We start from the raw sequence: 55,868 nt of genomic DNA, 5'->3' as shown, positions 1-55,868 counted from the left end.
GTGGCGGGGCCCGACGCTGAGCGGTAGAAGTCCGGCTGGTTCGGCGCGGTGGCAGAGGACGGTCTGCCCGCGCTACCGGTGCTGGTGGCGCGCTGGGCGGTGCTGTCCGGCGGCGTGTGGAACGATCCCGTCCTCGACGCCGTCTACAACGCCGGAGCGCCGATGCCGGACCTCTACGCGGGCGCGCCCGCGAACGCGCCGCGCTCACCGAGTTCTTCGGCGCGGGCGAGATCGACGATGCCTGTCTTCAGCTGGTCATGGCGGAGTGGCCCGCTTATGAAAACAGCAGTGGCGATCATCGATTCCGCAGACCGGCCGGTGGCACATCACCAGTAAACAGTGGCGGCCGGTGCGCCCGGTCCTGGTGTCAGCGGCACAGGGCGGTTTCGCGCTGCATGCGGGAAAGCTTCTCGGGATTGCGCACGGCGTAGAGCCCGGTGACGAGTCCGTCGTCGATGCGCAGCGCCAGGACGGTGTCGATCTCGCCGTTCACCCGGACGATCAGCGCCGGGTAGCCGTTGACCTGTACCGGTTGCCTTGCTGCCGCGGCGAGCCTGCCGAGTCCGGCAGCCAGCACCCGGGCCACCTTGTCGGCTCCCATGACGGGCGACAGCGTGGCCTGCACGACACCGCCGCCGTCACCGAGCAGGACGACATCCGGCGCGAGGATGTCGAGCAGGTTCCGCAAATCGCCCGTTTCGATCGCTCGCTGGAATGCCTGGAGTGCGTTGCGGGTCTCGGCTGCTGATACGACTCCGCGCTGACGGCGTGCGGCGACGTGCGCCCGCGCCCGGTACGCGAGCTGGCGGACCGCGGCCGGGCTCTTGTCGACGGCCTCGGCGATCTCGTCGTACGCCAGATCGAACACTTCGCGCAGGACGAACACCGCCCGCTCGATCGGCGTCAAGGTCTCCAGTACCAGCAGCATCGCCATCGACACGCTCTCTGCCAGTTCGGCGTCCTCGGCCACATCGGGCGCGGTGAGCAGCGGCTCGGGCAGCCACGGCCCGACGTAGGACTCCTTGCGCCTGCCGAGCGCGCGCAGCCGGTCGAGCGCCTGGCGGGTGACGATCCGGACCAGGTACGCGCGCTGATCCTGGACGATGCCGAGATCGACGCCCGCCCACCGCAACCAGGTCTCCTGGAGGACGTCCTCGGCGTCGGCGGCGGAGCCGAGCATCTCGTAGGCGACGGTGAACAGCAGGTTCCGATGAGCGACGAACGCCTCGGTCGCGGGGGCGGGGCGTTCGTCGGTCTCGCCGGGCGTGCGCCGCGATGTACCGGCCATGGTGTGACTCCTGTTTCCTGTCGACTGGTCACCCACCAGACGCCTGATCTCGCCCTCTTGTAACACCGGGACATAGTGGTGCACGTCACATCAGCGCGTTGTTACGAGGCTCGGGCAGCTTACGTCTGGTGTTCGTTCGGTGCAGCAGCACGCAACACCACGAGTGAGGACCACGACATGGGACCCCGTTTCGATCTCAACGACAACGAACTCGGCGCCGAGATCGGCAAGCGGTTCGCCGCCACCAGCCTGGCGATCCTCCGGTCGCCGCTGCCGAAGTCCACGCTGGAACTGGTGGAACTGCGCGCCAGCCAGATCAACGGATGCGGTTGGTGCACCGACGTGCACACCAAGGAGCTGGCGGCGGCGGGTGAAACCGCGGTCCGGATCAATCTGGTCGCCGCCTGGCGGGAGTCCAGCGTGTTCACCGAGGCCGAGCGCGCCGCGCTGGCGCTGGCCGAGGAGGGTACCCGGCTCGCCGACGCCTACCAGGGCGTCTCCGACGAGACCTGGGACCAGGTGCGCAAGCACTACGACGATGACCAGGTCACCGCGCTGATCTACCTGGTGGCCATGATCAACGCGGCCAACCGGCTCGGCGTGATGACGCGCATGCCGGGCGGCTCCTACCAGCCGGGCATGTTCGACAGCATCACGAACTGATCGGCACGCGGACACCGGCCCGGATCTCTGGATCCGGGCCGGGTCACGCCGCAGGAGCCGATCGTCTTCGCCCGTGCTCGTACTCGCCGCCCGCCGACTCGTCCGTGGCTCGGGCCAGGTCGCGGCCCGTGTAGCGCGAAACCGACTCGGTCGCGCCGCGATCAGGTCCACGGAGGACGTCGGCTCCACCGCCTTCAGTCGGCGTCCTCCGGAGCGGCGATCGTGAGGACCGCGTCGGCGATGTGCGGGTTGCGTTCGAGTTCGCGTTCGAGCGCGCGCAGGGTGAGGGCGATGCTGGACTCCGCCGGGTCGCCGATCAGATCGACGCTGGCGACCAGGAAGACTTGGCGCGGGCCGACGTATTCCAAGCGCACGAAGCGCACCGAGGCCACTTCGGGCATCTTCTCGATGCGGGCGGCCGCGGCGGCGCGGAGGTCGGGCGAGGCCGGTTCGCCGGTCAGGAAGCGCCGGTTGCGGTCGATGAGCACCACGGCGATCACCCCGAGAAGCACACCGACGAGCACCGATCCGAGCGCGTCCCAGACCGCCACGCCGGTGAGCTGGTGCAGTCCCATCCCCGCGAAGGCGATGACGATGCCGATCAGTGCCGCGCTGTCCTCGGCGAAGACCGCGCGCAATGTCGGGTCGGAGGTCTCGAGCACATATTCGAGGATGTCTTGATCGAGACTCTCGGCCTCGCCGCCGAGCTGCCGGGTGGCCTGTAGCCACGAGATTCCCTCCAAGACGAAGGCGATCCCGAGCACGAGGTAGGCGATCGCATAGTCTTGCTCGCCCTGTCCTTCGTGCAGCAGTTCGGTGATGCCGTGCCAAACCGACACCGCGGCGCCCGCGACGAAGAGCCCGACCGCCGCAAGCAATGACCAGACATACGCCTCCCGCCCATACCCGAGGGGCCGCTTCGCGTCGGCGGTACGCGCACTTCGACGGTTGGCGACGAGAAGGAAGATCTGATTGCCGGTGTCCGCCCACGAATGAGCGGCCTCGGCGACCATCGACGCCGAGCCGGAGAGGGTCGCCGCGACCGTTTTGGCCACCGCCACCGCGATATTGGCGCCGAAGGCCACGATCACGGTGCGTGTGCTCTTCCCGCCGGACGCGGGCGAGGATTTCTCGTCGTGGAAAGCGTTGACTCGCTCCATCTACGCCAGTGTGGCATGAACCGCGCGGATCATCGGGAGCGCGCAGGGTGGTGGCGGGATCCGCGAAGTATGGAGCGTTCGGGTCCTGATTCGGTGTGTCGGTGTGTCCGGTTAATCTGCCGACATGGTCGAACCGGACGCGGCGCTGCGCCGACTGACACGCGACGCGCGAAAGCTCGTGCAGCCGTATGGCTTCGAGGGACCGGAGGCCAAGTGGGTGCGGGTGGCGGCGGGCGGCGTGGCCTCGGTCGGCCGCAGCCGGACACTGCGTACCTGGACCGATGGCCGCCAGGAGTTGAGGTTCGGCTTGACTCTGAGTGCCACACCCACCGCTTGGTGGGAGTTCTGTAACTGGCGCAACGCTCAGCAGGGCCTCCCCTCCGCGCCGCTCGAGCAGGCGAGCGGCCCCGGCCTGATCGACGAGCACGGTATGGCGGAGGACCTGACCGAGTTGTGGTCGCTGCGAGTCGACCCGGCACACCCGGGCCAGGCGCGGCAAGCGGACGTCGACGCCGTCCGCGCCGCACTGCCCCGGCGCGTACACGCCTACGCGCGCCGTGCGCTGCGGCTGCTGGAACCCGGTCGCTACCTGGAGGAACTTCTGGCCTTGCCGGACCCGCGAATCCGAACGTGGGAGGCGATCGTCGTCCTGCTCGCCGACGGCGGCCCCGGACCGAGACTGGAAGAAGCACTCATCCGATTCCGGTCGTGCTTCGCGGAAGGAGACGAGGGAGCTTACGCGGAGGACGTCATCGCGTATGCGCGGGGCCGCGCGGCCCGGGTTCGAGCAGGCACGCTCATGGTCGGCCCCTTCGGCTGATCAGCGTGGCCCGCCGGCGAGTCCGGCGCTCATAGCTGCTCGTGAGCGCTCATAGCTGCTGGTGAGATCGATTCGGCGGCGGGCGTTTCGCCGGGAAATGTCCTGGCACCCACCGTGGATGCCGACGAACTGTCCGGCGGAAGCGGCACGGACGGCCGGTCGCGGGCCAACTTGGAGCGAACCGTGGTCGGGGGTCGGTGCCGAGATTTAGAGTTATCGGCTATGGGTGGTAGGCATCGGAAAGATCGGGGCCGGAGCAGCATGGACTTCGCCGCGGACGCCCGCGTCACCGCCGCGGCGTGGCGTGATCCGGAAAGCCCGACCGCGCGCGAAGGATTCGCTGTTCGTGCGCTGGCTGCGCAGCCGCTGGTCCCGGGATGGATCGTGTGGCTGTACGAGCACGCGGGTGAGCAGTTGGCGCGGTTGGAGTATCAGATGCACTACCCGTTGGACTACGGCGGCCCGGGAGCTCGCACGAGCGAGGAGTGGCTGATCACCCAGCGCGCCTACATCGCCGAGCGGTCGGCTCGCGCGGTCGAGCGCGCCCGCCGCTTCCACGGTGACCATCCCGGTGTCGTCTATGCCCACGGCCCGGAGTTGCCCGACGACGAAGACTTCTACGAGGCCCTCGAGTCGGGCAGGGAATGGACCGGGCATTGGTATTCCCGCGATCCGGTCGAAGCGTGGGATTGTCCGGGAGTGCCGGCCTGACCTGATCGGTGCAGGCCGAGCCCACATGAGCCCCCTATGGGGCCCCGGGGGGTGGAGGGCGCCCACCCCCCGGGTGGGTGGGGGCGCCCTCAGGGGGTGGACACCCGCATCCCAATGGGACCGTAGCGGCTTGCGGGCCGGCTCCGTGGTAATTCGACGGCGGCGTCGAGCGGCCACGAGGTTGTCCGCACCTGATCCGATGGCCGATTCGGTTCTCTTCTCAGGGCTGATCCTGGCGACCGAGCCACCGTTGGCCGTACTGCTGGTCGGCGATTTCGGGTTCGCGCCTTGGCAATACGGTCTTGCTTTCGCCGCACCCTGTGTCGGCGGTGTGATCGGTTCCCGATTCGCTCGCCCGCTGGCAGCGCGATTCGGTCGTCATCGCGTGATGCTCGTCAGCGGGACGTTGCGCGCCTGCTGGCCACTGGGACGCTGATAGCCACCTATCGACTCCGGCCACACCCCGAGCGACCGTGTCGCCCGCACCTGTCGGCGTGGTCGATCACCACGAGAGCCACCACCGCTGCCCTGACCGCGCTGGGGACTGCTGGCGACGGTCACCAGCCCACGTGCCACCATCGCCGTCTCCGGGGTGCTGCTGTTGGCCACCTCGCTGCTGCTGTTCCGGCACGACCACCCCGCATCGAGCGAACCCGAACTGGTCACCGATCCCGCATAGTCCTCGTGCGCGCCGAATCGGCTGCCCACAACGATCAGGAATCGAGAAGCGCCGGTCGCCGAGCAGTAACTAGCGTTATCGCCATGGATACCACCACCGAGCAGCCCACTATCGACTCCGTCATTCTCGAGATGCCCGATCCCGCGACCGGCGCGAGCTTCTACGCCGCCGCGTTCGAGCTCGGCGACAAGGTGCGCGTGCGCGCCTCGGAGGCGCCGACGAACGGGTTCCGCGGCTTCATCCTCTCGCTCGTGGTATCGCAGCCGAGCACCGTCGACAGCCTCGTCGGCGCCGCGCTCGACGCGGGAGCGACGACGCTGAAGCCGGCCAAGAAGAGCTTCTGGGGGTATGGCGGCGTCGTCCAGGCTCCGGACGGGGCGATCTGGAAAATCGCGACGTCGGCGAAGAAGGACACCGGCCCGGCCACCCGGGAGATCGACGATTTCGTGATTCTGCTCGGGGTCGACAACGTCAAGGCGACCAAGCAGTTCTACGTCGATCGCGGCCTGACCGTGGCGAAAAGTTTCGGCAGCAAATACGTCGAGTTCGATGCCCCGTCGTCGTCGGTCAAGCTGGCGCTCTACGGGCGTCGTGCCGCCGCCAAGGATGCCGGCGTCTCGCCGGAGGGCGCCGGCTCGCACCGGATCGCCATCGGCAGCGATATCGGGCCCTTCGCCGACCCCGACGGGTTCGCGTGGGAGGCCGTGGCCTGAGCCCCGGACGTCGAGAACGCTTACCGGAAAAATGTTCCCCACGCCCGGTAGCGGTGCGCGGAGATGGCGGTGAGCGGTTCCGCGGCCAGCGCCCCCGGGGTGACCTGCGCGAAGCTCGACACGTCCCGCGATAGATGGGACTGGTCGGTGTAGCCGCAGGTCGCGGCGACCTCGGCGGCGGGGCGGCCGGCCACCAGCCCTTCCACGGCGTGACGGAATCGGACCAGCATGGCGGCGCGCTTGGGCGTCAGCCCGATCTGGGACTCGAACCTCGCCCACAGCCGCTTGCGGCTCCATCCGCACGATGCGGCGAGTTCGCCGACGGTGACCTGTCCGCGGTCGGCGAGGATGCGATTCCAGCCGGCGACTACTTCCGCGTCCGGTGTCCGTGCCGGGTCGGCACATCGCAGCAGAAAAGATCGCGTCAGCGCGAAGCGCTGTTCCCATGTCGCCGCATCCGCGAGTTGCTCGCGCAGCCACTGCGCCCGACGTCCGAAGAGGTCTTCCACGCCGACGACCGCCGCGCGGCCCAGCTCCGCCGGTGCGATATCCAGCAACGAATAGGCCCGCGCCGGTGTCAACCGCACCTCGACACACTCGACCCGCTCACCGCGGATACGCATCGTTCCGGGCGGATACCCCGAAACGAACCCGGCGAATGCCCGCCTGCCGCCATTGCTCTCGACGACCAGTTCGCTGCCGCCGAACTCGAACAGCACCGTGACCGCCGGTATCCCGGTGACCCGCAGGTCCAGCTCGCCGCCCCCGCGATCACGGAACCCGATCATCGCCGCCCCACCCGCGGTCGCACGTCCGAAATCCCAACCGGCACCGCGATCCCGTTCGAACCCGACCACTCCCACCCATCCAGGCTAACCGGAGGGGGCGATGAAGATCGGAGTCGGTGAGATCGGGAACCGCAGCGCGTCATGCTCGATCTCGAGCGGCACTTCCGGGCCGAAGCCGTCCACCGCGTGCACGCTCGCCCGCGTCGGGTCGGCCAGTCGGACCGCGGTCGCATCCACAAAGATCGGATAGTCCCCAACCGGGGTAGGGCGTGACGCCGAGCCGGGTGATTGTTCCCGTTTGCGGGGTATACGCGGGCTGGGTGAACGGAGGTGGCTCATGCCTGAGATCAATAGCCGTGGGGACCGAGAATGGTCTGCGACGGAGTGGGCGCGTGCGCGGTTCGCGCAACAGATGTTGCAATCGGTTGCTCGTCCGGACCGTGTCGCGGAGGTCATCGCGCAGATCCTCGGTGAGCGTATCGAGGTGGGCCCGGTTCATGCCGGTCCCGGCGGGCTGGTCGGTGTCACCGCGACGGGTCGGCCCGGGAAGGTCTGGGCCGAAGTGTGTGACGACGAGGGTTGGGACGTCGCCGTGGACGTGCCGATCACGCTTCGGCTGCGGGCGGACTTCGCCGGAGTCATCGGGCGGTTCGCCGCGGCGGTGCGGGTGCGCATGCGAGTGGAGCTGGTGCTGGAGGACCCGTGCGCGGTATTAGTCCGTACCGAGGAGGTGAGCGAGGAGCAGGTGGACATCAGGGTCCGCGCGGTGGATGCCCCCGCCCGGCTCCTCGGTCGGCTCGGTGATGTGCGTTCCCTGCTCGCCGAGCATGTCGTCGCCTATATCGGGGAACTCCTGGCGAGCCCGGAGATCCGCGAGGTGCGGCGTATCGACGTCGCGCGAGTCATCGAGCGCGCGTGGGAGGCGGGACTGATCGTCAACCCGGTAGCTCGGCCGATGCCCCGCAGCGCCTGAGTCGCAGCACCTGTCAGCAGCGGTCAGCGTCGCCAGAAGACGTGGTGCACCACTCCGCTCGGGCTCGGGATCCGCTCCAGGTGAAACCGGTCGACGAGTTCGTCGGGGCTCGCCCAGAGCCTTTCGCCGCGACCGAGTTCTACCGGCGCGACAGCGATATGCATCGTGTCGATGAGATCGGCGTCGAGGAACTCCCGGACGACGGCGACACCGCCGCCGATGCGCACGTCCTTTCCCTCGGCGGCATCGAACGCCTGGGCCAGCGAAACCAGTCGCTCGGTGGTGCGAGTTCCAGGGGCGTCGAGAGGCCGCTGGCAGCGGTCTATACGGCGCTCGACGACCGTCCGGGAAAGGCTCTGCGACACAGCCGATCCGGCGTGGCGGAGGGGAAGAATGCCAGGCCCCGTTTCCATCTCGTTCACGTGGGTAGCTCGGACTGGGAACGCGCGTAAGTTTGCGTGGGTCCTGGACTTCGGTGGTGGGAGGCGATGCGTATGCCGGGTTCGCCGGCTGCGGGTGCGGCTCGGGCCGGGTCGCGGGGATTCCGCTCGGCTCGGTTGGAGGAACAATGACTCGTTCACTGCTGAAAGTCGTCGCCGCGGCGGCGCTGGCGTGCGGCCCGGTCTCGGTGGGCGCCGGCGCGGCGGCCGGTGTTCCGCAGTTGCCGCTGCCGCCGATCGGCGGTGGATCGGGCATCGCGATCGATGACGAAGCCGAATGCACGCTCACCACCATCGGGCACGACGCGGCCGGCCGGTTGGTCGGTCTGACGGCGGGACATTGCGGCGAACCCGGCGCGCGCGTCACGTCCGTGACCTATCCCGGCTATGGGGTGCTGGGTCGATTCGTCTACGCCGATCACGAACTGGACTACGCGGTCATCGAATTCGATGCCGCACGGGTGGTTCCCGCTCGGGAGGTCGGAGGGTTCCTCATCGACGGACTCGGCGCTCCCGCGCGGTTTCCCGACGTCGTCTGTAAGAAGGGCCGGACCACCGGCCAGACCTGCGGTGTCGCCTGGGGCGACATGACGGGCGACAGCAGCGACACCTGGACTCAGATGTGTGTGCTCAAAGGCGACTCCGGCGCGCCGGTGGTGATCGGTTCGACTTTGGTCGGGATGGTCAACGCCTACTTGGGCATGGGGTGTCTCGGACCCGAAGTGGGAACCGACATCAACGCCATTCTCACCGACATCGATGCCCGTAATGACGTAGGCGCCGGTTTCCGGCCCATCTGAACCGCCCGTGCGCCGATTCGTCCGCCTCGCGACGATCCGACGATGTCCGAATAATGGGCGAGTCCGGGGTTCGAGCCGAGCCTCTGATAGTCGTCGACAGAGCTGGCGAAAAGGCCTCGAACCTCGGCGCATGGTCCTGCGGAGGATCGTCGCCACCCGAAACGGGGTAAGGCCGGTACACAGACCGCCCGACGGTGCCGCAAGCGTGCGGGGGCCGAGCGGGCGAGAAACTCCTGGTGATCGCCCCGGGGCCCGATTCCGAGCGGCTAAGCTCGACATATCATGGGGCAACACAGGCCCACACGCGGAGTCGGTAATCTGCCGTCGGCGGTCACGAGTTTCGTGGGCCGGCAGCGGGAGATCCGCGAGGTCCGCGCACTGCTGGCGACCGCGCGCCTGGTCACGCTGACCGGAGTGGGCGGGGTGGGGAAGACCCGTTTGGCCACCGAGGTCGCCGCTGCGTCCAGCCGTTCGTTTCCGGATGGATCGTGGCTGGTTGACCTGGCCGCTGTGGATGATCCTCAACTGGTGGCCCGGGCGGTAGTGGCCAGCCTCGGGATCCCGGATCTGTCGCACCGGACCGCGGAGGAGCAGATCGTGGAGCGCGTCGCCGACCGGCGGGCGCTGATCGTGCTGGACAATTGCGAGCACCTGCTGGACGCGTGCCGCCTGCTGTGCCACCAGTTGCTGCGCGCCTGCCCCCGGCTGCGGATCCTCACCACCAGCCGTGCACTACTGGGCGAGCCGGGCGAGCACGTCTACCCCGTGCGTCCGCTGTCGATGCCTGCTTCGGGCGAGTTCGCGACACCCGTGGCGGTGACCGGTTTCGACGCGCCCACGCTGCTGGTGGAGCGTGCCAGGGCGGTGCGTCCCGACTTCACGGTCACCGAGCGCAATGCGGACGCGGTGGTGCGGGCCTGTGAGCGATTGGACGGGATTCCCCTCGCGATCGAGTTGGCCGCATCCCGGCTGCGATCACTGTCCTTGCAGACGATTCTGGACCGGCTCGAGGATCGGTTCGCACTGCTGACCGGAGGCACCCGCGCCGCGCTGCCACGACAGCGGACGCTGCGGGCGCTGATCGACTGGAGCTACGAGCTGTGCACACCGGCCGAGCAGTTGCTGTGGACCCGACTGTCGGTCTTCGCCGGAGTCTTCACCCTGCACGCCGCCGAGGGCGTCTGCGCAGGCCCAGGCCTGCCCCGCGAGCAGGTGCTCGACCTGATCGATCACCTCGTCGCGCAATCGGTCGTCGTTCTCGTCGCGGCGGACGACCAGACACGGTATCGGCTGCTGGAAACGATCCGCGAGTACGGATGGCAGCGGCTGACCGAGCGCGAGGAGGCCACCGCGCTGCGCGACCGCCACCGCGACTACTACCTCACGCTCGCGGAGCGGATCGCCGGGCAGTGGAACGGTCCAGGCCAGGAAACCGGCTTGGCCGTGTTGCGCGCCGACCGCGCGAACGTCCGGGCCGCGCTGGAGTGGGCGACCAGCACGCCGGCGAGTTCGCGCGAGGCGCTGGCTCTGGTGACGGCGCTGCGCTATCACTGGTGCGCCGATGGGTTCCTCGGCGCGGGACGGCGCTGGGTGGACCGCGCGCTGCGGGTTGCCGTCGACGCCGACCCCGAGCGGATCCACGCGCTCTGGGTAGCGGGGTGGGTGCGGGTTCTGCAAGGTGACCTCGACGCCGCCGACGCGGCGCTCGACGAGTGCGTGGCCCGCGCCACGGAAGCCGGAGATCGCCGCGCGCTCGGCTGGGCGAGTAGCCTGCGCGCTTCCGCCGCGGGCTTCCGCGGCGACCTCGCCGCTGCCGTGACCGGCTTCGAGCGAGTGGTCGCGAGCTTCTCCGAGGATGACGAGCTGGTCCGGCTGACGCTCTTCCAGCTTGCGGTCGCCTACGGCCATGGACGCGATCCGAGGGCGGGCGCGACGGCCCGGCGCGCGATCGAGCTGGCCGACCGGCGCGGCGAGCAGTGGACCAAGTCGTACGCGGTGTGGGCACTCGGCTACGACCAACTCGTTCGCGGCGACTACGACCAGGCGATGGCCTCCGCTCACGCGGCCCTGGAGATTCAGCGCGAATTCAACGACCATGTGGGGACCGCGCTGATGATCGAGCTGCTGGCCTGGACGGCGGCCGCGCGCGGAGAGCATCGCCATGCCGCCCGGCTGCTGGGCGCGATCCATACGATGTGGCGGCGAATCGGGACGTCGATCGCCGCGTTCGGGCCCTACATGCCCGAACAGCACACCGCGTGTGAGCGCAGGGTGATGGACGCGCTGCCGGAGTCGGTGGTGCGCGCGGAACGGGCGCGTGGCGAAGGGCTCGATCACGACCAGGCGATCACCTACGCGCTCGACCGGAGCGCGAGCGGCCCGCAACCCGAGCAGCTGCGAGCCGGGGTGCTGACGGCCCGCGAGCGGCAGGTGGCCGAGCTGGTCGCGCAAGGTTTCAGCAACCGGCAGATCGCCGAGCGGCTCGTCGTATCGCCTCGCACCGTCGATCGGCACGTCGAGAATATCCTCGGCAAACTCGGCTTCTCGTCTCGTACGCAGGTCGCGGCATGGACGGCACGCCCGCGCTGAATCCGGCTCCGGCGGGCACGGCTCATGCCGCTTCGGGTGCCGCGAACTGCGGAGATGGGTGTAGAAGTGGGTATTTTCACCCATGACCGCACGGTGCCGGGTCTGTGATGCTCGTCAGATCGTGACGAGCAGGAGGTCGGTTTTGACAGCGATTGACAGCGGGGTGAACGCCACCGGCGCCCTCGGCGGCCAGGCGAGTGGTATCACGGGCGCGGAACGACGGGAGCGTGGCAAACGATCAGCCGACCGCGCGGCGCCGGTCGGCGTCCGGTCGATCGACGGTGATCGCCGGCCGCGCGTGCGATGGGGGGCCGCAGATGGATGAGGTCCGAACCGAAGCCGACGGCCTCGGCGTCACCTGGCGGGTATTGCAGGATCATCTGATCTCGATCGTCGCGGTGCACCGGGCGTCCGACCCCGCGCCGATCGTCTCCTTCGGCCCCGACGCCTATCCGGATCTCGTGCAAGCACGAGAACTGCTTCCTGAGCTGACCAGGTTGTGGGACGCGGTGCGGCACGATTTCTGGGCGAAGCTCATTCCGCCGCCACCCGGGTCGTCGAGATCACGGCGATGGGCGTGACCGCGGCACCTCGCGAGGCGTCACGGCAGTACCGAACGCGGCATGGCGGCGGCGATCTCGCGCCGCGACCGGAGGTCGAGTTTGGCCAGGATGTTCGACACGTGTGACTGAATGGTGCGGCGCGACAAGAACATCTGTGCTGCTATATCCGAATTGGAGCAACCTTCGGCGACCAGCGCGGCGACCTTGCGCTCGGTGTCGGTCAGCGCCGCCCAGCCGGATTTGGGCCGATTGCGCCGGCCGCGCACACCCAGTCGGATCCCGTGTGGCCGTACCCGTGCGGCCGCACGGGCGCTGTCCCACGACGCACCCAGGCGACCGTAGAGCCCTATCGCCGTGTCCAGCGCGCCGCGGGCCTCGGCCTCTCGTCCCGAAGCGGCGAGCAGCACCGCGGCGTTCTCGTGTGCCTGCGCTTCGTAGAGCGGCCACCCGGACTGCCGGAACGCATGCGCGGCGGCGAAGAGCGTTTCGGGATCGCCGTCTGCCAGGGCTCGGCACAGCAGGGCCGTTCCGGTCCGGCCCGCGGTCTTCTGCCGAGCCAGCAGCTCGTCCGCGCTCGCTACCACCGACCGAGCCGCGGCCTCGTCGCCGACGTCCGAGGCCAGCCGGGCGATGTCCGGGTAGATGTAGTGCAGGGTAGACGCGGTCAGGCCATCGGCCAGTCGCCGCTGGGTGTCGACCAGCAGCCCCAGCGCCAGCTCCGGGCGGCCACGGGCCTCGTGCGTCAACGCCTTCACCCAGGGGTGGAACTGCGCGTAACCGGTGCTTCCCAGCCGGTCGTCCGGCCCGGGCACGGCATCGGGGTTCGGCAGGAAGGTGCCGCGGTGGATTCCGATGAAGGCCGCCAGGCTGTGCGCGACGGGCGCGTACCCGAGGACATCGGGCGCCGCCAGGCTCGCCGCGCATTCGGCCAGCGAGTCGTCCCAGCGGCCGTCGAGCAGATACAGCCGCGCCTTGGCCAGCAGGTTCGGGGCGAGGTAGACACCGTGCATCCGGCGGTTGTGCCCGATGGCCGTCTGCAGCGTCTGTTCGGCGTCGGCGAGCCGATCGAGTTCGATCAGGCAGTGCGCGTACAGCACGTACGGATCGAACTGGTCCGATCCGGTGCCGTCCTCGAAAATGGTGAGGATTCGGGTACTCAGATCCAGCGCCTCGTCGAGATAGCCCTGGGTGTAGCGGACCGCACCCAAGGCCATGAGGCCGTATCCGGTGGCGAGCGAGGTGCCACTGGCCTGTCCCGTCGATACGGCCCGCCGGCCCGCGCGCTGCGCCGCCTCGAACCGCTCGAGAAAGAAATTGTCCAGTGCGCACATTCCCACGAGCCGGCCCGCGTCCTCGGCGCCGAGTTCCATCGTGGACAGTGCTGTCTCGGCGACCGCGACGGCGTCGGCCAAGCGGCCTTGGGATTGGCAGACTTGGACCAGCAGCCAGGTCAGTTCGACATCGTGGTCGTGTTCCGGTCGGGTGCGCAGTGCGGTGCGCACCACGGCTTCGGCTTCGGCGGCGCGGCCGTTCCACAGCAGCGCCCTGGCCTGCCAGCGGACCAGAACCGAACGCGAGGCACCGTCGAGGTCTGTCGCGGTCGCCGCGCGGCTCAGCAACTGCACCGCGAGCTCGGGGGCCCGCACGATCAACTTGCCTGCCACGGCCGTCAACCAGTCGAGGCTTGTCCGATCCAGTTCGTGGCCGCCCGCCGACAGGTAGTACGCGACTCGCTCGAGCGGCGCGCCGGTCGCTTGCAGGACCTGCCCGGTCCTCCGGAGCAGGTCGGAGCGCAGCGAATCGGGTAGCTGGTCCGCCAGCACGTCCCGCATGAGGTCGTGGCGGAACACGAGTTCGGAATCGACCCGCGCGAGCAGCCCGCCGTCCATCGCTTCGGAGACGGCCCGCCAGACATCCAGCAGCGGGCTGTCCAGCACGGCCGACAGTTCCCCCACGTTGATGACGGGTCCGAGGGCAGCGGCCATCGGCAGCATGTCCCGCGTGGGACGGGACAGGAGTTTGAGGCGCTGGATGATCGCGGTCGACAGTGAGGCGGAGGACGGTTCGCCGGAGTCCGGTAGCGGCGCGGCGGTTTCGGCGACCAGCGTGATCGCCTCCGCGCGGAGCAACGCGGCCACCAATTCGGTGATGTGCAGCGGATTTCCCCGCGCACCGGCCACGATTCGCAGTAAACCCGGCCCTGGTGGAGCGCCGACCAGAAGCGCCACGAGCGCCGACGCGGCCGAGTCGGGCAGTGCGCCGAGCCTTATCGCCGGGGCCTGCCGTTCGACGAGTTCGGCCGACAGCGCCGCGAACGCCGGGTCCGCGGGCAGCGGACGGGTCGCGAGCACCAGTAGCAGCGGCAGCGCGTCGACCAGGGCGCACAGTCGCCGCAGCACCGACAGGCTCGGCGCGTCGGCCCAATGGACGTCGTCCATGATCAGTGCCACCGGAGCGGCGGCGCACCACGCGTCGACCCGATCCAGGATTCTCTCGCTGACGGCGAACTCGTGCGTCGCCGCGGCGTCGCCCGCGCGATCCCCGCTGTGCAGCAGCGGGCGACTCGGATCCGGGCCGCCGCCGGGCGCGGTGTCATCGGCTGCCAGCCAGGAGCGCACCGCAGCGAACGGTACGTCGCGCTGCAATTCCACCGCCGCGCCGGTGCGAACTCCCAGGCCCGCCGCCGCGATTCGGGCACCGGCGGCCTCCAGCAGCGCCGTCTTGCCGATACCGGGCTCACCCTCCACCAGCACCACCGCCCCCTGTCCCGCGGCGACTCGGCCCGCGAGCACCGCCAGGTTCTCGATCTCGGCATCACGACCGAGGAAGACCGTCGCGGGGGACTTCTGCATGCGGGTGAGCTTATGCAGCGCGGGCGATGAGCCGATCGAGCGTCCGGTCCCGGCCCGGGCCATACGGATATTTCTCTCGGATTCGACGGATGTTCCCTCGGCTCGGCTGCCCTACCGTCCCTGAGGCGTGCCCGATGGCGCGGAACTCGGTTGAGCGAGCAGCCGAACCCAGCAAGCGGAGGAGTGTCCATTGGCGTCCAGTGCTTCCAAGCCCGTACTGGAGGTTGTGCGGGGGATCGCCCGCATCGGTGGTCATGTCGCGAAGGAAACGGTGACCCGGCAGCGGGCCCGTATCCCGAGCGACGTGCCGGTGACCGGCCGTGAGGTGACAGCGCAATGGCTGACCGCCGTGCTGTGCGGTGGGCACCCCGGTGCGGAAGTCGACTCCTTCGAGACGCAGGACGTGAGCGCGGGCACCTCCACCCGCTGGAAGCTCAGCGTGACCTACAACGCCGCAGGCCGGGCGGCAGGCCTGCCGGAGGAGTTGTTCGCGAAGACCACCGCGGAGTTCAAACAGCGCCTCACCTTGGACCTGGCCGGAATCATCGGCGGTGAACCGGGTTTCTTCACCCACCTACGGCCGGTCCTGGACATCGAAGCGCCGCGCGGCTACCACAGCGCTGTGGACTATCGGTCGGGCCGGACGATCTCTTTGCTCGAGGACATCGTCAGCACCAAGGGCGCCACCTTCTGCACACCGCAGACACCGATCGACCGCACCGAGATCGAGGATTTGTTGCGCACGATGGCCACGTGGCACGCCCGCTACTGGAACGATGCCGAGCTGGAGGCCCATCGGTGGCTGAAGCCGCCGCGGGCGCATTTCGCCAATCTCGACCGGTTGATCGGCATGTCGAAACGCGCGCGGGTCGGAGCCCGGCGAGCGGCGGCGGTGATACCGGAAACGCTGGCGCACGACCACGACCGGCTCTATCACGCGCTGCAACGATCGCTGGAGATAGCCAGCACCGGTGCACAGACTTTTCTGCACGGCGACAGCCACATCGGCAACACCTACCGGACCTCCAGCGGTCGAATGGGCTTCACCGACTGGCAAGTGGTCTTGCGCGGCAGCTGGGCGTACGACGTCGCCTATGTGGTCGGTTCCGGTCTCGCCGTGCGGGACCGGCGGGACTGGGAGCGCGAACTGCTGGCCGTCTACCTCGACCACGTCGCGGCATGCGGTGCGCCCGCGCCCGATTTCGACACGGCGTGGCTGGCCTACCGGCAGCAGGCGTTGTATCCGTATTTCATCTGGTTGGCGACGATCGGCCACAGCGCTATCCAGCCGAGATACCAACCGGACGAGATCTGCCTCGGCATCATCGAGCGCACCGCCAACGCGGTGCTGGACCTGGACGCCGTGAAAGCGCTGGGGGAGGGATAGGTCGTGCAGATCATCAGTACTCGCTGCCGGACCTTCGAGTACACAGTGACGGCGCAGGGGCCGTGCGCGGTCGATATGGAGTGGGGGATCGGGGTACGCAAGTGCTTCCGAGATTGCCTGCGGGTATCCGTCGGCGTGCGTCACGGGGAGCTCACTCTCGCGGGTGCGGCCGTAAAGACCGTTCTGCGCATCGCCGACGAGACCGATGCGCGGGGGGTCGTCATCGACGGCGTCGCCCACGTGCCGGGTGATCGCCCGAGTGCCACCGCCGCGGTGGATGTGCTTTCGGCACTCGCCGACACCCTGGACGTGCTGGTGGAAATCACCGAACGTCTGGAGCAGCGCGGCGAACGAGTCCACCTGATGCCGTTCGGCTGGCACAAGGACTGTCACACCGAGGCGGTGGTAGGGCCCGGAGCACGGCAGATCATCCGGCTTCCGGCGGACGGCAACGTTCCCGTGCATCCGCGCTTTCGCGCCATGCATCCACTAGCCGATCGTCGGCGCCGTGGGCGTTGTGTGACCGGTTCCTGCTGAGGAAGCTCCCCTGTCGTCTGCACACAGCGCTTCGCACCGGGTACGCGTTGACTCTCCCCTCACGGGAGAGTGCACCATGTCGGCAACGCTCCCTTAGTCGCCCGCCACACGCGCGGCCGCGCCCGTCCGCGCGGCACGTCCCGTCGGGTAGCGAGGAGCCGCGAAATGACCTGATGATCTGCGCTCGGGAAGGCATGGCATGGCCACGGTGATGAACGTCGACGCGCGCGGTACGCGGCACTGCGAGACGACGGCCCTGGGAGTGCTGCTACGGCATCAGGGAATCGATCTGTCCGAGCCCATGCTGTTCGGCCTCGGCTCCGGTCTGTCCTTCGTCTACTGGGACAGCAAGAACATGGGCTTCCCTTTCCTCGGGGGACGGGTCAAGCCTTTCGACCTCACCAGGAACCTGGCCGCCGCGCTAGGACTGGAACTCTCGGTCGAAGAGACCACATCCGCCCGCCGGGCTTGGGAGAACGTGGTGGCCCCCATTGATGCCGGCCTCCCCGTAGGACTGCAACTCGACAGCTACTACCTGGACTACTTCAGCTCGAAGGTGCACTTCGGTGGTCACGTCGTCGCTGTGTACGGCTACGACGACCGTGACGCCTACCTGGTGGACACCGACCAGCAAGGCGGAGCGGTATCCACCAGCCTGACCGGCCTCGCCCGGGCCAGGGCCGCGCGCGGCCCGATGACCGCCAGGCACCGGTCCTTCACCCTCACCGTTGGGCGGAACCCGCCCTCCCCGCGCAGCCGTATCGTTCCCGCCATCACCGCCTGCGCCGAGGCTTTCCTCAACCCGCCGATCGCCAACCTCGGTCACCGAGGCATCGAGAAGGCGGGCAAGCTGGTGCCCACGTGGCTCCGGCGCACCGACGACCCGCAGCGGGACCTCGCCCAGGCCGCCCTCTTGATGGAGAAGGCCGGCACCGGCGGCGCGCTATTCCGTAACTTCTACCGCGACTTCCTCGCCGAATGCATCCAGACCCTCGACAGCCGCCACCTGCGCACCGGCCACGGGCTGTACGCCGAGGCAGCCACCCTCTGGACGGAAGTCGCGGCACTGATCGCACAAGCCGGTGAATCGGGCGATGAGCGGCGCCTCGTACAGGCAGGCTCTATCCTCCGGGATCTTTCGCGGGTCGAGTACGAGGCCATGCTGGCGCTGAACTGCCTGGGACGGTAGCGCTTCGAACGCCGCCCCTGCCTGTCGGCGCCTGACGCGGAGTATCGCTGGTCAGGTGGCTGAGCGGAGTTCTACGCAGCATTCCCCGGCCTTGGGTGCGAGCGCGTCGATCATGTCGGCCTCGAGCCCGGCGAGCACGCCGATCAGATAGGCGTGGTTGAGCCCGCACACCAGCTCGGGTTCGGCGGCGGCGAGCGGATGGAACGGGCAGTTGCGCAAGCGCAGGCAATCCGGTGCCGCACGGGTGGGTTCGAAGCCCTGTTCGGCGAGCAGCGATCGAAGGACCGTGAGGGCGCGTTCGGCGCCGAGCCGTCCGGGCCGTACCTGCTCTCGGGTGGCCCGGCCGAGAGCCGTGCCACGGTCGGTCGCCACGCGCCGCGCTGCGTCGCGCGCGGACTCACCGGAGTCATGAGTGAGCACCGCGCCCATCAGTATCTCGGCCAGGACTTCGTGGCGGCGTTCGGGGATGCTCACCCGCACCTCGGTGCCGGAGGGCTCGTACACCTTCGGTGCGCGCCCAACTTTCCGAAGGCCGTCGAGCTGCTGGTAACTCGCCCGCAGTAGTCCGGCGGCGACGAGCTTGTCCAGGTGGAAGGCCGCGAGTTTGCGCGAGATACCGACCTGCTCGGCGGCCTCGTCACGAGTGACCGGACGACCCGCGCGGCGGATGAACCAGTGCATGCCCCGCCGCGACTGCGTATCGTCGAGCATTTCTCCCACCGGCCCCAAGTGCAGGAACGACTCACCAAGCAGATCGCCGACTGGCTCGCCGAGAATCTGCAACCGATCGGCGTCGGCGTCGTCATCGAAGCCGAACACACCTGCATGACCCTGCGCGGCGTCCAAGCAGCCGGTACCACCACGGTCACCTCGACCTTGCTCGGCACACTGCGGGAAGACGCCCGCTCTCGCCAAGAACTCTTCTCGCTCACCGGGATCATGCCCTGAGCGACCACACCCGGCTCGCTCTCGCTGTCAGACCGCGATTCACCGGGTACGGCGATCGTGGGTCGGGATCTTTGCCACAGGCCGACCGACGATGATCGGCCCACCGCAGCTGCCGCAGTGTCTCGGGGTATGTTCGCCGATCGACTCACCCGATCCCTGGATGGTGGATCGCAGGCACCAGAGCTGCCCTCGGCACACCGTCGGTCGTCGCCGCGCTCGCATGCCGAGCCGCGGTCAGTCGCGTGAGCGCGGCCTCGGTGAAGACAGACAATCCGAGGTCGGGGTTGTATCCGTGAATTTCCTTGACATCGAGTTCGGCCAGGAAATAGAGGATCTCCGTCGAGATCAGCTGCCCCGGGACCAGCACCGGGAAGCCCGGCGGGTAGGGGACGACGAAGGTGGCGGACACCAGCGGCCTTCCCTTGGCGAGCTGTCGCCCCGCGTCGCCGAGCAGGACGTGCTCGCGGTCGGACTCCGCGTACCCGGCGTAGAAGGCCGATCGCATGTCGCCGAACGAGCTGGCGCCGTCGGGACGGAACGCGCTGTCGAACGCGCTGAAGTCGGGCAGCGCAGGCAGATCCTTGGTGATCTCGTCGACCCGCCGCTGTTGCAGGGCGCGATCGGCCTTACCGGCCGCGTTGCGGCCGCTCTCGAAGTCGGTAGCCACCCGCCGCAGCACGTCGAGCAGGTAGTGCACGCTCGACCAGGTGACGCCGATCGTGAAGATCAACAGCACCGTGTTGATCGAGGTCTTGTTGATCTGGATGCCGAACCGGTCCATCAGGATCTTCTCGCGGAAGTCGTAACCGTTCATGCCGGTTTCGCCGATGAACAGGGTGACCCGCGTCGGGTCGAGCACGAACTGATCGGACCGCCACGCCTCGTTCCACTCCGCCAAGCCACCCTGTCTGACTTGCCGGTACGAGCTGACGGCGGAGGGCCGGAACTCGCCGGGCACCAGGTCGGCCTCGTCGAGGATGCGGAACCACTTGCCGATCAGCCGGTCTTTGCGGACGCGGTGGCGGAACACCAGCGCCATGTCATAGGCGTGCCGGACCAGCTGGAAACCCTCGATGTCGACCTGCCGACGCGCCAAGTCCAGCGACGCGAGCAGTTGCTGGTTCGGCGAGGTCGAAGTGTGGGTCAGAAACGCCTCGGTGAACGTCTCGCGGACGAGGGCTTTGAAATCCTGGTCGCGGATGTGGATCATCGACGCCTGCCGAAGCGCCGAGAGTGACTTGTGGGTGGAATGCGTCGCGTACACGCGTACCCGCGCACGCTCGGGATCGGGAAGCAGCCGGTGGTCGCTCCACTCGGCACGGTCGACGCCCCGCATCGACGCACGCCATGCGCGGTACTGCTCGGCGTATCCGGACGACGACAACGCCGATTCCAGTTGCTCGGCGGCGACCATCGCGGTCCGCTGCCGTGCCCACGGCACCGCGGTGGCGAAGGCGTACCACGCCTCGTCCCAGAGGAAGCAGATGTCCGGCTTGATCGCCAGGACCTCCTCCATCACGCGCCGGGGGTTGTAGACGATGCCGTCGAAGGTGCAGTTGGTCAGCAGTAGCATGCGCACGCGGTCCAGTTGACCGGCCGCCTCGAGGTCGAGCAGCGCCTTCTTGATGGTCCGCAGGGACACCGCTCCGTAGATCGCGAACGGTGCGAGAGGGTAGGCGTCCAGGTACATCGGGTACGCCCCGGCGAGTACCAGGCCGTAGTGGTGCGACTTATGGCAGTTGCGGTCGATCAGAACGATGTCACCCGGCCGGGTCAGTGCCTGCACGACGATCTTGTTCGCGGTGGACGTCCCGTTGGTCACGAAGTAGGTCTGATCGGCGCACCATGTCTTGGCGGCCTTGTCCATCGCCGCCCTGATCGTGCCGTGCGGGTCCAGCAGTGAGTCCAGCCCGCCGGAGGTGGACGAGGTCTCGGCCATGAAGATGTTGCGGCCGTAGAACTCGCCCATGTCCTGGAGCGACTTGGAGTTGAAGATGCTCGCGCCACGCGCGACGGGAAGGGCGTGGAATTGGCCTACTGGCGCGGCCGCATAGGCGCGCAGTGCGTCGAAGAAGGGGGTGGCGAACCGGCTCCGGACACCGCCGAGCACCGTGCTGTAGAGGTCGGTGGCGTCGTTGAGCCGATAGAAGGTGCGATCGTAGACGTCCGGCTCTTCCTCGGTCTCGGCGGCGATCGACTCGTCGGTGAGCAGATACAGGTCGATATGCGGCCGCAGCTTCCTGATCCACTCGCCACACTCGATCCAGTCGCGGGTGCGGTCGGTCACGACCACGTCGTCGTTGACGCCGAGCAGCGTGGTCATCAACGGCACCCGGTCGCGGGAACGAAGCGGTAGGTCATGCCGGATGATCGCCGCCTGGATCTCGCCGTTCAACGCGACGGCGGTGATGGCGTCCTCGACGCTCGCCACGACGAGCAACTCGAACTGCACGTCGTCCGACGGGTCGCGAAGCGCGCGCAGGCTGTGCGCCAAGCCCTCGGGCGCTTCGGGCGGGGAGTCGTCGCCGAGCAGAACGGTGTAGAACTTCTGCTGTTTGGCCCGCGCCACGAGTTCCTGATCGGCCAACGGCGCGGCGTCGTCGAACATGGCCGCGCGGTCGCCGTACTCGGAGAGCAGGCGCACGGCCAGCGACACTTCCTGGGTGAGCCGCACCGTGGCGAGATCGGCGACATACCCGCGAAACGCCGCCAGCCTGGCCGCGCCCGGGTACAGCCAGTACCGCTCATAGGCGCCGAGTCGGTCGAGGAGGCGACGCACCCGCGCGGCTTCGCGGGTGGTATCCAGGCCGGCGCCGTTGACATCGGCGAGCCTGCGGCACGCGTCGTCGAGCAGATTCCACGTGTCGATTCGCGAGTACGACGGGTTCGCTACCGCCGCCAGCGCGGAAACACTGAGCCCCTTCGGGCGCTCGCCGTCTCGGTGCATGTCGTCAGTCTCGCCCCTCCATCGCTGGGCGAAGTGATCCGTCGAATGCGGCAGATCACGCTGGAACATCTATCCCCTTCGAATATTGTGCTCCGCCGAAGATCGAATTCCTAGCAGGCGAGAAATCCCGCCTCGCCGGTTCGGCCGGTGCGCGTCCACCGATGAGCCACTCCGGGTGCGATCGGCCTCGCGTCGGCGGTGGCGCTGCCCACACCGCGTCGCCTGAGGCCACCGGAATGTCGGTGGGGTGGAGTAGGCAGAGGCTATGACTCGATCCGCCGCAGATCAGGACCCCTTCCGGTCCGCATCGAGCCCTCGCCTGCTGGACGTCCGTCGCCTGTGGGCCGAACCGGAGGCGCTGGCGAGCCCCCGTGGGCAGCAGGTGCGCGCGCGGTTCCCCGACGCCGAGATCATCACCGTCGCCTCCCACTGGAAGATCGACCAGCTGCACGGCAACGCGGGCAACGTCGACCGCTGGATCCGGGTCAAGACCGAGGACCTCGTGCTCGGGATCAAGAAGTCGCTCACGGCCCGGGCCAACGGCCGTTCCGCCGATTGGATCGCGCCCTCGACGTCCAACGGCTGCGCGATGGCGTGCGCCTACTGCTACGTCCCCCGCCGCAAGGGTTATGCGAACCCGATCACGGTGTTCACGAACATCGACAAGATCGTCGGCTATCTCGAACGGCACGTGCGCAAGCAGGGGCCGAAGACCGTGCCGAACCAGTGCGACCCGCACGCGTGGGTCTACGACCTGGGCGAGAACAGCGACTGCTCGGTCGATGCCCTGGTCAGCGACAACGTCGCCGACCTGATCACCGCGTTCGGCGCGTGGCCCACCGCGAAGGCGTCGTTCGCCACCAAGTACGTCAATCGCGACCTGCTCGACCTCGACCCCCGCGGGCGGACCCGGATCCGTTTCTCGCTCATGCCGGAGGCCGACGCCCGGTTGCTCGACCTGCGCACCACACCGATCCGTCAGCGCATCGCCGCGATCGATGACTTCGTGGCAGCGGGCTACGAGGTGCACGTCAACTTTTCCCCCGTCGTCGTCCGCCCCGGCTGGGAGGAGGACTGGGCGGAGCTGCTGGAGGAGCTCTCGGACGGCACGGGCTCCGCCTTCAAGGCCCAGGCCGCTGCGGAGATCATCATGCTCACCCACAACGAGCAACTGCACGAGCTCAACCTGGGCTGGCACCCGCAGTCCGAGAACCTGCTGTGGCGGCCGCCCATTCAACAGGCCAAGCGCTCCCGGTCGGGCATGTGGAACGTGCGCTACCGCAACGACGTCAAGGCCGCCGGTGTCGAGACTCTGACGGGACTCATCGCCCAGCGGACGCCCTGGTTGACGGTGCGTTACGCGTTCTGAACCGTCCGGATGCCCGTCCCCGAACGTCGTCCGGGGCAATGGTTGTGAACAGGTGCCAGACGTGCGCCTGCGCTCCGGCCGGTCGATCGGTGAGGATCCCTCAGCTACGCAATGCGATTGACGGCTCACGACCGGGGTATGGCGAGGACAGTCGCTCGCTCGATCAGTGTGCGGGCTCAACTCGACGAATCGGAGAAGAAGATGCTCGGTCTCGGAATCCTCGGTTGGATCATCATCGGCGGTCTGGCCGGCTGGATCGCCAGCAAGTTCATGAAAACCGATGCTCAGCAGGGCATTCTGCTCAATATCGTGGTGGGCGTTGTCGGCGGCCTGCTCGGTGGGTTCCTGCTGAAGCTTCTGGGAGTCGATGTCGAGGGCGGCGGACTGTGGTTCAGCTTCTTCACCTGCCTCGGCGGCGCGGTGGTCCTGCTGTTCCTGGTCGGGTTGGTGACCGGCCGTCGCGGCGCACTGCGCTGAGACCCGCGCTCGGCGGCGTAGAGCCGAACGCGCGCGCTTCGAGCGGCCCGAACCTTTCGAGGTTCGGGCCGTTCTTCGTGAGAGCGCGGGTAAATCGGACCGATCATTCTCATACGAGAGTGCGGTAAACGTCGCTCGCTCATAGCGTTCGTATGGCGGTCTATGACGGCGATCAGGGTGCCGAGGTCCGGTGTCCGCCGCGTGTGCGGGACCGTACGCACTCAGCCCAGTATCGACGCGGCCACTCGTCCCGCGTCCCGCAGGCGCGTTGCGGCGTCCGGGGTGCGTTCGAGTACCCAGACTCCCTGCAAGAAGACCAGCAGGAAGCGGGCCATGGCGCGCGGGTCCGCGTCGGCGGCCAGTTCCTCCTGCGCTCGGGCGCGGGCCAATGCGGAGGCCAGTGCGGTTTCGGTACGCGCCCAACTGGATTCGACCACCCGGGCGACGTCCGCGTCGCGGGCGGCGAGTTCTACTGCGGCATTGGTCACCAGGCAGCCCAGGAATCGATTCTCCGAACAGGACTCGGTCACGAACCGGTCGATCAGTCCTCTGATCGCGGGCAGCGCCGGGCCCGGCCGGGCCAGTTCCGCCGTGACGGTCGCGTCGACGACTTCCACATGGCGTCGCAGCGCCTTCATGAAGAGCTCGTGTTTGCTCCCGAAGGTGCCGTATATGCAGGCCCTGGCGATGCCGAGATGCTCGGTCAGGTCCGCGATCGAGGTCTTCTCGTAGCCACGCTGCCAGAACAGTCGCAGCGCGCGGTCCAGCGCCACATCGGGGTCGAATTCCTTGCTGCGCGCCACATTTCGTAACGCTAAAGCTATGTGGACCGATCAGTCAAAATGCAAGACCCGTCAACCCTCATGTACAACCACAGAACAGGACACCTGATGAAGAAGCTCGTCGTAGTCGCCGCCCTGATCGCAGGACTCGTCGTACCAGCGGGTTCGGCGGCCGCGGAATCCGTTGCCGCACCTGTCGCGACGTCGTCCGCCGCGACCCCGGTGGGTTCATGGTCGGAGGAACTCTTCTGCGCCGTCATCAAATTCTTGAAGGGGGGCTGGGCGGGCCGTCCCACCGACTGCTCGTTCTGATGAGCCGAACTCGAACCTTCGTGGCAACGTCCTGACAGTACGTCCTGACAGTAGAGGAATCTCGAGATGACAAGTAGGGCTACCGGGCGCGGTGTCGCAGCCGTGGCGTGTGGCGCGGTGATGCTGCTCGCCGGCTGTACGAATACCTCCGAGGACACATCGCCGACTCCGAGCGGGGCGACCTCGGCGACGAGCGCCGCCGCCGCGCCCACGACGGCCCGAGTCGAGGGTGACTCGGCCGCGTCGGCACCCCCTCGTGTCGATCCCGGTGCCCCCGCGCCCGGAGCCCCCGCTCCCGACGCCCCGGTGCCTGGAGTTCCAGCTCCTGGCGCCCCGGCGCCTGCGGCCACCGCATCGGGTAGCCCGGCCGCCACAGCCACGGATTCTGCGGCCGGTGCCTTCTGGGACCCCTGCTCGCTACCGGAATCCGACCTCGATGCGGCGGGATTGGACACTGGCACCGAGGCACGGATAACGGACGCCACGTTCCCGGCTTGGCAGATGTGTAAGTGGAAATCTATCGATCGGACTTTCGAACTGGTGATCGCCGCATCCGATCGCACGATCGACGATCTCCTCGAACCCGGAACGTATCAGGATCTCAGGAGGACCGAATTCTATGGCCGACAGGTGATCCAATACCGATCGGTGGCGGACGTGCACAAGCTGGGCTGCGATGTCGGCACCCCGGCCGCGTTCGGCAGCATCGTGTTCGCGGTGCGCAATACTCGCATCCAGACCGATGTGGGCGATCCCTGCGCCGACGCGAATCGAGTCGGAGCGGGCCTGTTCCGATCGCTGCCCTGACCCGCTGAACTCGATCTACGAGGCGCGATCATCCGCTCCGGCCGATCGCTCCGCGCCATAGTCGATATTTCGCCACGGGGAAGGCGGACGCTGGTGTGTCCCGATCCTCTGCCCACCAGCGGGTTTCGTGCCGGCGTCCGCCGTCTCACCGGATCGGTTCAGCAGTTGGTTGCGCGGCCGGCCGGGTCGCTGGTGGTACTACCAGCGCAAGAGCCGGGCTCGAGCAGCGAGCGAACCAAGCCGACGACGTTGCGGCCGATCCGCGCAGGCGGATGCGAGAAAGCTTGCGCGACAAGCCGCGTCCGCGACAATGCTCCGTAGACGACTACGCTCACCGCAATATCGGCATGGGGCACGTGATCAGCGAGGGGAAGGCGTAATGGAGGATCTCGCCGCGCGATTCGAGGAGCTGGGTCGCCTGGTACCGATCCCCGATCCATGGGACATGACGGAATACATCGCGCGGGTGGCAGCGTACCGGGAACGGCCGATAACGCTGTGCCCGATCGACGTCGGCGCACTCTCGGGGAACGGATGCGGCACCGGAAGCGGCCTGTGGATCGCCCGGGAAGGTGACGACGTGATCATGTACGGGGCCGACACCGAATGGCACGCCGATCACATCATCGCCCACGAGATCGGTCACATGCTGCTCGGCCACGGCGGAACCGCGAGCGGTCCCGGTGCCGGCGCGGCCGATCTGCCGTTGCGTGAATTGATGCCCTCGCTGTCGCTGGAAACCATCCGCGGCGTACTGCGCCGCCAGGACTACGGCAGTGAGCGCGAGCGCGCCGCCGAAACTTTCGCCGACCTGCTGCTGGTGGAAGCGATGCTGCCGAAGCGGTCGGCGAGCCGGTTCCGCTCGACGTTCTTCCGAAACCGGCACCGATGAGATGACCTCCCCGATCCCGGTTTGGATCACCTGGCCTGTCCTGGCAGGTCTCACGTTGGTGCTGGCCGGTCGGTGGTGGCTGCTGGGGGACAGCGTCGTCGACCGGCTCGTCAACCGTGCGCTCGCCGCCGGTATTTGCGAACACCTGTTGCGGGAGGCACGGTTCGAACAGGCACTGGTCTGGCTGCTGCCCGGCGGTGACAGTGACGTGGTGAACCTCGCCCGGCAGCTCTCGCTGGGAGCGACCGTGTGGGCCGTCTCGAATATCTACGGCATCGCCGAATTGTGGGCGGGCGCCGACCCCGCCCACACGTGGCGCAGGCAGCGGCGTTATGACCTCCTCTCGATCGTCGTCACCGTCGTCATCCTGATCGCGGGGTCGCCGGCCCGCCGCGCTGATCAGTTGATCGACCAAGCCCTCGGCTGGCCGGCTGTCGTGGTCTGGGTCGCGTTTTCCCTGCCGCTCGGCGCTACGGCCCTGCTCGTCGGACGGGTGAGCGTGCGCGAGATGCGCGCGGCGGGGGACACCACCTGGCAGGAGCGCGCCCTGTACGCAGTGGTCCTGTGCACCGCCGGGGGCATGGGGATCGTGGCGGTCGTCTACCCGATCGAGACCGCCTGCGATGTCGTGACAGGCCGGCCGTCATTCGATCCAGAGATGCACTGGAAAGCATGGAGCGGCTTCCTTCTCTCGGCCGTCGGCGCCCCCGCTGTGGTCACTGTGCCGCTGATCAGCACCCTGCTCAGCCGTCTCGGATGGGACCGTACCGGCCGATACTGCCGCCGCCTGCAACCGATGTGGGCCGATCTCGCCGCAGCCGTACCCGAAATCGTTCTGGAGGCGCGCGGCCGCGACGGCCGAACGGACCCGGCCATCCGTCTGCACCGCATGACGGTCGAGATCCGCGACAGCCTGCTGCACCTCAAGCGCTACAGCGACAGCCCCGACGATCTGGCCGCCACCGGCGCTGACCCGCATATCTATGCCCGCCGCGTCGCCGAGGCGATTGCCGCCAAAGCTGCCGGGCGCCCCCCGAGCGCGAACCGGATCACGTCCCGACACCAGATCCGTCCGGGGGCACGAGATCTCACCGCCGAGTTGCGCCGGCTGCTCGCACTCGCCGAAGCATGGCCACACGTCCGCGGCCTGACCAAGCCGCCGTAACGCCGGTTACGCGGACCGGTCACCGGGACCCGCCTCGACGCCGCTGCGCCGCGGTGGGCGCGGTCCCGCCGGCCCACCGCCGCACCGCTACGGCACGAGTGCCGGCTGGTCCACGGCCCACAGCCACGACCCGTCCGGCTGGCGACGGGCGATCTCGACCGTCACCTCGCCGGTGGTCAGTGTGGACGCTGTCAGTGCCAGGTCGCCGCTCACCAACGCCGGATGTTGCCTACCGGGCGAGAGCACCGGCGCGGCCGCGACGAATTGTTCGTACACCTTGCGGATCTCCGCATGTCCGGTCGCGAGGTTGCCAGGTGGGAACGCCAGCACGGCGTTCGGCTCATACAACGCCACCAGCCCCTCGACGTCGCCCGCATTGGCGCGCTCGATGAAGTACCTGCCCAGATCGTTGGGGTCGGTGGCCACAGTCTCGTTTGTCATGGTGATCAGCCTCCCAACGAATCACGACATCCTCTGTCGTGTATTCCGGTAGGTTTTCCGGATGCGCGCCGACCGATTGGTCTCGCTGGTGTTGCTGCTGCGTCAGCGCGGTCGGTTGACCGCTGACACGCTGGCCCGCGAGCTGGAGGTATCCACCCGCACCGTGCTGCGCGACATCGAGGCCCTCTCCGCGGCCGGCGTCCCGGTCTATGCCGAACGCGGACGGTACGGCGGTTTCGCATTGCTGCCCGGTTTCCAGACCGAGCTCACCGGGCTGAACCACGACGAGGCGCTCGCCCTGCTCGTCGCCGGATCACGGCGCGGCGCACAGGTATTCGGCCTCGGCTCCGCGCTCGCCTCGGCCATGCGCAAGGTGGTCGACGCCCTACCGGAAAGCTATCGGGCCATCGCGACCGGCGCGGCCCAGCGATTGCTCGTCGACCCGGAGACCGACCTCCTCGCACGCAGGCTGGTCCCCGAAGAGGTGCCCGACACCATAGTGAGCGAGATCCGCCGCGCGGTGTTCGCCGGACACAAGCTGCGCATCCACTACGCGGCTGCGGCCCAGACCCCGAAGTGGCGAACAGTGGACCCGATCGGCCTGGTCACCGTGCGCGACCAGGGTTACCTGCTGGCCACCATATCCGGCGCGGACCGCACCTACCGGCTGTCGCGGGTGCTGGCCGCCGAGGAACTTCCCGAACCCGCACAGCGACCGGAACGAGTCGATCTGGATCGCGCCTGGCAGGAACGCAGCACGCAGTTCCGGACCGGCGGCGACCGAGTCACCGTGCTGGTACGGGTGGACCCGGCACGGCGGGAAGACCTGATGCGCACCGCACTCGCCGTCCGCGCCGAAGAAGCCGACGCAGACGGCCGGCTGCGGCTCGAGGTGAGCTTCCAAGATCGCAGACACGCCGAATGGGCGCTGTGGCAGCTCGCCACGGACGCCGAAGCCCTCACCCCGCAGTGGTTGCGCACCTCCCTGCGCGACCGCGCCGCCGCGATCGCCACCTGCTACGGAGAGTCGTCCGGCCGAACCGGAACAACGTGAGTCGTCCTCCTGAACGGCCGGACACCGGCCCCGGCCGCCGCCATACCCCGGCCGCCCTGCGCCGACTACTCGACGAAACCGAGCCGAACCGGCGAAGCGGATCGTCGAGGGATCTCGGCCTGCCGGTCACCGGCGGATCGCGGCTATATTCCCGACGTCCGGGTCGAGCCCCGCTACCGGGCGGCCCAGCGGTGCGACCATGTCGCTCCAGCTGCGGAACTCGGTATCCCAGCCGATTTCGTCAAGCCATTGCTCGACATCCTCGCCGAGGCCGCCGGCCGCGCGCGGAGGGGCCGCATCGCCGGAGACGAGGCGGCGCAACTCGGGATACGGGCCTGCCGTGGCGTCGACCCGGAATCGGCTGACGCCGAAACGACTCCCTCGACAGGACAAATCGGTAAGCGTCAGAACGACTCGACGGTTCTGCTCTGGCGGCAGGTAGGCAAGCGCGCCCTCGTCCACCCAATACGTCGGGATATCGGGACGGAAACCGTGCTTACTCAGCGCCGTTGCCCAATCCTCCGCCAGATCCATGGCGATGGCCTGGCGTCGACATGTCGCGGTGGAACCGGCCCGGGTCAGTACGGGCTCCTTGAACGCGAACAGCTCGGGCAGGTCTATCTCGAAGACGTGTATGGACTCCGGCAGCTCCATCCGGAAGGCACGAGTGTCCAAGCCGGCGCCGAGCAAGACGATCTGGCGACAACCGGCGTCGATCGCCTCACGTACCCGATCATCGACCAACCGCACACCGAGGCTGCGCCCGAGATAGAACTGCTCCGCGACCGTCTCCATCCGGGCCCAGCGCTCGGGTTCGAAATCCGACCGGGCGGCGGCGACGAACTGCTTCGCCCACGGGTCGTCGTACAGCCGATCCGGCCGCTCGGATTCGCGTGCCCGGATCATCGCGACCCCGATCGCGGTCATGGCCACGCCCATGACGGGTGCCTTCTCTGCCTGTTCGGTCATCGGTTCTCCCCGCCGCTTCGATTTAACTTGCCGACCGGCTAGTTATTTGGGCTACCAGGAGACGCTATGCTTCACCTAGCCGGTCGTCAAGCAAAATCGAGGACTTCCATGGATAGGCGTCGCAGCGACACCCGGGAACGGATTCGTTCCGTCGCCATGGAACTGTTCTCCGAACGCGGTTATGAGAAGACGTCGCTGCGCGAGATCGCCGAACGCCTCGGCATCACCAAAGCCGCGCTGTACTACCACTTCCGTACCAAGGAAGATATCGTCGCAAGCCTCTCGGAGGATCTGCGCCGCGGCATCGACGACATCGTCGAGTGGGCCGAATCCGCACCGCCGGGTCCCGAACGCGCCCGGCAGATCGTCACCCGCTACGGCGCGCTGCTGCACGGGCTCGGCAAGGACATGATCCGCTTCTGGGCCGAAAACCAGCCCGCCTTCCGTGACCTCGGCTTCGGGACCAGCCTGCGCTATCAGTTCCGAGTCCTCGCCGGTCTGATGACCCAGCCAGACTCCTCGCCGTTGGCGGAATTCCACGCCCGCCAAGCCCTGCTGGCCATCAGCTGGAGCCTGTCCATGATGGGCGACCTCGACATCAGCGACGAGGACAGCTACCAAGCCGCCACCGGTATCGCCTCGAGCATCGTCGACCGCATGGGACAGCGGTGATCGGGCGCCGGCGACGGCCGCCGGCTTCGGGGAGGGTGAACCGCGGTCCCGGACCGCGAACACCACTCGATCCGTTCGCCGCAGCCCCGACGAGCCGCCATTCGCGCGAAGCACACCGAAGCACCGGATGTCGAAGCAGGCCGGTATCCGATCACGTACCGGTCGATTCGTCTTCACCAGGGCACTGGGCCGTCCTCGCTGAACATGCCCGCTGTCGGCCCGTCGGCGCCGAGCGTGGCCAGGCGCACCAGGACCGCGGCTCCCTGCGCGACCGTGCGGAACCCGGTGTGATTGTTGCTGTCGGTGTCGACGTAGCCGGGGCAGGCGGCATTCACGAGGAATCCGTCCTTGCGTAATTCGTTGGCGTAGTTGACGGTCAGCGCGGCCGGCGCGGACTTGGAAGGGTTGTAGGCGGCCGACGGAAGCAACCCCGCGAAGGGGCCGTTCGGGTCGCTGATCAGGGTGAGTGAAGCGGCGTGGCTGCTGACGTTCACGATGCGCGGCGGCGGCGACCGCCGCAGCAGTGGCAGCATCGTGTTGGTCACCGCGATCACGCCGAAAACGTTGGTCTCGAACACCGCCCGGACCATCTGCGGGTCGACGGTACTGGGAACCTGATCGTGCGCATCCTGCGGCGAAACCTGTCCGGAGCCGGTGATTCCGGCGTTGTTGATCAGCACGTCGAGTTGTCCGAAATTCTCCTCGATCCGCTTCGCCGCCTCCTCGATGGTGACCGGATCGGTGACATCCAGGACGATGGCGTGTGCGTCGCCGCCTGCCGAGCGCAGTGCTGCCGCGGCTTCCTCTCCACGCAGCGGATCCCTGGCTCCGAGCAGGACCCTCGTACCCAACGCCGCGAGTTGTTCGGCGGCCCCACGGCCGATCTTTGGTCGCCCCGGTGATCAGCCGCGACGCGGATTCACGAAGCTGGTCGTATGGGTCCGGGGTAGACTGAATTCGCGACAGGTTGTCGGCGGATTTCTGAAACGATCCGCGCTCGCACCGGTGGCGGGAAGTGTCCGGCCGCGTTCTTGCCGACTGGAACATGACCGGGATTTCGCCCGCCGACGATGGCGCCGACTCTCGACTGTTGGCCTGGCTGAATCAACCAGTGTGGGGCCACCCGCTCGGGCGGGGGTCGGAATGTAATCACCGTTTGCCAGTCGGGTGGTCATGGGACGGCGCAATGAATGACACATTGATGGGTGGCGGGGATGCCACCAGGGATTCAGCCGAGGCGTTCGGACGCTATCGGCTTCTGTCGCTGCTGGGGCAGGGTGGCATGGGCCAGGTGTGGCGGGCGCACGATTCGCTGACCAACCGGGTGGTGGCGCTCAAGGTGCTGCCCGAGCGCTTCGCCGATGACGAGCAGCTGCGCGAGCGGTTCCGCCGGGAGTGCCGGGCGGTGGCACAGTTGACCGAGCCGCACGTGATTCCCATTCACGACTTCGGCGATATCGACGGTCGGCTCTATTTGAATATGCGCTTGATCGAGGGCACCGACCTACGCACGGTGATCAACCGGGAAGGGGCCCTGTCGCCGCGGCGGGCAGCGGCAATCACTGCACAGGTGGCCGGCGCGCTACAGGCGGCCCACGACGCCGGGCTTGTCCACCGCGATGTCAAACCCTCCAACATCCTGCTGAGCGACGACGAGTTCGCCTCCCTGATCGATTTCGGGATCGCCCACGCCGCCGACGACCGTACGCTGACCACTCTCGGCGAGACCATCGGCACCGTCGCCTACATGGCGCCGGAGGAGATCAGCACCGAGGTCAAGGCCGATGGCCGGGTGGACGTATACGCGTTGACGTGCGTGCTGTATGAGTGCCTGACCGGTCGGCCGCCGTTTGTGAGCGCATCGGGACCGCAGGGTGTGATCGCCCATCACCTGCACAGCCCGCCGCCACGTCCCAGCGCCAGTACTCCCGAGGTACCGACTGCGTTCGATGCGGTCATCGCCAAGGGAATGGCCAAAAACCCGGACGATCGTTACCAGACCGTGCGCGAGCTGGCCACGGCGGCCTGCGCCGCGGTGGACGGTGTCGTGGCCGGCACCACCGGGGGCGTGGCTGCGCGCCATGGGTGGCGAATCGGATTGTCGCCCAAGACCGCTAAGCTGGTCGCCGCCATGGTCGCGGTGACGGTGGTGGCCGTCGCGGCTGTTGTCGCCGGTGTCCAACTGGGCTCGGGCGGCGGTGGCAACTCGCCCACATCCGACGGCTCGGCTCAGACTGTGCTGCCGTTCGCCGGCCTCGGCCTGCCCACCGATGTGGCGGTCGACGCCGCCGGCAACCTATATGTCACCGACATGGGCAACGATCGGGTGCTGAGGTTGGAGGCGGGCGCGTCGACGTCGACGCCGCTGCCGTTCACCGGCCTGAATAACCCCCAGGGTGTGGCAGTCGACACGGCGGGCAACATCTACGTGACCGACACGAGTAACGATCGGGTGTTGAGGTTGGCGGCGGGCGCGTCGACGGCGGCCCCGCTGCCGCTCACCGGCCTGAAGAATCCTCAGGGTGTGGCAGTCGACACGGCGGGACACGTGTACGTCGCCGACTGGGGTAATGATCGGGTGTTGAGGTTGGCGGCGGGCGCGTCGGCACCGACGACGCTACCGTTCACAGGGCTGCGAGATCCCCAGGGTGTGGCGGTAGACGCTGCGGGCAACGTATATGTCACCGAATTGGGCACCGAGCGGGTGTTGAGGTTGACGCCGGGCGCGCCTGCGCCGACCACGTTGCCCTTCATCGGGCTCAAAGACCCCCAGGGTGTGGCCGTCGACGGGGCGGGAGACCTGTACGTCGTCGACTGGGGTAACAAATGGGTGGTGAGGCTGGCGGCGGGCGCGTCGACGCCGACGCCGCTGCCGTTCACGGGCCTGAAGAATCCCCAGGGGGTGGCGGTCGACACCGCGGGCAACGTATACGTCACCGACCTGGGCCCCGATGCGGTGGTGAAACTCCCGGTCCGCTGAACGCCCGTTCCGCTCGATTCGGGGGATCCGGAGATCTGCCCCGGCACTATTCGAGAACCTGCCGACCTACCGGCTGCTGCGCGCTGAGTCGGTCTGCGGTGCACCGATCTTGCGTTCGGCCGAGGTTGCTACTTCGACAGCATCAACCGATGCCACCGCGAGGTGGTTGTCGAGCGTCATAGAGGACTCGAGGGGCTCTGAATTCGTTGTAGCTTGGTCCAGCCGGTCCAGCCTCGCTTCGTCAGCAGTTCGATGAGTCGGCGGGCCGGCGGTGCGTTGTCGGACGCCCGTGCGTCCAGCAGCTCGACCAGTGATGGCTCGAGTTCGATGTCGTCGACATACCATTCGCCCCGCTCGTCCGCCATCTGCGTGATGTACGCGGCCATCCGGTCGGCCAGCACGACAAGCTTCGGGTCGCCGTCGGTCCGGTCGAGTGCCTGACTCAGGGTGAGATAGAACTCGACTAGTTGTGGGTCGCCGATCTGCTCTCGCTTACGCGTCATCCACTCGGGGACTCGTTCGGGTGAGTGCGCGGCCAGTACGATCCAGCCGTCGCGTTCGACCTGGACAATCCGCTCGTCGACCCCCAGCGCTCGCAGTCGGTCCAGAAAATCGACGACTTCCGGTGGCAGTGCCAGGTTGTCTCCAGCGGCGAGGTGGGCGATCCGCTCACGGTGCCGCTGTCGCTCACGGATCTCCGCCCGCAGCCGCTCGTCGATATCCGCGACCGCCGCGGCGAGCTCCTGTTCGTTGGCCCGGAGTAGTTCTTGCACGCGTGCCAGCGGAACCCCGGCCTCGGCGAGGGTCCGGATCTTGATCAGTTCGACCACGGCTCCAGCGTCGTATCTCCGATAACCGGAGTGGTCGCGCTCCGGCTCCGGCAGCAGCCCCTTGGCGTGATAGTGCCGTACTGCGCGCACTGTCACGCCGACATGAGAGGCTAGCTCGCCGATGGTCAGCATCAGACCAGTGTGCCTGGACCCGGGGTGGTTACGAAGTGGTCTGGCTTGCTGGAGCTTGTGTGCTCCGGATGATCTGAGCGATGTCCAGGGCATGGGTGATGACCAGGCGGTGATCGGCGTCGAGCCAGGACGTGGAGATGTCCGGTCGCTCGTGGACGAGCCGTTCGATGCCGGCGCGCCAGTTCCCGTTGCGCCATTTTGCGTGCACTTCGCCGCTGTCGCCTGCCATCGAGGCCGACATGATCATGCTGATCGGACGATTGATCTTCCGGTAACTGTCGAGGATCGCGGAGCGTATCGCATCCACCTCTACATTCAGGTCGAGGATTTCTTGTGCGGTGAGCAATACCTGACGTGCGGTGCCGTTGGCGCGCTGGACCTCTTGCCGCAGATTTTCCGCCATTGCCGCGAATTCCGGCAGGTCTGCCTCGGTGATGAATGGTTCGGGCACCGGGTTCGCCCCGTCGATGAGGACGAGTTCGGCGACGGTGTCGCCATGCTCGGCGGCGTAGTGCACGATCAGGTCCGCGCCCAGCGAGTGGCCCACAAGCACGGGCGCCGAAGGCAGGCCGAGACGCCCGAGCTCCGTCATCACGGTGATGAAGTCGCCGAGGAATGCCTCGAAGGTGTACCGGTCGGCGGCCGATGCGAGGCCGTGGCCCCGGAGGTCGAAGGTCACTACGTCGTGGTCGCACCGCAGCAGTGTGGCCAGCTCGTGCAGATCGTCCTGGGTCGACAGCAGTCCGGGACACAGGACCAGTGGTCGTCCCCGGCCTCCGCGAGATACCGGGATCGTGACACCGTCGTGGTAAACCGTGAAGTGCTGCATTACCTCAGATTCCGCTGGCATGCCGATCATGATGCGGCGTTGCCCCTGCGTCATAGTCAACCTCCAGCCGACACATTCTCCTCACACGGCAACAACCACCAGCCCGTGAACAACCGACACGATGATCAAACCTGCGCCGGGTCGGTAGCAGAACGCCGGACCTTCTCTCGGGACAGTGGCATTGCGGCAGAGGGCAGATGTCTCCGGACTATTCGGCGGCTGAGGCATACCGGCCTGACGTGGTCCGCCGACGTGGGGTGCCGGTGCATCGGCTCCAGAAGATCGCCGGGCACCGGGATCCTCGGATCACCGCGCGCTACTTACATCCGGACATCAAGTCCTTGCGGGATGACGGCAACGCAAGCACGGAACATAGCCCCCGCAGCCGGTATCCGGTCACAAGTCGAGCCGGGAAGGACCGGTAGTTCAGTCAACTCACCTGGTTCAAGGGTGGTCGAGAAACCGATTCGGGCCGGGACGGAGTGCCGGAGAGCGGGACTGGATTCGGGGAGGAATGGCGGCGGCCGGCCGGCGGGTGCGGGTGCTGTGATCGGGCGTGCCGGTCGCCCTGGGAGGTGCTGCCGCGTCAGCTTCGCTGACTTGCCCCCGACATGCCTGGGCGGGCGGCGACGTCGTCGACCGGGGGTGGGGGTGCGTTCATCGGCGCAAGGTGCCGGTGGTGATGAGTGCGTTCAGCAGGTCGGTCGCCGCGGTGACGGTGGCGCTGTGGGTGCTGATGGCGAGAATGCCGTCGCGGGCGCGGTCGGCGAGGGTGCTCAACACCTCTCGTGTGTTTCGCTGGGAATCGAGCACCAGGGCGACGGGCTCGCGGTGCGGGTTGCGGCAAGACCCGGTTCATACCGCAGAATTGCCCGGCTACGTCAGAACCTGTGGAAAGAGGGAGTGTCCGAATGCCGGATTTCGACGTGATCATCGTGGGTGCCGGTCCGGCCGGTCTGACCCTGGCCACTGAACTGAGCCTGGCCGGTGTGCGGCCCGTGGTGCTGGAGAAGCACCTGGTGCCCCGGGAGACCCAGAAGGCCAGCGGAATCGGCGGGCGGATCCTGGACGTGCTGCGCTACCGCGGGCTGCTGGAGCGCTTCGAAGCGGCCAGCAGCGACCCGAATATCGCGCCCCGGTTCCCGTTCGGCACGCTGCAGCTGGACTTCACGCAACTCGCCGATCCGCCGATGCGCGCGATGCCGATCCCGCAGCACGTCATCGAGCGACTACTCGACGAACGCGCTCGCGAACTCGGCACCGAGATCCGCCGTGGACACGAGGTGCTCGGCGTGACCCAGGACGCGGCCGAGGTCACCGCGGAGGTCCGTGGTCCGGAGGGGACGTACCAGGTGCGCGCCGGCTACCTGGTCGGTTGCGACGGCGGCCGCAGCCGGATCCGCGACCTGGCCGGAATTCCGTTCCCCGGCACCACCTATCCTGAGGTCAACCGGCTGGGCCAGGTCCGGTTGGGCGACGCGGTCACCGTGCTCGACAACGGCGATATCGACGTGCCCGGGCTGGGCCGGGTCGCCGCGGGCTTCACCCGCAACGACCGGGGTGTGTTCGCGTTCGCGATCGACCCCGAATCCGGGACGACGAGCCTGATGGCCACCGAGAACGAGACCACCGAATACGACGACGAGGAGCCGCTGACCCTGGCCGAGCTGAGCGCCAGCGTGCGCCGGGTGCTCGGCGTCGACCTCCCGATGACGGACCCGAAGCGGCTCTCGCGCTTCACCTTCAAGGATCGGCAGGCCGAGCGGTATCGCGACGGCCGGATTCTGCTGGCCGGCGATGCGGCACACCTGCTGCCCGCCACCGGCACGGCGCTCAATGTCGGCATGCTCGATTCGGTGAACCTGGGCTGGAAGCTGGCGGCGGCCGTGCGGGGCCGGGCGCCGGAAGGCCTGGTGGACAGCTATCACGACGAGCGGCACATGGCCGGTGGCCGGGCCCGGCTGCAGACCCGGGCGCAGGTGGCGCTGCGGCGCGGTCGCGACGACGCCGACGAAGCGCTGCGGCAGGTCGTGCAGGAGCTGCTGCTCGACGAGCCGGCGCTGCGCCGGATGGGTGGACTGGTCGGCCACAGCGACATTCGCTATCCGATGCCGGGCGTCGAACACCCGCTGGCCGGGACCTTCGCGCCCGATCTCGCCCTGCACACCGAAGCGAGCGCCACCAGCGTCGCGGAACTCATGCACAACGCGCGGCCGGTGTTTCTCGAGCTCGCCGACCGGCCGGAGTTGCGCGCGATCGCCCAGGAGTGGAGTGATGTCGTCGAGATCCACCGCGGGAAAGCCGAAGACCAGCCCGCCGACGCCCTGCTGATCCGTCCGGACGGTCACCTGGCCTGGGCGGCGGCGATCGGCGAACCAGCCGACACCGCCGCGGATACGCTGCGCGCGGCGCTCACGCACTGGTTCGGTTCACCGGCCGGTGCGACGTTGGGCGCTGTGAACGAAACATGTTGATGTCAGCGGTATCTGGCATATTCGATACATGACGACGGGGGCACAGGATCGGCGCGGCAGTTTGTGGACCGGGGACGACTACCAGGCTCTGTTCGCCGCGTTGGCGACTGCTACCCCCGATAGCGAGATCGCGGCGCAGTTCGACCGTAGGCGTAGCTTCGACCAACCGATCTGGACGACCGGCCAACGCGCGATATGCGGCAATACAGAAGGCCGTGCGGCCGTGGAAGCGATGCTCGAGGAGGGCGATCGGCCATCATCGATCGTCGTCATCGACACCGCGCCGGAGGCAGTCGAGGCTGCGGCTGGGCTGGGCGCGGTCTGGTCACGGTGCGGGGGTCGGGCACCACGTCGGAAACGCTGCAGTGGGCGGTGGTGGGCCGGAGTGCGGCGGTGGTGGTGTCATCGCAGACCACGGCCGCCGTCACTGCAGAAGTTTCTGGCGACCAAGTCTGCCACCACGTGCGATTCTTCAGATGTGGCGAACCACAGACCAATGACTTTCGCCACCGCGCTTGCCGCGATCGCGACGTGTTGGATAGTCAGATTCTGGTAATCGGGGCGATGGTCCTCGGGCCGGAGTTCGGAGCGGTCGCCGCGCTTGGCGGATCACGTCATCGGTCAACTCGCTCGGAGCCGGCATTTGCAGTCGCAACACCCCGATAGTGTGCCGCGTCTTTCCGCTGGCATCGGCACCATCAGCCTCAAACAACGACTAAGCCTGGTCGACCGCATCAACTCCGGCCGCCAGTGGATCTCCCCGGTGAACCGGTGGCCGGCCCATCACGTCCCGGCATTGAACGCCCTCGGGAGGCAAGAGAGGTGATTTGCAGGAGCACTAGATGAGATTCAGCGCAACGGCGATGGTGCCGAACGTCGCCACGATCGAGGTGACGCCGACGTGCATCCCGATGGATACCCGGATGTCCTTGTTCCGCCAGGCGAACCAGAACCCCGGGAACATGAAGATCACCCGCGACACGAACACCCACGGTGACCAGAAGTGGTACAGCGAGAACAAGACCGTGCTGACCAGAGGCGCCCAATTGCCGAGGTGGGCGATGCGGGGCAGCAGGAAACCGCGGAAGTACAGCTCCTCGATGAGCGGAAGGGCGATCCCGGTCAGCGGCAGGCAGATCACCATCGTGGTGAGCATGATGGAGTACGAGTATCCGTCGAGGAATGCGGTGGCGCTGCCGGCGCCGTCCGTGTACGGAACCCAGGTGAAGAAGGTTTCGAGGAAGAAGCGGTTGATCGGAGCTGTCGCGAAGCTCAGCACCGTCATCCACACGATAAGCGGTACGACCATCACCACCAACCTCCCGCCCGGAACGGGTTTGTCGGTGTAGTGCAGCACGCCGTGTAGTGAGATCTGGCCGTTGTGCTGGCGTCCCAGCCACAGCAGCCCCACCAGGACCGGAATGAGAACCAGGCACAGGGCGATCGCCCAGCCGATGAGGACCGGGTATCCGATGGCCCGGATGAATGGTCCGCCGATGAGCAGGTAGGCGGCGACGATCAGGACGCCGGGTACAAGATGCAACGCGACCGACAGCGGCAGGGAGTGGCGGTCGCTCAGCAACTGCTGGACTACTCGGTTCGGTCGACTGTCTTCAAGGGCGCGCATGTCGAGAATTCCTCTGACTGTTCGTGATTGCGGTACGTGGAATGAGTCGGAAAGTGTCCACCGAGCCGGGGGAGAAAAGGCGGTCAGGCCATGGCAGGGTCTGGCTGTCGTCATGTGTGCTGTACATCCGCGCCGCGTGTCCCACGGCAGGTTTTGCGTGGCCTGTGCCCGGACGGGACCTACTCACCCGCCTGCGGCATGACGGCGGGGCCGTCCAGGACGCCGACCGGTGGGGCAGTAACGGTGTTGGTCTGTGAGTGGCTGCGAGCGCAGCTGCTCACAGACCCAACTTTCGCTATGACCTGCCGTCGCACGTTAACCGCGGTTTCAGGCACATCGAGTGGACGGGATCTACCGTGCCTGCTGTCAGGGCTCCGCGGTGGGACCCGTGACAGCGCATTCGGATGGATACGTGCCCGACACCCGCTCGGCACTCGCCGGGCGAGCCTGCTGGTGTCCGCCGCTGCGAATCCCCGTGATCGTCCGGGGCGGCGTCCGTCACGCGGCGTCGAGGGCTGCGGTGATCTTGCGGGTCATCTCGGCCAGGGTGGGGCTGGGCGTGCCCTTGTGGGGCCGGGTGGCTGATTCGACGGCGATGAGGACGGTGCTGCGGAAGTTGTCGGCCTGGGCCGCATCGTGGGCTTTGAGCAAGCTCACGGCGGCGGTCAGCGTCGGCAGCACTTGATCGGCGAGTTCGGCGACGGTCTTGCTCTTCAGTTTCATGCCCTTCGGGTACTTGGCGAGCACGTGGCCGACCTGGCCGGTCGCCGACGACAGGGCGATGGAGCCGTCGGTGGCGGCCTTGTGCCGCCAGCCGGTGGCATCGGCGGCAGACATCAGTGACACAGCGCCGTAGGCGGCGGTCTGCAGGGTGGTCTTGTCCTGGTCGGTCAGGGTGACGGGCATGGTGGAGGGCTCCTGAAAGGTGTTGTGGACAAATTCGATCGAACGGTTCAAGTGGATAGGGGCGAGGTCGGCACCCGGGATGTCCGGATTGCTCACCGCGGCCGGGTACGCCGGCCCGGCGGCTATCGGCTCGGCGAACCCTGCTGGTCCGCGGCGGCTACCGTCTCGCGGACAGCCGCGGCGACGGCGCGGAAGTCCTTGCGCAGGATCTTGTCGTGGTTGCTGGCGACCTTCGCGCTCACCTTCACGTTCGGGTTGTGGGCAAGCACCGGATCCAATGAAGCCCGCACCTGCTCCATCTCCCCGCCGCCGGTGCCGAGGCCATCACCCGTGGCCAGCACGAACCGCACCGGGCAGGTCAGGCGTTCGAGAACCGGCACGCTGGCCGCGGCGACCTCATTGACATCGATGTTGACCTCGGCATGCTGGTCGGCACTCATCCGCGCGGCCAACCCGAACGGACGCGCCAGCGGCAGCACCAGCCGCATCCGCCGGAACAGCTTGCGGATCCGTTCCCTTCCCTCCTCACCGGTCAACCCGTAGGGTGCCGCATCCACGGTCACCACCCCAGCGACACGGTCGGGATTCCGGTCGGCCCAGTGCCAGGCAAGGATCCCGCCGTAGGACCAACCAACCAGCAGCGGCCGCTGTACATCCCGCGCTGCGAGAACGGCATCCACGTCTCGCAACGACGCCTCGAAGGAATAGTCCGCCGACCGCTTCGATTTGCCGCGAGCCCGCTCGTCGTAGGTGATGTGCCGGAAATCGCTGCCGAGTTCGTCGATCACCGGCCGCCAGGGCCGCTGGCTGGCGTAGGCGCCGTTCAGATAGACGACCGGTCGGCCGGGGCCACCGGTATCGGTCACGGCCAGCGCTGTGTCGTCGACCGACACCATGCCCGTCCAGGTCGAGGCGGTCGAGGAGGTGTTGTTCTTCGTCATGGCAATAACTGTCAGCGTCTGGCCTGACAGCGCCCTGACACGAGCCTGACACAGCCACTGACACGTGGTGCCACCTGTTCACACCAGGCCAGGACGCTGCACGGGCTTGCTGACGGCTACTGCAACACCACAGTTGCGCGGTGCAGGGCAGGCGGTCTCGGCTCCTGGTCGCAGGTCGACTGGTCGCCTGGGCACTGGTCGGCACCGACCCACGATTTTCCGGGTTCACCTGTGGTGCTTGTCCTCCGCCCGGCTGGGTTATGAGGGCAGGGCGGCGCTGAGACTTCAGCGGTCGGCATCCGGGTCCGAGGGCTGGTCCCGGTGTCTTGTCGACTTCGATCGCGTCTACGGCACGATATGGTGCGGGCCCAGGTTGAGGAGGAGCACGGCATATGGTTACCGAGACGCAGGCCGGTTCGCCGGCGCACACAGCGGGTCGTGGCCCGGTGCGTGCGGCGGTGGTGGTGGGCGCGTTGGGGGTGGTGTTCGGCGATATCGGCACCAGCCCGATCTACACCTTGCAGACGGTGTTCAATCCGCAGGATCCGCATCCGGTGCCGGTCAGTACCGCCAACGTGTACGGGGTGGTGTCGCTGATCTTCTGGTCGGTGATGATCATCGTCACCCTTACCTATATCTCGCTGGTGATGCGCGCGGACAACGACGGTGAAGGGGGGATCATGGCGTTGATCACGCTGCTTCGGCGCCTCGGCGGAACACGTGGCCGCCGCGCAGCCGCCGTCCTGGCCGGCGTCGGAATATTCGGTGCCGCTTTGTTCTTCGGCGACAGCATGATCACGCCCGCCATCTCGGTGCTTTCGGCGGTGGAGGGGCTGAAGATCGTCGAACCCGACCTGGAGAACCTGATCATCCCGATCACGGTGGTCATCATCATCGCCCTGTTCGCTGTTCAGCGGCGTGGCACCGCCGCTGTGGGGCGGTTGTTCGGGCCGGTGATGATCGTGTGGTTCCTGGCCATCGGCACCCTCGGCGTCGCGGGGATCCTCCGACATCCGGAAATCTTGAAGGCACTGTCGCCGACCTATGCGCTGAGTTTCGCCATCGGGCATTTCCACATCGCGTTCTTCGCCCTGGCCGCCATCGTCCTCGCGGTCACCGGCGCCGAAGCGTTGTATGCCGATATGGGCCATTTCGGACGCAAGGCCATCACTTGGGGGTGGCTGGGACTGGTCCTGCCGGCCTGCACCCTGAGCTACATCGGGCAGGGCGCACTGATTTTGAGTGACCAGGCCACCGTCAGTGGTCCGTTCTTCCTGCTCGCCCCCGGCTGGGCGCGGCTACCGCTGGTGCTGCTGGCCACCGCCGCGACAGTGATCGCCTCCCAAGCGGTGATCACCGGTGCCTTCTCGGTAGCCTCCCAAGCGGTGCAGCTGGGGTATCTGCCGAGGCTGCGCATCGCGCACACCTCGGAATCGACCATCGGGCAGATCTACGTTCCCTGGATCAACTGGCTGCTCATGGTGTCCGTCCTGACGCTGGTCTTCGCTTTCCAGTCCTCCGCCGCGCTGGCCTACGCCTTCGGTATGGCGGTGACCGCGACGATCACCATCACGACGCTGCTGTTCTTCTACGTGGCCCACACCAAGTGGCGCACCCCGCTGTGGCTGGTGCTGCTCGGCGCGATCCCACTACTGGCCATCGACGCACTGTTCCTGGCGGCGAACATGACCAAGCTCGTGCACGGCGCGTGGCTACCGCTGCTGATCGGCGTCACCGCGTTCACCGTGATGATCACCTGGGCCCGCGGCCGTGTCGTCGTCACCGCCGCACGCGAGAAGGCCGAGGGGCCGCTGCGCGAGTTCGTCGGTGAACTCCGAGACCGTGAACCACCGTTGACCCGAGTACCCGGCACCGCCGTTTTCCTCAACCGCGGTAGCAAGACCACACCCTTGGCGATGCGCCAACGTCGAGCACAATCGCGTGTTGCACGAACATGTCGTGATCCTGTCGCTGGAGACCCAGCCCCTTCCCCGTGTCGCCGAAGCCGACCGTGTCCGCATCGACGCGCTCGGTTACAGCGAGGACGGAATCATCCACGTCACCGCCTATCACGGCTACATGGAGCCTCCCAACGTGCCGCACATTCTGCGTCAGCTGGATCCGGCCCGCACCGAAGGCCCGATCTCGGTGGACGACGCCTCCTACTTCCTATCCAAGATCGAACTGAAGAAGGGCGACGCGGCCACCATGGCGGCATGGCGCAAACGCCTGTTCATCGCCACCTCCTTCATCACCTCCGACGCGGCCGACTACTTCGGGCTGCCCCGCGAGCGCACTGTGATCATGGGCTCCCAGGTCGAGGTATGACCCGGCGAAAGCGACGACGTAATGATGCTGACCGTCGACCTCCAACCGCCTCGCCAACGCCTGAGCCCGATCGAACAGACGATCTCATCCGTTGCGGCCCACGAATACGCTTGCGGTCATGACCGATGCGGAGCTGACCGACCTGCGCAACCGAGCCGCTGCAGGAGATGCCGATGCCGCTGCGCAGCTTATCGAGCCGGCCACCGAAAACGGCGACGTGGCCGAACTGCGGCAGCTTGCCGCTGGGGGCAAGAGCATTGCCACCGATGAACTCGTTCAACTCGCGGCAGAGCGCGGTGACGCCACCGAACTACAACGGCTTGCCGCCGCCGGCAACCAGGATGCGACCGATGAACTCGTTCAACTCGCCTCTGAACGCGACGACATCGATAAACTGCGCGAGCTCGCCGCCAACGGCAACAACGACGCCGCCGACCTACTCGACGAACTGACCGAGGAATAGTCGGCAGCCGATCCTTCCCAGCCGAACACGCTCCGACGCCCGGTTTCGTGGTGCTCGTTTCTTGCGGAGGAACGGTGCCTGACCGGGTGGTGTCGCACCCACCAGGGCAGGTATGGGGTCGTGCCAATCGCCGATCCGGTGGCTGATCTCGGCCCGATTGCCCGGCGTATCGGGTGCCGGGCTGGTCCTGGCGGACGGTGAGGAACCAGAACACGCGCTGTCCGGGCAACGGGTGGGCTCCGAACCGTGCACCACGACCCCAGGTTGAAATCCCTCGACCGGCCCCGCCGAACCCGGTGCGGAGACGCCACGCCGGCACAGGATACGTTGGAAAACCGGCCCTGCAGCATCCGGGAAGATCGACCGGCGAACCGCGCTGTGGATCCCGTCGGCTCCGACGATCACATCTGCCGTGAGCTGGGATGAACCATCCGGCGTGCGGTAGGCGACCACGGCCTCGTTGTCGGATTGTTCGATGCCGGTGACTTCGGCTGCGGGCGCACACAGTCGGCGGGAACGTGCGCAAGTAGTGCGCGGTGCAGATCGGCGCGATGGTTGGCCAGCAGTGCTGTGTCGCGTCCTGGGCGGAATCGCATGAGATAGCGGCCGCCGGGTGTGCACAATGCGGCCCCGGCCTGCGTCGGGACCGACACCGCGCGCAGGTCGTCGCCGACGCCCAGTGTGTCCGCCGCGCGCACGGCATTGGGTGCGAACGACCAACCGGCCCCGATCTCACCACGATCGGGGCGGCGTTCCAGCACGGTGACCGACCATCCGGCCCGCCGCAGCCCGATCGCGACGGCGAGTCCGCCGATACCGCCACCGGCCACGATCGCGGTCCGCTCGCAGTGCGTCCATGAAGTTGTCACTTGCCGTCCTTTCGGAAAGGAAGGGGTTCCTCAGAGACGCTTGGTCATCCAGTCGTGGACCTCATGTGCGGTCCGCAGTCGCCGGACACGGGCTGTGTCGGTTCCCGCCAATTCCATTCCAGCGGCGGTGACGTCGCGGAATGCGGCCAGGCTCGCCACTCGGCGCCGAACGACCGTTTCCCATGCCACCCGGCTTAGAAAGCTTGGGGTTGACATAGCTAGTCATTTCAGTCGAGACTGAAATGACTAGCTGGATTCGAATGGAAGGTGGCGGCGATGACTCCGCGTCCTGAGCAGGTGACGTTCAACAGTCTCGGCACCTCGTGCGCCGGGGACCTGTACTTGCCGGAGGCGGACGCCCCGGTTCCCGGTCTGGTGCTGGGGCACAGCGGGGTGATGGTCAAGGAGGCGCTGGCCGTGTTCGCGCCGTACTTCGTGCGCGCTGGGTTCGCCGTGTTGGCGATCGACTATCGCACGGTCGGTGCCAGCGAGGGCGAACCTCGCGGCCAGGACTACCCGCAGCGGCAGGTGGAGGACTTCCGCAGCGCGATCTCCTACCTACAGAGCCGGCCGGAGGTGGACCCGGCACGGATCGGGTTGTGGGGTGTCAGCGTCGGTGGCTCGGTCGCGGTGCAGGCCGCGGTGCTCGACCGGCGCGCGAAGTGTGTCGTGGTGCAGAGCCCCAGCGTGTGGAACGGGTGGCGGTACCTGGAGCGGTTGGTCGGACGCGCCGGTGTGCAGGCGCTGCGGGACCGGCTGGACGAGGACTGGCAGCGCCGCTACGAGGGCGGGGCCAGTGCCCGGGTCCCGCACCTGAGCCTGGACGGGGAGACCGTGCGGGACACGCCGGACCTGGCTGCGGAGATGTTCCCGAGCTACCGCAACGAGAAGACACTCGACTCCGCCGAGCACCTGCTCACCTTCGCGCCGGAGGATCTCATCCACCGGCTGTCGCCCACCCCGCTGTTGATGATCGCCAACGGCGGGTGGGACCCGTACCACATGCTCGAGGAGGCACAGAGCGCGTTCGCCAGGGCTGGCGAGCCGAAACGGCTGGAGGTGCTGCCCTATGACGTCCTCGGCCTCTACACCGGTCCGGGACTCGACGAGGCGATGGCGCTGGCCGTGGACTGGTTCGACCGCTACCTGCGCAAGACCCGGCTCGCCACCGTTACCCCTACGCCCACACGCGAGTCGGTTGCCGCCATGACACAGTGACGGCTCCGACAAGTCAGCGAGGAGGACCGCTATGTCCAGTCAGGACAACCAGGACGAGGTGCTGCGGTGGGTCGAGCGGGTGGCCACGTTCTGTGTGGAGGAATGGGCGCTCGCGCCGATCACCGGCCGCATCCTCGGCCTGCTGATGATCTGCGACCCGCCTGAGCGCTCCGCCGCCCAGATCGCCGAGACGATCCAGGCCAGCCGCGCTTCGCTGACTTCGAACATGCGTTTCCTCGCCGCCATCGGGCTGATCCGCAAGGTTCGCGTGCCAGGTGACCGCACCACCTACTACCGCATCGAGGACGACGCCTGGCACAGGGTGATCCAGCGCAAGCTCGACAGCCTCGGCGCCTTCGGCGACATCGCCGACGAGGGCATGAGACTCGCCGGTGGCAAAGGGGCGCACACCGAACGCATCCGCGCCGCCCAGCAGTCCCTGACCTGGCTACGCGACATCGCCGCCCGCAATCCCCCGACAACATAAGGACTTCTCGTGCACCGCCTGCGACTGGACCTGGACCCGCTCCGGGAAACCTTGCTGCTCACCCTCTATGCGAGGGCTCTGGACACCAAACTTCCCCACCCGATCCTCGGCGACACCCACGCCGCCGGCATCGCCGACATGATCGACTACGACTTCGCCAAACTCGAGCTCAAGCCCAGCCTCGTCTGCGGCACCGCCCTACGCGCCAAGAAACTCGACGAGGCGGTCCGGACGTTCGTCGCCGACCACCCTGACGCCGTCGTGCTGGACCTCGGCTGCGGACTCGACACACGCGTCTTCCGCTGCGACCCGCCCGCCGGCGTCGACTGGTACGACGTCGACTTTCCCGACATCGTCGACCTGCGGCCCCAGTTCCTCCCGGACCGGTCACTGCGCATCGGCGCCGATCTGACCACACCGGGCTGGCTCGACCCGCTGCCCCGCGACCGGCCGGCCATGATCGTCGCCGAAGGTCTGCTGCCGTTCCTGCCCGGCGACACCTTCCAGCGGATGACCCAGGAGTTGACCGCGCACTTCGACACCGGCGAACTCGCCATCAACGGCTACACCCGCTTCGCCGCCTGGTCGATGAAGTACCACCCGACGATCAAGGCCATCGGCATCACCGCCGCCCAGGGCTTCGACGACCCGCACGACCCCGAGACCTGGAACGCCGGCTTGACCATGGTCGAGGAGCAACTACTCACCCGCGCCCCGGAAATCGCCGACTTTCCCCAGCCACTGCGCGCGGCCACCCGGCTCATGAGCCACAGCACCGTACTGTCCCGGCAAGGCACCCGCATCCTCCGCTACCGGTTCTGACTACCCTCATCGGCGCACCACCCAGCACCGAAGCCCCGGGACACCGCAGACGTCGCGGTGCCGTCGCTTGGCCAGGCGGCCGGCGGCGGGTGGCTCCGGCGTACCCGGCGTGGCGGTGGTGGCTTCGGTGATGATGTCGGCCATCGAGCGGTCGGCGCGGAAGCGGTGGCCGACAGCGTGTTCGACGGCGGCGTATTGCGCGGCAAACTCGGGAAACATTCGCGCGGCACGCACGAGCGCAGCGCGGGAGGAAAGGACGCAGAATACGCAGGACGCGCGTGGGAACCCGGCGGCGTAGGCATGGTGCGGTCGGGTGCCAGCCGATGCGATACAACTGGCAATGCCAGCGTATTCAAATCCCTTTAATACTGCGGGCAGTCGTTGCATCGATTCCCCCCGATACCGCCCCGCGCTCGCGCGACGGTCGCGTGGTCTGGCGCGTCAACCTTCAGGCAGGGGCGCTCGCTCCACGCTCCAGGCGCACAAGATCAGGAAGCAGACGCGCGGTGGCGAGGTCGCAGCATCACTCACCCAACCGACGCTTGTCGGAGTTCTGCCGGTCGTAGGTGTGATGGGGATCGACAAGGTAGATGTGCACTGTGCTCGGGGCCTTGTTGGCTTATCCCGTTGAAGCACAAGGATTGTCATTCGCGGGTGCGATAGCTTGCGCGGTGTCATGATTGACCGTGCCGGGTATTCGGGCAGGGGGAGCAGATGGTGTCACCGCCGGTCGCATGGACCATTCGAACCACACACCCCGAGCCGCAGCTGGATCCCGCCGCCGTTCCCGGCGCAGTGGACAGGGTGCTGTCACGGTTTCTGGCTGAGAAGCTCGAGTGTGCGAGTACGCCGCAGCTGCCGTTATTCGTCGGGTGGCTGCAAGAGTTCCTGGCTGGAGGTAAACGACTGCGGCCGCTGTTGTGTTACTGCGGATGGCAAGTCGGCGGTGCTCGCAGTGCGCCGGCCGCCATAACGCGGGTCGCGGCTTCGCTGGAGCTGTTTCATGCTTTCGCGCTCATCCATGACGACGTGATGGATGACAGCGCGACTCGCCGCGGCAAGCCGAGCGCGCACCGGCGTATCGCCGCCGACAACCCAGGTCATCGCAGCCGTGACCGGTTGGGTGTCAACGCCGCGATACTGCTGGGTGACTTGGCGCTGGGCTGGTCCTATGACTTGGCGGCCACCGCCGATCTGCCGTCAGCCCCGGCAGCGATGCTGTGGCGGCTGTTGGATGCGATGCGCATCGAGACCCTCAGTGGTCAGTACCTCGACCTGCTCACCGCGGGCGACCCAGCGGCCGATGTGGAGACCGCGCTGGCGATCGGCCGCTACAAGACCGCGAAGTACACCATCGAGCGCCCGCTGCAGATCGGCGCGGTGCTCGCCGGCGCGAACAGCGCTCTGCTTGCCGCCTGCACCGAGTACGCGGTACCGCTCGGCGAGGCATTCCAGCTGCGCGACGACATCCTCGCTGTGTTCGGCGACCCTGCCGTGACCGGGAAACCCAATCTCGATGACCTGCGGGACGCCAAGCACACCGTGCTGCTGGCCATCGCCCGTCAGCGAGCCGGACCCGCCCAAGCGGCGATACTGGCCGCCCTGGTCGGCAACCCCGGCCTGGACGAAGAAGGCGCAGCGCGAGTTCGTGACGTCATCACCAGTACCGGCGCCCGGGCCACCGTGGAACAGATGATCAGCGACCGCTGCCGCCAGGCGCGCACCACGCTCGAGACGGCCGGGTTCCATCCCAGCGGTGCTGTGCTGCTGGACCACCTCATCAGTCAGGTCACCGACCGGGACCTGTGATCGTTCACCAACCGAGGAGCCGCACCGTTGCCATCACCGACCGCCACCCCACCCGACCAGGAGGTCATCGAGCGGCTTTTGACTTTCTATCTCCCGTTGCAGCCGGACATCCATCCCGATGCCACTTCGATACAGCAACAGACGCTGCGGTGGGTGCGGGGTTTCGAACTCGGACAGGGCGACGACATGATCCACGTGATGGTCTCCCAGGTCGGCGCGGGACTTCTCAGTTATTGCTACCCACGTGCGACCGGCGAGCTGGCGCAGCTGCTGGCGAACTACAACGCGTGGGCGTGGGTGGCGCAGGACCGCTTGGCCGCGCTGACGCGTACCTGCGAGGCGATGCTCGCGATCGGCCGCTGGGAACGGATCGTGCGCTCACCGAACTCCTGGCCTGCCACCACCGACGCGTTGGAGGCAGCGCTGGCCGACGTGTTCAAGAGGCTGCGCCGATGCATGACACCGGTGCAATGGGAGCGTTTCCTCGCCGGACAAAGCCAATGGGTGTCGGCACTGGGCTGGGAGGTAGCCCTGCGCGAACGCGGCACGGCCCTGACGCTCAACGACTACCTGGCGTTACGAATGGGCATCAGCGGATGTTACGCCGCGCCGGCCTATCTGGACGCGGTGCAGGGTATCGCACTCGACGAAAAACAACTGTCGCATCCCCGGTTCCGGGCAGCCGTCGACACAGCGATGATGACCGCCGCGCTGGACAACGACCGCTACTCCTACCTGAGGGAACTCGATCGAGAAGGCAAGGACTACAACCTATTCTCAGCCCTCCGGAACGAGTACCCCGACTGGTCGGTCGCGCAGGTCATCGACTCCGGGATCGCCTACCGCGACCGCATCATGACTCGCTATCTGCAGCTACGGGCGCAGCTACTGCGCGACGCCAACGACGACTGCCGCACCTACCTCGAGGGAATCGACCTGATCGTGGCTGGAAACATGAACTTCGCCGCCGCCGCGGCCACCCGCTACAACCTGCCCTACCACCCAGTGATCACCGACCAGCCCAGCGATCCCCGGACCGAGCTACCCCCAGCAGCGACCATCGCCTGGTGGTGGGACGAGCACCAACCCTGAGCGAAAAACGACGAGACATCCTCCTCCCGACGGGGCATCGCGCGGGCCCAGCGAACATGCTCGGCGTCACCGGCTATCAGCTGAGGCTGCCCGCGGGCGCGGGGACGGGTGTGACCGAGAATCGTTGACACCAATCATTCTCGACACACTGCCAACTCGGCGACCTGGGCTTCCAGACCACACCCTTCCAGAGTTGCGGAATGTCGGAGAACCGATCGTTGTACAACACCACAAAGGTTGGAAGCCTGCTCAGCCCGAAGCGGTTCCCCTGGACCTTCAGGCGATGTGGACAGTCAGCTCGGTCTGCTCGGCGGTGATGACCACGACGTGGATCTGGCCGCGGGCCGATTTGTAGGTGCCGGTGCCCCCGGTGATCGCAAGGTCGTATTCGGACTTGCCGGGCACGCCGGGGTTGGCGACCAGGCCTTGCCCGGTGATCTGCCCCTCGGGCAGGGGCAAGGGTGAGATTCCCCCGTTTTCCGGAGGGCTCCGATGTGTGGTCCGATAGGACCGGAAGGAGTCATCTGTGGCAGCACCGAGGAAGTACCCCGACGAGTTGAGGGCTCGCGCGGTCCGGTTGTACCGGGAGTCGGATCCCAAGCCGACGATCCGCAAACTCGCCGAGCAGTTGGGGGTGCATCACGAGGCGTTGCGGAACTGGATCCGCCAGGCCGAGGCCGATGCTGGTGAGCGGGCCGATCGGCCGACCACGGACATGGCCGAGGAGAACAAACAGCTGCGAAAGAAGGTCGCCGAGCTCGAACGGGTCAACGCGGTGTTGCGTTCTGCGAGTGCGTATTTCGCCTCGGAGCTCGACCAGACCCGGAGGTGATCGTGCGGTTCATCGAACAGCATCCGCAGCACCCGGTCGAGCTCGTACTACGGGTTCTCGGTATCGCGTCCTCGACCTACTACGGATGGCTCGAGCGCGCGAAGAACCCGTCACCGCGGCGATTGCAGGACGAGCAACTGTTGGCCGAGATCATCGACATTCACACCAGTTCCGGCGGGACCTACGGGTCGCCACGGGTGCATGCCACCCTGGCCCGTCGAGGTCTGCGGGTCGGCCGCAAGCGAGTCGAGCGGTTGATGCGCTCGGCTGAGTTGCAGGGCTCGTTCCTGCGCAGGAAATGGCGGACACCCTCGACCCGGCAGGACCCACGAGCCAAGCTGGCGCCAGATCTGGTCGAACGCGACTTCACCGCCGATGCCCCGAACAAACTCTGGGTCGCCGATGCCACGCGCATCCCGACCGGTGAGGGCGTGTTCTGGCTGGCCGCGGTCCGGGACGCGTTCTCCAACCGGATCGTCGGGTGGAAGACCTCCGACCGCTGCGACACCGACCTGGTGCTCGGTGCCCTCGAATACGGCATCTGGTCCCGAGATGTTCGCGACGGCGAATTGATCCATCACTCCGATCGTGGGTCGACCTACACGGCTTTCCGGTTCGCAAATCGGCTCGCCGACAACGGGATTGCCCAATCGATGGGATCGGTCGGCGATTCCTACGATAACGCGCTCATGGAGAACTTCTTCTCCACCCTGAAAACCGAACTGGTTTACCGCAACTCGTGGCGAACCCGCGAGGACGCCGAGAACGCGCTGTTTGCCTACATCGACGGTTGGTACAACACCCAGCGCATCCAGAAGAAGCTGGGTTGGCGTTCACCCGACGAATGCGAAGCCAGCTACCATCAACCGGTTCCAGTCGGAACCAGGTAATCCGCTCTCCGGCTCAGCGGGGGAATCTCAGCTCGACATCGATATGGTCCATTGCCCTGCGGCCGCATATCACGCATCGGTAGTCGTCCCGTTTGAGCACTTGCATCCGCAGCGTCCGATTTGGCGCACGACGTTCTATCGCGTCGTTGGTCAGATGGTCAGTCGACAGGAAGCCGAACCCACCAACCTCCACGGCTCCGTCACGCACACACTCAAAGGGCCCGATCACGTCGGGCAGGCGATTCTCGGCGAGCTCCTTCTCAACCAGGGCATTTCCGCCCCATCTTACGAAGACGGCAAGCGCGAGATCGTCGTTCACAATCAACCAGCTCCGGCCGGTTTTCTTCCACAGAAACATCATGTGGCTTGCATCCACCACACTGGCTTCCCTGATCTCCCAACGAGGGTTCCGTTCGGACCAACCCACCCAGTGTGTCTGTTTCCCCCAGAACGGGACTCCGCGGCGATCCGCGCCCAGCGATAGGGCGAAGTACTCCTTATCAAGGAGAGCGGTTTTCAGATCACGAAGCCTCTGCACATCATCAGCGCCGTCGCACGTGCCTTGCGTCACAATCTGAATATCCCACCACGCACTGACACGTCGATCAACGGCCGCGCCTCGGTGAGGGTCCCGACCTGGCGGATCATCGTCTCGCTCCACAGCAGACGCGCCCGCTCACACTGCTATGTGTCAAACACCTTTGATACGTAACCACCTGAGCGCCTCCGCGACCGCCGTCATGGCCTCATCCTTCGCAACGCCGAACGAGCCCCCCGACTGCCGCCCATCGACCACCTGCCGACGGTCCACCGCCCGCCGGGCGCGTGTCAACGATGGTTCAATCCGACGTTGACAAAATCGGCCGAAGCCATCATCGGTCTCCTCTCGAAGTGTCGCGGCGACTCACGACGACACCAGCAGCCCGATCTCGATGCCGCTAGGCCACGAGAAATAACTGACACCAAGCACTGCCAGACGGACGAAGCGTGGCCCTGGAAGGCGCTGGCTGCGGGCCCGGCGACTTGTCACACCCCATCGCTAACCTTCGCGTCCGGGGGGAAGCGTCGTCTGCAGTTACTTGTGCTCTCAACAGGAGGAAACCGCCGCGTGCCATCACTTGCCGAGCTTCTTGACCAGCTGGATCCGGATAACAGCGTCCGCAGAGGTACTCAGTTCGAGCGGATCTGCCAGTGGTTGCTGACCCACGATCCGTCCTACGCCAGCGAACTCGAGCAGGTGTGGCTATGGGACGATTGGCCCGAGAAGTGGGGTAGCGACGCCGGGATCGACCTGGTTGCCAGAGACCGCGACGGCAAGCTGTGGGCGATCCAGGCCAAGGCCTACGCCGAGACGACCTCGGTCACCAAACGCGATATCGACACCTTCATCTCCGAGTCGGCTCGCTCGATCTTCTCGTTCAGACTGCTCATCGCTACGACCAATCAGATCGGAGCCACCGCCAAACGCACACTCGAAGCTCAGGAGAAACAGTGCGCCGTACTGCTCCGTGGGAATCTCGAAGCATCGCAGGTCGACTGGCCGGCCTCGCCTGACCACCTGCACGCGCGTCCAGTGGTGGGTAAGCAGCCTTGGCCGTACCAGCGGTCGGCGATCGATGCGGTATTGAAGGGGTTCGATGAGGGCCGGGATCGGGGCCAGCTGATCATGGCTTGTGGTACGGGCAAGACTCTCACGAGTGTGTTCATCAGCGACCAACTCGGTGCTGAGCGGACTCTTGTCTTGATGCCATCGCTTGCGTTGCTGGCCCAGACCCTGCGTGAGTGGGCTGCCAATAGCTCGTCGGCGTTCACCTCGTTAGCTGTTTGCTCGGATGAGACTGTCGCCAGCCGGGACTCGGCTGCGGCGACCGTCATCGACCTCGGCCGCCCGGTGACGACCGAACCAGCAGAGATCGCGGCGTTCCTGCGAGGTGCGGGGCGTCGTGTCGTGTTCACGACATATCAATCCTCGCCACAGGTTGCCAAGGCGTTCAGCCTTGCGGGTGTACCCGCGTTCGATCTCGCTGTCGCGGATGAGGCGCATCGTTGTGCTGGGCGATCATCTGCGGAGTTCGCGACGATCCTCGACGATGGACTTATCCAGGCACGGCGCCGCCTGTTCATGACCGCGACCCCGCGCTTCTTCACGGGCGATGTTGTGAGAGAGGCTCGCGAAGCCGAGTTCGAGATCGCTTCCATGGATGATCACGCGAAGTTCGGTCCGGTGTTCCACCGGCTCGGGTTCTCCGAGGCGATTGCCAACGGTCTGCTGACCGACTATCGAGTGGTTGTCGTAGGTGTTGACAATGCGACCTACCGGTCCTGGGCCGAACAAGGACGCTTCGTTACGACCGATGGGGTAAAGGTCACTGATGCCCGTACGCTGGCCGGCCAGATCGGTTTGGCGAAGGCGATGCACCGCTACGACTTGCGTCGCACCATCAGTTTCCATTCGCGGGTTAGTCGTGCGCGCGAGTTCGCCGCGGATCTGCCTGCGGTCATCGATTGGATGCCGCCGGGACAACGGCCAACGGGCGAACTGTGGGCTGCACATGTCTCTGGGGAGATGCCGACGGGCAAGCGTCATGCTTTGCTCCAGAAGCTGTCTGGTCTTCATGACTGCGACAGGGCACTGATGACGAACGCTCGGTGTCTCAACGAAGGTATCGATGTTCCAGCCCTCGACGGAGTCGCGTTCATCGATCCTCGGCAGTCTGAGGTCGACATCGTTCAGGCAGTTGGGCGCGCGATCCGACGTGCTGATGACAAGACGCTCGGCACGATCGTCATCCCTGTGTTCGTCGACGCCGAACAAGATCCGGAGACTGTCCTCAACGAGTCCAGCTTCAAACCTGTGTGGGATGTGATCCAGGCACTTCGTTGCCACGACGACGTGCTGGGCGAGACTCTCGATCATCTGCGACACGGACTCAGCACTCGATGCGGGCCGGGATCGATCCGGCTTCCCAGCAAGATCGTTGTCGACCTGCCCACAACCGTCTCCCGCGAGTTCGCTGAGGCGTTCACCATACGACTGGTCGAGAAAACGACCTCCACATGGGAATTCTGGCTGGGCTTGCTTGAACAGTTCGTCGAACAAGAGGGGCACGCGCTGGTTCCGGCAGCCTATAAGACCGACGGCCATGCTCTCGGATCTTGGGTGGCTACTCAGCGGCACAAGTATGCCAAAGGGCGACTTGATGTTGCACGCGTACAACGACTCGATGCAGTCCCGGGCTGGATTTGGGATGCACTCACTGCCCAGTGGGAAGAGGGATTCGCGCGACTGGTCACGTTCGTCGACGAACACGGCCATGCTCAAGTCCCGCAGTCCTTCACAGTTGACGAGTAC

52 protein-coding genes and 4 pseudogenes (1 of these 56 running past the window's edge) are annotated in these 55,868 nt (G+C 67.0%); 33 read left to right on the top strand and 23 right to left on the bottom strand.

The window, feature by feature from the left end; translation table 11 throughout:
* The first annotated feature begins 48 nt into the window (after positions 1–48).
* The gene (locus ACZ6DL_RS23920) at positions 49–336 is read left to right on the top strand and encodes a hypothetical protein (protein ID WP_466054295.1); all 288 of its coding nucleotides are present in this window, start codon (positions 49–51) and stop codon (positions 334–336) included.
* Between the two features lie 31 nt (positions 337–367).
* Here ACZ6DL_RS23920 and ACZ6DL_RS23915 read toward each other — a convergent pair whose 3' ends face one another.
* Complete coding sequence (locus tag ACZ6DL_RS23915; protein WP_466054293.1) at positions 368–1,288, bottom strand: RNA polymerase sigma-70 factor; 921 nt, start codon at positions 1,286–1,288, stop codon at positions 368–370.
* Between the two features lie 177 nt (positions 1,289–1,465).
* Between ACZ6DL_RS23915 and ACZ6DL_RS23910 the strand changes: the two genes are divergently transcribed.
* Complete coding sequence (locus ACZ6DL_RS23910) at positions 1,466–1,951, top strand: carboxymuconolactone decarboxylase family protein (RefSeq protein WP_466054291.1); 486 nt, start codon at positions 1,466–1,468, stop codon at positions 1,949–1,951.
* Between the two features lie 194 nt (positions 1,952–2,145).
* Here the strand turns inward: ACZ6DL_RS23910 and ACZ6DL_RS23905 are convergent, their stop codons facing one another.
* Entirely contained in the window at positions 2,146–3,111 is a 966-nt protein-coding gene (locus ACZ6DL_RS23905; protein ID WP_466054289.1) for a cation diffusion facilitator family transporter, read from the bottom strand.
* 124 nt (positions 3,112–3,235) lie between these two features.
* Between ACZ6DL_RS23905 and ACZ6DL_RS23900 the strand changes: the two genes are divergently transcribed.
* Positions 3,236–3,931 carry a hypothetical protein gene (locus ACZ6DL_RS23900; protein ID WP_466054287.1) on the top strand — a complete coding sequence of 232 codons (696 nt, stop codon included), beginning with the start codon at positions 3,236–3,238 and terminating at the stop codon, positions 3,929–3,931.
* A 261-nt stretch (positions 3,932–4,192) separates the two neighbouring features.
* Positions 4,193–4,642, top strand: a complete 450-nt coding sequence (locus tag ACZ6DL_RS23895; RefSeq protein ID WP_466054285.1) for a hypothetical protein — start codon at positions 4,193–4,195, stop codon at positions 4,640–4,642.
* Between the two features lie 220 nt (positions 4,643–4,862).
* Here ACZ6DL_RS23895 and ACZ6DL_RS23890 read toward each other — a convergent pair whose 3' ends face one another.
* Positions 4,863–5,024 carry a hypothetical protein gene (locus ACZ6DL_RS23890; protein ID WP_466054283.1) on the bottom strand — a complete coding sequence of 54 codons (162 nt, stop codon included), beginning with the start codon at positions 5,022–5,024 and terminating at the stop codon, positions 4,863–4,865.
* 380 nt (positions 5,025–5,404) lie between these two features.
* On the opposite strand from ACZ6DL_RS23890, the gene ACZ6DL_RS23885 reads away from it, so the two are divergent.
* Positions 5,405–6,034, top strand: coding sequence for a VOC family protein (locus ACZ6DL_RS23885; RefSeq protein ID WP_466054281.1), 630 nt, complete (start codon positions 5,405–5,407; stop codon positions 6,032–6,034).
* Between the two features lie 20 nt (positions 6,035–6,054).
* Here ACZ6DL_RS23885 and ACZ6DL_RS23880 read toward each other — a convergent pair whose 3' ends face one another.
* Together ACZ6DL_RS23880 and ACZ6DL_RS23875 are read right to left on the bottom strand one after the other, a co-directional pair.
* Positions 6,055–6,897, bottom strand: coding sequence for a helix-turn-helix domain-containing protein (locus ACZ6DL_RS23880; protein WP_466054280.1), 843 nt, complete (start codon positions 6,895–6,897; stop codon positions 6,055–6,057).
* Positions 6,898–6,906: 9 nt separating this feature from the next.
* Positions 6,907–7,059, bottom strand: coding sequence for a hypothetical protein (locus tag ACZ6DL_RS23875; protein ID WP_466054279.1), 153 nt, complete (start codon positions 7,057–7,059; stop codon positions 6,907–6,909).
* A 100-nt stretch (positions 7,060–7,159) separates the two neighbouring features.
* Here ACZ6DL_RS23875 and ACZ6DL_RS23870 point away from each other — a divergent pair, with 100 nt between their 5' ends.
* Positions 7,160–7,795, top strand: a complete 636-nt coding sequence (locus tag ACZ6DL_RS23870) for a hypothetical protein (protein WP_466054277.1) — start codon at positions 7,160–7,162, stop codon at positions 7,793–7,795.
* Positions 7,796–7,818: 23 nt separating this feature from the next.
* Here the strand turns inward: ACZ6DL_RS23870 and ACZ6DL_RS23865 are convergent.
* Positions 7,819–8,058 (bottom strand): annotated as a pseudogene (locus ACZ6DL_RS23865) (dihydrofolate reductase family protein); the annotation flags it as partial.
* A gap of 305 nt (positions 8,059–8,363) precedes the next feature.
* On the opposite strand from ACZ6DL_RS23865, the gene ACZ6DL_RS23860 reads away from it, so the two are divergent.
* From ACZ6DL_RS23860 to ACZ6DL_RS23850, 3 genes are all read left to right on the top strand, one after another.
* Complete coding sequence (locus tag ACZ6DL_RS23860; protein WP_466054275.1) at positions 8,364–9,035, top strand: chymotrypsin family serine protease; 672 nt, start codon at positions 8,364–8,366, stop codon at positions 9,033–9,035.
* A 282-nt stretch (positions 9,036–9,317) separates the two neighbouring features.
* Positions 9,318–11,624: an ATP-binding protein gene (locus ACZ6DL_RS23855; RefSeq protein ID WP_466054273.1), complete on the top strand. Its 2,307-nt coding sequence runs from the start codon at positions 9,318–9,320 to the stop codon at positions 11,622–11,624.
* A gap of 317 nt (positions 11,625–11,941) precedes the next feature.
* Positions 11,942–12,205 carry a hypothetical protein gene (locus ACZ6DL_RS23850; protein ID WP_466054271.1) on the top strand — a complete coding sequence of 88 codons (264 nt, stop codon included), beginning with the start codon at positions 11,942–11,944 and terminating at the stop codon, positions 12,203–12,205.
* 20 nt (positions 12,206–12,225) lie between these two features.
* Here the strand turns inward: ACZ6DL_RS23850 and ACZ6DL_RS23845 are convergent, their stop codons facing one another.
* Positions 12,226–15,039 (bottom strand): helix-turn-helix transcriptional regulator, encoded by a 2,814-nt coding sequence (locus ACZ6DL_RS23845; protein ID WP_466054269.1) that lies wholly within the window; start codon positions 15,037–15,039, stop codon positions 12,226–12,228.
* Positions 15,040–15,229: 190 nt separating this feature from the next.
* On the opposite strand from ACZ6DL_RS23845, the gene ACZ6DL_RS23840 reads away from it, so the two are divergent.
* From ACZ6DL_RS23840 to ACZ6DL_RS23830, 3 genes are all read left to right on the top strand, one after another.
* A complete protein-coding gene (locus ACZ6DL_RS23840) occupies positions 15,230–16,426 on the top strand; it encodes a protein kinase family protein (protein WP_466054267.1) in 1,197 nt (398 codons plus the stop codon).
* A 3-nt stretch (positions 16,427–16,429) separates the two neighbouring features.
* Entirely contained in the window at positions 16,430–16,963 is a 534-nt protein-coding gene (locus tag ACZ6DL_RS23835) for a hypothetical protein (protein WP_466054265.1), read from the top strand.
* Positions 16,964–17,162: 199 nt separating this feature from the next.
* Positions 17,163–18,152 carry a BtrH N-terminal domain-containing protein gene (locus ACZ6DL_RS23830; RefSeq protein WP_466054264.1) on the top strand — a complete coding sequence of 330 codons (990 nt, stop codon included), beginning with the start codon at positions 17,163–17,165 and terminating at the stop codon, positions 18,150–18,152.
* Positions 18,153–18,203: 51 nt separating this feature from the next.
* Here ACZ6DL_RS23830 and ACZ6DL_RS23825 read toward each other — a convergent pair whose 3' ends face one another.
* Positions 18,204–18,863, bottom strand: coding sequence for a helix-turn-helix transcriptional regulator (locus tag ACZ6DL_RS23825; protein ID WP_466054262.1), 660 nt, complete (start codon positions 18,861–18,863; stop codon positions 18,204–18,206).
* Between ACZ6DL_RS23825 and ACZ6DL_RS23820 the strand changes: the two are divergent.
* Positions 18,849–19,100 (top strand): annotated as a pseudogene (locus tag ACZ6DL_RS23820) (GTP cyclohydrolase I); the annotation flags it as partial. The gene ACZ6DL_RS23825 and the pseudogene ACZ6DL_RS23820 sit on opposite strands and share 15 nt — an antisense overlap.
* 145 nt (positions 19,101–19,245) lie before the next feature.
* On the opposite strand, the gene ACZ6DL_RS23815 reads toward ACZ6DL_RS23820, so the two are convergent.
* A complete protein-coding gene (locus ACZ6DL_RS23815; RefSeq protein WP_466054261.1) occupies positions 19,246–22,047 on the bottom strand; it encodes an aminotransferase class I/II-fold pyridoxal phosphate-dependent enzyme in 2,802 nt (933 codons plus the stop codon).
* Between the two features lie 265 nt (positions 22,048–22,312).
* On the opposite strand from ACZ6DL_RS23815, the gene ACZ6DL_RS23810 reads away from it, so the two are divergent.
* Together ACZ6DL_RS23810 and ACZ6DL_RS23805 are read left to right on the top strand one after the other, a co-directional pair.
* Positions 22,313–23,416 carry a spore photoproduct lyase family protein gene (locus ACZ6DL_RS23810; protein WP_466054260.1) on the top strand — a complete coding sequence of 368 codons (1,104 nt, stop codon included), beginning with the start codon at positions 22,313–22,315 and terminating at the stop codon, positions 23,414–23,416.
* Positions 23,417–23,617: 201 nt separating this feature from the next.
* A complete protein-coding gene (locus tag ACZ6DL_RS23805) occupies positions 23,618–23,893 on the top strand; it encodes a GlsB/YeaQ/YmgE family stress response membrane protein (protein ID WP_063050060.1) in 276 nt (91 codons plus the stop codon).
* 221 nt (positions 23,894–24,114) lie between these two features.
* Here the strand turns inward: ACZ6DL_RS23805 and ACZ6DL_RS23800 are convergent, their stop codons facing one another.
* A complete protein-coding gene (locus ACZ6DL_RS23800) occupies positions 24,115–24,696 on the bottom strand; it encodes a TetR/AcrR family transcriptional regulator (protein WP_466054259.1) in 582 nt (193 codons plus the stop codon).
* A gap of 87 nt (positions 24,697–24,783) precedes the next feature.
* Between ACZ6DL_RS23800 and ACZ6DL_RS23795 the strand changes: the two genes are divergently transcribed.
* From ACZ6DL_RS23795 to ACZ6DL_RS23780, 4 genes are all read left to right on the top strand, one after another.
* Complete coding sequence (locus ACZ6DL_RS23795) at positions 24,784–24,987, top strand: hypothetical protein (RefSeq protein WP_466054258.1); 204 nt, start codon at positions 24,784–24,786, stop codon at positions 24,985–24,987.
* A gap of 66 nt (positions 24,988–25,053) precedes the next feature.
* Positions 25,054–25,794, top strand: coding sequence for a DUF3558 family protein (locus tag ACZ6DL_RS23790; protein WP_466054257.1), 741 nt, complete (start codon positions 25,054–25,056; stop codon positions 25,792–25,794).
* A 379-nt stretch (positions 25,795–26,173) separates the two neighbouring features.
* Positions 26,174–26,686: a hypothetical protein gene (locus tag ACZ6DL_RS23785; protein ID WP_466054256.1), complete on the top strand. Its 513-nt coding sequence runs from the start codon at positions 26,174–26,176 to the stop codon at positions 26,684–26,686.
* Between the two features lies 1 nt (position 26,687).
* Positions 26,688–27,851 (top strand): MAB_1171c family putative transporter, encoded by a 1,164-nt coding sequence (locus ACZ6DL_RS23780; RefSeq protein ID WP_466054254.1) that lies wholly within the window; start codon positions 26,688–26,690, stop codon positions 27,849–27,851.
* 87 nt (positions 27,852–27,938) lie between these two features.
* On the opposite strand, the gene ACZ6DL_RS23775 is transcribed toward ACZ6DL_RS23780, so the two are convergent.
* Positions 27,939–28,292 carry a YybH family protein gene (locus tag ACZ6DL_RS23775; RefSeq protein ID WP_466054252.1) on the bottom strand — a complete coding sequence of 118 codons (354 nt, stop codon included), beginning with the start codon at positions 28,290–28,292 and terminating at the stop codon, positions 27,939–27,941.
* Positions 28,293–28,353: 61 nt separating this feature from the next.
* Between ACZ6DL_RS23775 and ACZ6DL_RS23770 the strand changes: the two genes are divergently transcribed.
* Positions 28,354–29,346 (top strand): helix-turn-helix transcriptional regulator, encoded by a 993-nt coding sequence (locus tag ACZ6DL_RS23770; protein ID WP_466054250.1) that lies wholly within the window; start codon positions 28,354–28,356, stop codon positions 29,344–29,346.
* A gap of 126 nt (positions 29,347–29,472) precedes the next feature.
* On the opposite strand, the gene ACZ6DL_RS23765 is transcribed toward ACZ6DL_RS23770, so the two are convergent.
* Complete coding sequence (locus ACZ6DL_RS23765; RefSeq protein ID WP_466054249.1) at positions 29,473–30,315, bottom strand: SAM-dependent methyltransferase; 843 nt, start codon at positions 30,313–30,315, stop codon at positions 29,473–29,475.
* 108 nt (positions 30,316–30,423) lie between these two features.
* Here ACZ6DL_RS23765 and ACZ6DL_RS23760 point away from each other — a divergent pair, with 108 nt between their 5' ends.
* The gene (locus ACZ6DL_RS23760) at positions 30,424–30,987 is read left to right on the top strand and encodes a TetR/AcrR family transcriptional regulator (protein WP_466054247.1); all 564 of its coding nucleotides are present in this window, start codon (positions 30,424–30,426) and stop codon (positions 30,985–30,987) included.
* Positions 30,988–31,160: 173 nt separating this feature from the next.
* Here the strand turns inward: ACZ6DL_RS23760 and ACZ6DL_RS23755 are convergent, their stop codons facing one another.
* Positions 31,161–31,838 carry an SDR family NAD(P)-dependent oxidoreductase gene (locus ACZ6DL_RS23755; RefSeq protein ID WP_466054246.1) on the bottom strand — a complete coding sequence of 226 codons (678 nt, stop codon included), beginning with the start codon at positions 31,836–31,838 and terminating at the stop codon, positions 31,161–31,163.
* 164 nt (positions 31,839–32,002) lie between these two features.
* On the opposite strand from ACZ6DL_RS23755, the gene ACZ6DL_RS23750 reads away from it, so the two are divergent.
* A complete protein-coding gene (locus ACZ6DL_RS23750; protein ID WP_466054244.1) occupies positions 32,003–33,967 on the top strand; it encodes a serine/threonine-protein kinase PknD in 1,965 nt (654 codons plus the stop codon).
* A 176-nt stretch (positions 33,968–34,143) separates the two neighbouring features.
* On the opposite strand, the gene ACZ6DL_RS23745 is transcribed toward ACZ6DL_RS23750, so the two are convergent.
* From ACZ6DL_RS23745 to ACZ6DL_RS23735, 3 genes are all read right to left on the bottom strand, one after another.
* A complete protein-coding gene (locus ACZ6DL_RS23745; protein ID WP_466054242.1) occupies positions 34,144–34,929 on the bottom strand; it encodes a MerR family transcriptional regulator in 786 nt (261 codons plus the stop codon).
* Positions 34,930–34,957: 28 nt separating this feature from the next.
* Positions 34,958–35,758, bottom strand: a complete 801-nt coding sequence (locus ACZ6DL_RS23740; RefSeq protein WP_466054330.1) for an alpha/beta fold hydrolase — start codon at positions 35,756–35,758, stop codon at positions 34,958–34,960.
* A gap of 657 nt (positions 35,759–36,415) precedes the next feature.
* Positions 36,416–36,538 (bottom strand): hypothetical protein, encoded by a 123-nt coding sequence (locus tag ACZ6DL_RS23735; protein WP_466054240.1) that lies wholly within the window; start codon positions 36,536–36,538, stop codon positions 36,416–36,418.
* A gap of 131 nt (positions 36,539–36,669) precedes the next feature.
* On the opposite strand from ACZ6DL_RS23735, the gene ACZ6DL_RS23730 reads away from it, so the two are divergent.
* Positions 36,670–38,232, top strand: coding sequence for an FAD-dependent monooxygenase (locus ACZ6DL_RS23730; RefSeq protein ID WP_466054238.1), 1,563 nt, complete (start codon positions 36,670–36,672; stop codon positions 38,230–38,232).
* 838 nt (positions 38,233–39,070) lie between these two features.
* On the opposite strand, the gene ACZ6DL_RS23725 is transcribed toward ACZ6DL_RS23730, so the two are convergent.
* The 3 genes from ACZ6DL_RS23725 to ACZ6DL_RS23715 all read right to left on the bottom strand — a co-directional run bounded on the left by ACZ6DL_RS23725 (position 39,071) and on the right by ACZ6DL_RS23715 (position 41,706).
* A complete protein-coding gene (locus tag ACZ6DL_RS23725) occupies positions 39,071–39,859 on the bottom strand; it encodes a lysostaphin resistance A-like protein (protein ID WP_466054237.1) in 789 nt (262 codons plus the stop codon).
* A gap of 498 nt (positions 39,860–40,357) precedes the next feature.
* Positions 40,358–40,765 (bottom strand): hypothetical protein, encoded by a 408-nt coding sequence (locus tag ACZ6DL_RS23720; protein ID WP_466054235.1) that lies wholly within the window; start codon positions 40,763–40,765, stop codon positions 40,358–40,360.
* Positions 40,766–40,887: 122 nt separating this feature from the next.
* A complete protein-coding gene (locus ACZ6DL_RS23715) occupies positions 40,888–41,706 on the bottom strand; it encodes an alpha/beta fold hydrolase (RefSeq protein ID WP_466054233.1) in 819 nt (272 codons plus the stop codon).
* Positions 41,707–42,098: 392 nt separating this feature from the next.
* On the opposite strand from ACZ6DL_RS23715, the pseudogene ACZ6DL_RS23710 reads away from it, so the two are divergent.
* Together ACZ6DL_RS23710 and ACZ6DL_RS23705 are read left to right on the top strand one after the other, a co-directional pair.
* A pseudogene (locus tag ACZ6DL_RS23710) lies at positions 42,099–44,034 on the top strand (potassium transporter Kup).
* 118 nt (positions 44,035–44,152) lie between these two features.
* On the top strand, positions 44,153–44,497 hold the full coding sequence (locus ACZ6DL_RS23705) for a hypothetical protein (protein WP_466054231.1): 345 nt from the start codon (positions 44,153–44,155) through the stop codon (positions 44,495–44,497).
* Here the strand turns inward: ACZ6DL_RS23705 and ACZ6DL_RS23700 are convergent.
* Positions 44,471–45,327 (bottom strand): annotated as a pseudogene (locus tag ACZ6DL_RS23700) (FAD-dependent oxidoreductase). The gene ACZ6DL_RS23705 and the pseudogene ACZ6DL_RS23700 overlap by 27 nt on opposite strands.
* A 315-nt stretch (positions 45,328–45,642) precedes the next feature.
* Between ACZ6DL_RS23700 and ACZ6DL_RS23695 the strand changes: the two are divergent.
* Genes ACZ6DL_RS23695 through ACZ6DL_RS23685 form a run of 3 tightly spaced genes read left to right on the top strand, consistent with a single transcriptional unit; the run spans position 45,643 to position 47,893 of the window.
* Positions 45,643–46,584: an alpha/beta hydrolase gene (locus ACZ6DL_RS23695; protein ID WP_466054229.1), complete on the top strand. Its 942-nt coding sequence runs from the start codon at positions 45,643–45,645 to the stop codon at positions 46,582–46,584.
* A gap of 31 nt (positions 46,585–46,615) precedes the next feature.
* Positions 46,616–47,071 carry a GbsR/MarR family transcriptional regulator gene (locus ACZ6DL_RS23690; RefSeq protein WP_466054227.1) on the top strand — a complete coding sequence of 152 codons (456 nt, stop codon included), beginning with the start codon at positions 46,616–46,618 and terminating at the stop codon, positions 47,069–47,071.
* A gap of 9 nt (positions 47,072–47,080) precedes the next feature.
* Complete coding sequence (locus tag ACZ6DL_RS23685; protein ID WP_466054225.1) at positions 47,081–47,893, top strand: class I SAM-dependent methyltransferase; 813 nt, start codon at positions 47,081–47,083, stop codon at positions 47,891–47,893.
* Positions 47,894–47,899: 6 nt separating this feature from the next.
* Here the strand turns inward: ACZ6DL_RS23685 and ACZ6DL_RS23680 are convergent, their stop codons facing one another.
* Entirely contained in the window at positions 47,900–48,112 is a 213-nt protein-coding gene (locus ACZ6DL_RS23680; RefSeq protein ID WP_466054223.1) for a hypothetical protein, read from the bottom strand.
* 495 nt (positions 48,113–48,607) lie between these two features.
* Here ACZ6DL_RS23680 and ACZ6DL_RS23675 point away from each other — a divergent pair, with 495 nt between their 5' ends.
* Together ACZ6DL_RS23675 and ACZ6DL_RS23670 are read left to right on the top strand one after the other, a co-directional pair.
* The gene (locus ACZ6DL_RS23675; protein WP_466054221.1) at positions 48,608–49,702 is read left to right on the top strand and encodes a polyprenyl synthetase family protein; all 1,095 of its coding nucleotides are present in this window, start codon (positions 48,608–48,610) and stop codon (positions 49,700–49,702) included.
* 27 nt (positions 49,703–49,729) lie between these two features.
* A complete protein-coding gene (locus ACZ6DL_RS23670) occupies positions 49,730–50,794 on the top strand; it encodes a terpene synthase family protein (RefSeq protein ID WP_466054220.1) in 1,065 nt (354 codons plus the stop codon).
* Positions 50,795–51,070: 276 nt separating this feature from the next.
* Here the strand turns inward: ACZ6DL_RS23670 and ACZ6DL_RS23665 are convergent, their stop codons facing one another.
* Complete coding sequence (locus tag ACZ6DL_RS23665; RefSeq protein WP_466054218.1) at positions 51,071–51,253, bottom strand: allene oxide cyclase barrel-like domain-containing protein; 183 nt, start codon at positions 51,251–51,253, stop codon at positions 51,071–51,073.
* Between the two features lie 67 nt (positions 51,254–51,320).
* On the opposite strand from ACZ6DL_RS23665, the gene ACZ6DL_RS23660 reads away from it, so the two are divergent.
* Both ACZ6DL_RS23660 and ACZ6DL_RS23655 read left to right on the top strand, forming a co-directional pair.
* Complete coding sequence (locus tag ACZ6DL_RS23660; RefSeq protein ID WP_195134262.1) at positions 51,321–51,626, top strand: transposase; 306 nt, start codon at positions 51,321–51,323, stop codon at positions 51,624–51,626.
* Between the two features lie 2 nt (positions 51,627–51,628).
* Positions 51,629–52,516 (top strand): IS3 family transposase, encoded by an 888-nt coding sequence (locus tag ACZ6DL_RS23655; protein WP_466054216.1) that lies wholly within the window; start codon positions 51,629–51,631, stop codon positions 52,514–52,516.
* A 13-nt stretch (positions 52,517–52,529) separates the two neighbouring features.
* Here the strand turns inward: ACZ6DL_RS23655 and ACZ6DL_RS23650 are convergent, their stop codons facing one another.
* Positions 52,530–53,087: an HNH endonuclease gene (locus ACZ6DL_RS23650; RefSeq protein ID WP_466054214.1), complete on the bottom strand. Its 558-nt coding sequence runs from the start codon at positions 53,085–53,087 to the stop codon at positions 52,530–52,532.
* A 537-nt stretch (positions 53,088–53,624) separates the two neighbouring features.
* Here ACZ6DL_RS23650 and ACZ6DL_RS23645 point away from each other — a divergent pair.
* Positions 53,625–55,868 carry the 5' end (the start) of a DEAD/DEAH box helicase gene (locus ACZ6DL_RS23645; protein WP_466054212.1) on the top strand. It continues 2,814 nt past the right edge of the window, so the window shows 2,244 of its 5,058 coding nt (coding positions 1–2,244); its start codon is at positions 53,625–53,627; the stop codon falls past the right edge of the window.

Source organism: Nocardia sp. NPDC041819 (assembly GCF_055590505.1).
The sequence above is the reverse complement of the archived record's forward strand: the minus strand, read 5'-3'. Positions and strand labels throughout refer to the sequence as shown.

What these genes read in the sequence shown, in the direction of transcription:
- ACZ6DL_RS23915 (WP_466054293.1), bottom strand. Translation starts at nt 1,288, where the DNA reads ATGGCCGGTACATCGCGGCGCACGCCCGGCGAGACCGACGAACGCCCC.
- ACZ6DL_RS23910 (WP_466054291.1), top strand. Translation starts at nt 1,466, where the DNA reads ATGGGACCCCGTTTCGATCTCAACGACAACGAACTCGGCGCCGAGATC.
- ACZ6DL_RS23905 (WP_466054289.1), bottom strand. Translation starts at nt 3,111, where the DNA reads ATGGAGCGAGTCAACGCTTTCCACGACGAGAAATCCTCGCCCGCGTCC.
- ACZ6DL_RS23900 (WP_466054287.1), top strand. Translation starts at nt 3,236, where the DNA reads ATGGTCGAACCGGACGCGGCGCTGCGCCGACTGACACGCGACGCGCGA.
- ACZ6DL_RS23895 (WP_466054285.1), top strand. Translation starts at nt 4,193, where the DNA reads ATGGACTTCGCCGCGGACGCCCGCGTCACCGCCGCGGCGTGGCGTGAT.
- ACZ6DL_RS23890 (WP_466054283.1), bottom strand. Translation starts at nt 5,024, where the DNA reads ATGACGACCGAATCGCGCTGCCAGCGGGCGAGCGAATCGGGAACCGAT.
- ACZ6DL_RS23885 (WP_466054281.1), top strand. Translation starts at nt 5,405, where the DNA reads ATGGATACCACCACCGAGCAGCCCACTATCGACTCCGTCATTCTCGAG.
- ACZ6DL_RS23870 (WP_466054277.1), top strand. Translation starts at nt 7,160, where the DNA reads ATGCCTGAGATCAATAGCCGTGGGGACCGAGAATGGTCTGCGACGGAG.
- ACZ6DL_RS23860 (WP_466054275.1), top strand. Translation starts at nt 8,364, where the DNA reads ATGACTCGTTCACTGCTGAAAGTCGTCGCCGCGGCGGCGCTGGCGTGC.
- ACZ6DL_RS23855 (WP_466054273.1), top strand. Translation starts at nt 9,318, where the DNA reads ATGGGGCAACACAGGCCCACACGCGGAGTCGGTAATCTGCCGTCGGCG.
- ACZ6DL_RS23850 (WP_466054271.1), top strand. Translation starts at nt 11,942, where the DNA reads ATGGATGAGGTCCGAACCGAAGCCGACGGCCTCGGCGTCACCTGGCGG.
- ACZ6DL_RS23845 (WP_466054269.1), bottom strand. Translation starts at nt 15,039, where the DNA reads ATGCAGAAGTCCCCCGCGACGGTCTTCCTCGGTCGTGATGCCGAGATC.
- ACZ6DL_RS23830 (WP_466054264.1), top strand. Translation starts at nt 17,163, where the DNA reads ATGGCCACGGTGATGAACGTCGACGCGCGCGGTACGCGGCACTGCGAG.
- ACZ6DL_RS23825 (WP_466054262.1), bottom strand. Translation starts at nt 18,863, where the DNA reads ATGCTCGACGATACGCAGTCGCGGCGGGGCATGCACTGGTTCATCCGC.
- ACZ6DL_RS23815 (WP_466054261.1), bottom strand. Translation starts at nt 22,047, where the DNA reads ATGCACCGAGACGGCGAGCGCCCGAAGGGGCTCAGTGTTTCCGCGCTG.
- ACZ6DL_RS23810 (WP_466054260.1), top strand. Translation starts at nt 22,313, where the DNA reads ATGACTCGATCCGCCGCAGATCAGGACCCCTTCCGGTCCGCATCGAGC.
- ACZ6DL_RS23805 (WP_063050060.1), top strand. Translation starts at nt 23,618, where the DNA reads ATGCTCGGTCTCGGAATCCTCGGTTGGATCATCATCGGCGGTCTGGCC.
- ACZ6DL_RS23795 (WP_466054258.1), top strand. Translation starts at nt 24,784, where the DNA reads ATGAAGAAGCTCGTCGTAGTCGCCGCCCTGATCGCAGGACTCGTCGTA.
- ACZ6DL_RS23790 (WP_466054257.1), top strand. Translation starts at nt 25,054, where the DNA reads ATGACAAGTAGGGCTACCGGGCGCGGTGTCGCAGCCGTGGCGTGTGGC.
- ACZ6DL_RS23785 (WP_466054256.1), top strand. Translation starts at nt 26,174, where the DNA reads ATGGAGGATCTCGCCGCGCGATTCGAGGAGCTGGGTCGCCTGGTACCG.
- ACZ6DL_RS23780 (WP_466054254.1), top strand. Translation starts at nt 26,688, where the DNA reads ATGACCTCCCCGATCCCGGTTTGGATCACCTGGCCTGTCCTGGCAGGT.
- ACZ6DL_RS23775 (WP_466054252.1), bottom strand. Translation starts at nt 28,292, where the DNA reads ATGACAAACGAGACTGTGGCCACCGACCCCAACGATCTGGGCAGGTAC.
- ACZ6DL_RS23770 (WP_466054250.1), top strand. Translation starts at nt 28,354, where the DNA reads ATGCGCGCCGACCGATTGGTCTCGCTGGTGTTGCTGCTGCGTCAGCGC.
- ACZ6DL_RS23765 (WP_466054249.1), bottom strand. Translation starts at nt 30,315, where the DNA reads ATGACCGAACAGGCAGAGAAGGCACCCGTCATGGGCGTGGCCATGACC.
- ACZ6DL_RS23760 (WP_466054247.1), top strand. Translation starts at nt 30,424, where the DNA reads ATGGATAGGCGTCGCAGCGACACCCGGGAACGGATTCGTTCCGTCGCC.
- ACZ6DL_RS23745 (WP_466054242.1), bottom strand. Translation starts at nt 34,929, where the DNA reads ATGCTGACCATCGGCGAGCTAGCCTCTCATGTCGGCGTGACAGTGCGC.
- ACZ6DL_RS23740 (WP_466054330.1), bottom strand. Translation starts at nt 35,758, where the DNA reads ATGCAGCACTTCACGGTTTACCACGACGGTGTCACGATCCCGGTATCT.
- ACZ6DL_RS23730 (WP_466054238.1), top strand. Translation starts at nt 36,670, where the DNA reads ATGCCGGATTTCGACGTGATCATCGTGGGTGCCGGTCCGGCCGGTCTG.
- ACZ6DL_RS23725 (WP_466054237.1), bottom strand. Translation starts at nt 39,859, where the DNA reads ATGCGCGCCCTTGAAGACAGTCGACCGAACCGAGTAGTCCAGCAGTTG.
- ACZ6DL_RS23720 (WP_466054235.1), bottom strand. Translation starts at nt 40,765, where the DNA reads ATGCCCGTCACCCTGACCGACCAGGACAAGACCACCCTGCAGACCGCC.
- ACZ6DL_RS23715 (WP_466054233.1), bottom strand. Translation starts at nt 41,706, where the DNA reads ATGACGAAGAACAACACCTCCTCGACCGCCTCGACCTGGACGGGCATG.
- ACZ6DL_RS23705 (WP_466054231.1), top strand. Translation starts at nt 44,153, where the DNA reads ATGACCGATGCGGAGCTGACCGACCTGCGCAACCGAGCCGCTGCAGGA.
- ACZ6DL_RS23695 (WP_466054229.1), top strand. Translation starts at nt 45,643, where the DNA reads ATGACTCCGCGTCCTGAGCAGGTGACGTTCAACAGTCTCGGCACCTCG.
- ACZ6DL_RS23690 (WP_466054227.1), top strand. Translation starts at nt 46,616, where the DNA reads ATGTCCAGTCAGGACAACCAGGACGAGGTGCTGCGGTGGGTCGAGCGG.
- ACZ6DL_RS23680 (WP_466054223.1), bottom strand. Translation starts at nt 48,112, where the DNA reads ATGTTTCCCGAGTTTGCCGCGCAATACGCCGCCGTCGAACACGCTGTC.
- ACZ6DL_RS23675 (WP_466054221.1), top strand. Translation starts at nt 48,608, where the DNA reads ATGGTGTCACCGCCGGTCGCATGGACCATTCGAACCACACACCCCGAG.